This window comes from Erwinia sp. MYb375, assembly GCF_037479175.1.
Taxonomy (GTDB): Bacteria; Pseudomonadota; Gammaproteobacteria; order Enterobacterales; family Enterobacteriaceae; genus Erwinia; species Erwinia rhapontici.
In genome coordinates this window covers 460,829-518,499 of sequence record NZ_JBBGZS010000010.1, presented here as the reverse complement: position 1 = coordinate 518,499, position 57,671 = coordinate 460,829, and the positions used below count along the sequence as shown (strand labels likewise).

Annotated in this window: 53 protein-coding genes and 2 pseudogenes (2 of these 55 running past the window's edge); 32 read left to right on the top strand and 23 right to left on the bottom strand. The window is 54.7% G+C overall.

What is annotated here, in order from left to right:
- From atpB to WH279_RS02255, 8 genes are all read left to right on the top strand, one after another.
- A protein-coding gene (gene atpB / locus WH279_RS02290; protein ID WP_133844856.1) for a F0F1 ATP synthase subunit A crosses the window boundary here: on the top strand, positions 1 to 436 show its 3' portion. It extends 377 nt beyond the left edge of the window; the window shows 436 of its 813 coding nt (coding positions 378-813); its start codon lies off the left edge, out of view; the stop codon is at positions 434 to 436.
- Positions 437 to 486: 50 nt separating this feature from the next.
- Positions 487 to 726, top strand: a complete 240-nt coding sequence (gene atpE / locus WH279_RS02285) for a F0F1 ATP synthase subunit C (RefSeq protein ID WP_003849523.1) — start codon at positions 487 to 489, stop codon at positions 724 to 726.
- A gap of 100 nt (positions 727 to 826) precedes the next feature.
- Complete coding sequence (gene atpF / locus WH279_RS02280) at positions 827 to 1,297, top strand: F0F1 ATP synthase subunit B (RefSeq protein WP_062744106.1); 471 nt, start codon at positions 827 to 829, stop codon at positions 1,295 to 1,297.
- Positions 1,298 to 1,308: 11 nt separating this feature from the next.
- The gene (gene atpH / locus WH279_RS02275; RefSeq protein ID WP_339454877.1) at positions 1,309 to 1,842 is read left to right on the top strand and encodes a F0F1 ATP synthase subunit delta; all 534 of its coding nucleotides are present in this window, start codon (positions 1,309 to 1,311) and stop codon (positions 1,840 to 1,842) included.
- 14 nt (positions 1,843 to 1,856) lie between these two features.
- Positions 1,857 to 3,398: a F0F1 ATP synthase subunit alpha gene (atpA, locus tag WH279_RS02270; protein ID WP_133844851.1), complete on the top strand. Its 1,542-nt coding sequence runs from the start codon at positions 1,857 to 1,859 to the stop codon at positions 3,396 to 3,398.
- Between the two features lie 54 nt (positions 3,399 to 3,452).
- The gene (gene atpG, locus WH279_RS02265) at positions 3,453 to 4,322 is read left to right on the top strand and encodes a F0F1 ATP synthase subunit gamma (RefSeq protein ID WP_200642182.1); all 870 of its coding nucleotides are present in this window, start codon (positions 3,453 to 3,455) and stop codon (positions 4,320 to 4,322) included.
- Positions 4,323 to 4,357: 35 nt separating this feature from the next.
- Positions 4,358 to 5,740, top strand: a complete 1,383-nt coding sequence (gene atpD / locus WH279_RS02260) for a F0F1 ATP synthase subunit beta (RefSeq protein WP_133844847.1) — start codon at positions 4,358 to 4,360, stop codon at positions 5,738 to 5,740.
- Between the two features lie 68 nt (positions 5,741 to 5,808).
- On the top strand, positions 5,809 to 6,228 hold the full coding sequence (locus WH279_RS02255) for a F0F1 ATP synthase subunit epsilon (protein ID WP_133844845.1): 420 nt from the start codon (positions 5,809 to 5,811) through the stop codon (positions 6,226 to 6,228).
- Positions 6,229 to 6,319: 91 nt separating this feature from the next.
- Here the strand turns inward: WH279_RS02255 and WH279_RS02250 are convergent, their stop codons facing one another.
- Positions 6,320 to 6,673 (bottom strand): T6SS amidase immunity protein Tai4 family protein, encoded by a 354-nt coding sequence (locus WH279_RS02250; RefSeq protein ID WP_339454876.1) that lies wholly within the window; start codon positions 6,671 to 6,673, stop codon positions 6,320 to 6,322.
- A gap of 392 nt (positions 6,674 to 7,065) precedes the next feature.
- Between WH279_RS02250 and glmU the strand changes: the two genes are divergently transcribed.
- The 3 genes from glmU (at position 7,066) to WH279_RS02235 (ending at position 11,928) form a co-directional block, all read left to right on the top strand.
- The gene (gene glmU, locus WH279_RS02245; RefSeq protein ID WP_339454875.1) at positions 7,066 to 8,436 is read left to right on the top strand and encodes a bifunctional UDP-N-acetylglucosamine diphosphorylase/glucosamine-1-phosphate N-acetyltransferase GlmU; all 1,371 of its coding nucleotides are present in this window, start codon (positions 7,066 to 7,068) and stop codon (positions 8,434 to 8,436) included.
- 172 nt (positions 8,437 to 8,608) lie between these two features.
- The gene (glmS, locus tag WH279_RS02240; RefSeq protein ID WP_339454874.1) at positions 8,609 to 10,441 is read left to right on the top strand and encodes a glutamine--fructose-6-phosphate transaminase (isomerizing); all 1,833 of its coding nucleotides are present in this window, start codon (positions 8,609 to 8,611) and stop codon (positions 10,439 to 10,441) included.
- 146 nt (positions 10,442 to 10,587) lie between these two features.
- The gene (locus WH279_RS02235) at positions 10,588 to 11,928 is read left to right on the top strand and encodes a serine hydrolase domain-containing protein (protein WP_339454873.1); all 1,341 of its coding nucleotides are present in this window, start codon (positions 10,588 to 10,590) and stop codon (positions 11,926 to 11,928) included.
- Here WH279_RS02235 and WH279_RS02230 read toward each other — a convergent pair.
- A complete protein-coding gene (locus WH279_RS02230; protein ID WP_339454872.1) occupies positions 11,870 to 12,811 on the bottom strand; it encodes a LysR family transcriptional regulator in 942 nt (313 codons plus the stop codon). The genes WH279_RS02235 and WH279_RS02230 overlap by 59 nt on opposite strands.
- A gap of 95 nt (positions 12,812 to 12,906) precedes the next feature.
- Between WH279_RS02230 and WH279_RS02225 the strand changes: the two genes are divergently transcribed.
- From WH279_RS02225 to WH279_RS02190, 8 genes are all read left to right on the top strand, one after another.
- Entirely contained in the window at positions 12,907 to 13,800 is an 894-nt protein-coding gene (locus tag WH279_RS02225) for a DMT family transporter (RefSeq protein ID WP_339454871.1), read from the top strand.
- A gap of 151 nt (positions 13,801 to 13,951) precedes the next feature.
- Positions 13,952 to 14,992 (top strand): phosphate ABC transporter substrate-binding protein PstS, encoded by a 1,041-nt coding sequence (pstS, locus tag WH279_RS02220; protein WP_200642190.1) that lies wholly within the window; start codon positions 13,952 to 13,954, stop codon positions 14,990 to 14,992.
- 98 nt (positions 14,993 to 15,090) lie between these two features.
- Entirely contained in the window at positions 15,091 to 16,053 is a 963-nt protein-coding gene (gene pstC, locus WH279_RS02215) for a phosphate ABC transporter permease PstC (protein WP_200642191.1), read from the top strand.
- Positions 16,050 to 16,937, top strand: coding sequence for a phosphate ABC transporter permease PstA (pstA, locus tag WH279_RS02210; RefSeq protein WP_133844834.1), 888 nt, complete (start codon positions 16,050 to 16,052; stop codon positions 16,935 to 16,937). Before pstC ends, pstA begins: the two co-directional genes overlap by 4 nt.
- A 43-nt stretch (positions 16,938 to 16,980) precedes the next feature.
- Positions 16,981 to 17,751 (top strand): phosphate ABC transporter ATP-binding protein PstB, encoded by a 771-nt coding sequence (gene pstB / locus WH279_RS02205; RefSeq protein ID WP_133844833.1) that lies wholly within the window; start codon positions 16,981 to 16,983, stop codon positions 17,749 to 17,751.
- Between the two features lie 17 nt (positions 17,752 to 17,768).
- Complete coding sequence (gene phoU, locus WH279_RS02200; RefSeq protein WP_133844830.1) at positions 17,769 to 18,506, top strand: phosphate signaling complex protein PhoU; 738 nt, start codon at positions 17,769 to 17,771, stop codon at positions 18,504 to 18,506.
- 125 nt (positions 18,507 to 18,631) lie between these two features.
- Positions 18,632 to 19,870 (top strand): MFS transporter, encoded by a 1,239-nt coding sequence (locus tag WH279_RS02195; RefSeq protein WP_339454870.1) that lies wholly within the window; start codon positions 18,632 to 18,634, stop codon positions 19,868 to 19,870.
- Positions 19,871 to 20,322: 452 nt separating this feature from the next.
- The gene (locus WH279_RS02190) at positions 20,323 to 20,634 is read left to right on the top strand and encodes a hypothetical protein (protein ID WP_227535408.1); all 312 of its coding nucleotides are present in this window, start codon (positions 20,323 to 20,325) and stop codon (positions 20,632 to 20,634) included.
- 54 nt (positions 20,635 to 20,688) lie between these two features.
- On the opposite strand, the gene yieH is transcribed toward WH279_RS02190, so the two are convergent.
- The gene (yieH, locus tag WH279_RS02185; RefSeq protein WP_339454869.1) at positions 20,689 to 21,351 is read right to left on the bottom strand and encodes a 6-phosphogluconate phosphatase; all 663 of its coding nucleotides are present in this window, start codon (positions 21,349 to 21,351) and stop codon (positions 20,689 to 20,691) included.
- Between the two features lie 200 nt (positions 21,352 to 21,551).
- Between yieH and WH279_RS02180 the strand changes: the two genes are divergently transcribed.
- Positions 21,552 to 22,865, top strand: a complete 1,314-nt coding sequence (locus WH279_RS02180) for an NCS2 family permease (protein WP_339454868.1) — start codon at positions 21,552 to 21,554, stop codon at positions 22,863 to 22,865.
- Positions 22,866 to 22,904: 39 nt separating this feature from the next.
- On the opposite strand, the gene WH279_RS02175 is transcribed toward WH279_RS02180, so the two are convergent.
- The 6 genes and pseudogenes from WH279_RS02175 to rpmH form a co-directional block, all read right to left on the bottom strand.
- The gene (locus tag WH279_RS02175) at positions 22,905 to 23,648 is read right to left on the bottom strand and encodes a 4'-phosphopantetheinyl transferase family protein (protein ID WP_339454867.1); all 744 of its coding nucleotides are present in this window, start codon (positions 23,646 to 23,648) and stop codon (positions 22,905 to 22,907) included.
- A 156-nt stretch (positions 23,649 to 23,804) separates the two neighbouring features.
- Positions 23,805 to 25,169 carry a tRNA uridine-5-carboxymethylaminomethyl(34) synthesis GTPase MnmE gene (gene mnmE, locus WH279_RS02170; RefSeq protein WP_339454866.1) on the bottom strand — a complete coding sequence of 455 codons (1,365 nt, stop codon included), beginning with the start codon at positions 25,167 to 25,169 and terminating at the stop codon, positions 23,805 to 23,807.
- A gap of 119 nt (positions 25,170 to 25,288) precedes the next feature.
- On the bottom strand, positions 25,289 to 26,935 hold the full coding sequence (gene yidC / locus WH279_RS02165; RefSeq protein WP_133844818.1) for a membrane protein insertase YidC: 1,647 nt from the start codon (positions 26,933 to 26,935) through the stop codon (positions 25,289 to 25,291).
- 2 nt (positions 26,936 to 26,937) lie between these two features.
- Positions 26,938 to 27,196: pseudogene (yidD, locus tag WH279_RS02160) on the bottom strand (membrane protein insertion efficiency factor YidD).
- Positions 27,160 to 27,519 carry a ribonuclease P protein component gene (gene rnpA / locus WH279_RS02155; RefSeq protein WP_062744083.1) on the bottom strand — a complete coding sequence of 120 codons (360 nt, stop codon included), beginning with the start codon at positions 27,517 to 27,519 and terminating at the stop codon, positions 27,160 to 27,162. Before rnpA ends, yidD begins: the two are co-directional and overlap by 37 nt.
- A 17-nt stretch (positions 27,520 to 27,536) precedes the next feature.
- Positions 27,537 to 27,677 (bottom strand): 50S ribosomal protein L34, encoded by a 141-nt coding sequence (gene rpmH, locus WH279_RS02150; protein ID WP_003023858.1) that lies wholly within the window; start codon positions 27,675 to 27,677, stop codon positions 27,537 to 27,539.
- Positions 27,678 to 28,308: 631 nt separating this feature from the next.
- On the opposite strand from rpmH, the gene dnaA reads away from it, so the two are divergent.
- From dnaA to WH279_RS02100, 10 genes and pseudogenes are all read left to right on the top strand, one after another.
- A complete protein-coding gene (gene dnaA, locus WH279_RS02145) occupies positions 28,309 to 29,700 on the top strand; it encodes a chromosomal replication initiator protein DnaA (protein ID WP_133844812.1) in 1,392 nt (463 codons plus the stop codon).
- A gap of 2 nt (positions 29,701 to 29,702) precedes the next feature.
- Positions 29,703 to 30,803, top strand: a complete 1,101-nt coding sequence (dnaN, locus tag WH279_RS02140; RefSeq protein WP_133844810.1) for a DNA polymerase III subunit beta — start codon at positions 29,703 to 29,705, stop codon at positions 30,801 to 30,803.
- 74 nt (positions 30,804 to 30,877) lie between these two features.
- A complete protein-coding gene (gene recF / locus WH279_RS02135) occupies positions 30,878 to 31,963 on the top strand; it encodes a DNA replication/repair protein RecF (protein WP_339454865.1) in 1,086 nt (361 codons plus the stop codon).
- Positions 31,964 to 31,980: 17 nt separating this feature from the next.
- Positions 31,981 to 34,389, top strand: a pseudogene (gyrB, locus tag WH279_RS02130) (DNA topoisomerase (ATP-hydrolyzing) subunit B).
- Positions 34,390 to 34,666: 277 nt separating this feature from the next.
- Complete coding sequence (gene rbsK / locus WH279_RS02125) at positions 34,667 to 35,875, top strand: ribokinase (protein WP_339454864.1); 1,209 nt, start codon at positions 34,667 to 34,669, stop codon at positions 35,873 to 35,875.
- A gap of 44 nt (positions 35,876 to 35,919) precedes the next feature.
- Positions 35,920 to 36,843 (top strand): dihydrodipicolinate synthase family protein, encoded by a 924-nt coding sequence (locus WH279_RS02120; protein ID WP_200642197.1) that lies wholly within the window; start codon positions 35,920 to 35,922, stop codon positions 36,841 to 36,843.
- 104 nt (positions 36,844 to 36,947) lie between these two features.
- Positions 36,948 to 37,439, top strand: a complete 492-nt coding sequence (locus WH279_RS02115; protein ID WP_133844800.1) for a YhcH/YjgK/YiaL family protein — start codon at positions 36,948 to 36,950, stop codon at positions 37,437 to 37,439.
- The gene (locus WH279_RS02110; protein WP_133844798.1) at positions 37,436 to 38,737 is read left to right on the top strand and encodes an MFS transporter; all 1,302 of its coding nucleotides are present in this window, start codon (positions 37,436 to 37,438) and stop codon (positions 38,735 to 38,737) included. The genes WH279_RS02115 and WH279_RS02110 overlap by 4 nt, the downstream gene beginning before the upstream one ends.
- A gap of 91 nt (positions 38,738 to 38,828) precedes the next feature.
- Complete coding sequence (gene yidA / locus WH279_RS02105; RefSeq protein ID WP_339454863.1) at positions 38,829 to 39,638, top strand: sugar-phosphatase; 810 nt, start codon at positions 38,829 to 38,831, stop codon at positions 39,636 to 39,638.
- A gap of 84 nt (positions 39,639 to 39,722) precedes the next feature.
- Positions 39,723 to 40,991 carry a DUF3748 domain-containing protein gene (locus tag WH279_RS02100; protein ID WP_339454862.1) on the top strand — a complete coding sequence of 423 codons (1,269 nt, stop codon included), beginning with the start codon at positions 39,723 to 39,725 and terminating at the stop codon, positions 40,989 to 40,991.
- Here WH279_RS02100 and WH279_RS02095 read toward each other — a convergent pair.
- Entirely contained in the window at positions 40,972 to 41,334 is a 363-nt protein-coding gene (locus WH279_RS02095; protein WP_339454861.1) for a YceK/YidQ family lipoprotein, read from the bottom strand. The two genes, WH279_RS02100 and WH279_RS02095, sit on opposite strands and share 20 nt — an antisense overlap.
- 301 nt (positions 41,335 to 41,635) lie before the next feature.
- Between WH279_RS02095 and ibpA the strand changes: the two genes are divergently transcribed.
- Complete coding sequence (gene ibpA, locus WH279_RS02090; protein WP_133844789.1) at positions 41,636 to 42,058, top strand: small heat shock chaperone IbpA; 423 nt, start codon at positions 41,636 to 41,638, stop codon at positions 42,056 to 42,058.
- A gap of 46 nt (positions 42,059 to 42,104) precedes the next feature.
- On the opposite strand, the gene WH279_RS02085 is transcribed toward ibpA, so the two are convergent.
- Positions 42,105 to 43,355: a valine--pyruvate transaminase gene (locus WH279_RS02085; RefSeq protein ID WP_339454860.1), complete on the bottom strand. Its 1,251-nt coding sequence runs from the start codon at positions 43,353 to 43,355 to the stop codon at positions 42,105 to 42,107.
- A gap of 363 nt (positions 43,356 to 43,718) precedes the next feature.
- Between WH279_RS02085 and WH279_RS02080 the strand changes: the two genes are divergently transcribed.
- Entirely contained in the window at positions 43,719 to 44,927 is a 1,209-nt protein-coding gene (locus WH279_RS02080) for an aldose 1-epimerase family protein (RefSeq protein WP_339454859.1), read from the top strand.
- 249 nt (positions 44,928 to 45,176) lie between these two features.
- Here the strand turns inward: WH279_RS02080 and ghrB are convergent, their stop codons facing one another.
- From ghrB to fdhE, 12 genes are all read right to left on the bottom strand, one after another.
- Positions 45,177 to 46,142, bottom strand: coding sequence for a glyoxylate/hydroxypyruvate reductase GhrB (ghrB, locus tag WH279_RS02075; protein WP_200642203.1), 966 nt, complete (start codon positions 46,140 to 46,142; stop codon positions 45,177 to 45,179).
- 30 nt (positions 46,143 to 46,172) lie between these two features.
- Positions 46,173 to 47,456 carry an MFS transporter gene (locus WH279_RS02070; protein WP_339454858.1) on the bottom strand — a complete coding sequence of 428 codons (1,284 nt, stop codon included), beginning with the start codon at positions 47,454 to 47,456 and terminating at the stop codon, positions 46,173 to 46,175.
- A gap of 69 nt (positions 47,457 to 47,525) precedes the next feature.
- Positions 47,526 to 48,485, bottom strand: a complete 960-nt coding sequence (locus WH279_RS02065; RefSeq protein ID WP_339454857.1) for a sugar kinase — start codon at positions 48,483 to 48,485, stop codon at positions 47,526 to 47,528.
- 3 nt (positions 48,486 to 48,488) lie between these two features.
- The gene (locus WH279_RS02060; protein WP_339454856.1) at positions 48,489 to 49,238 is read right to left on the bottom strand and encodes a sugar phosphate isomerase/epimerase family protein; all 750 of its coding nucleotides are present in this window, start codon (positions 49,236 to 49,238) and stop codon (positions 48,489 to 48,491) included.
- A 222-nt stretch (positions 49,239 to 49,460) separates the two neighbouring features.
- Positions 49,461 to 50,489 carry a LacI family DNA-binding transcriptional regulator gene (locus WH279_RS02055; protein WP_339454855.1) on the bottom strand — a complete coding sequence of 343 codons (1,029 nt, stop codon included), beginning with the start codon at positions 50,487 to 50,489 and terminating at the stop codon, positions 49,461 to 49,463.
- 59 nt (positions 50,490 to 50,548) lie between these two features.
- Positions 50,549 to 51,535, bottom strand: coding sequence for a LacI family DNA-binding transcriptional regulator (locus WH279_RS02050; protein ID WP_200642207.1), 987 nt, complete (start codon positions 51,533 to 51,535; stop codon positions 50,549 to 50,551).
- Positions 51,536 to 51,667: 132 nt separating this feature from the next.
- Complete coding sequence (locus tag WH279_RS02045; protein WP_445235207.1) at positions 51,668 to 52,312, bottom strand: OmpA family lipoprotein; 645 nt, start codon at positions 52,310 to 52,312, stop codon at positions 51,668 to 51,670.
- A 133-nt stretch (positions 52,313 to 52,445) separates the two neighbouring features.
- Positions 52,446 to 53,009: a DNA-3-methyladenine glycosylase I gene (locus tag WH279_RS02040; protein WP_339454853.1), complete on the bottom strand. Its 564-nt coding sequence runs from the start codon at positions 53,007 to 53,009 to the stop codon at positions 52,446 to 52,448.
- Positions 53,010 to 53,045: 36 nt separating this feature from the next.
- Positions 53,046 to 54,884 (bottom strand): selenocysteine-specific translation elongation factor, encoded by a 1,839-nt coding sequence (gene selB / locus WH279_RS02035; RefSeq protein WP_339454852.1) that lies wholly within the window; start codon positions 54,882 to 54,884, stop codon positions 53,046 to 53,048.
- The gene (gene selA, locus WH279_RS02030; RefSeq protein WP_339454903.1) at positions 54,881 to 56,272 is read right to left on the bottom strand and encodes an L-seryl-tRNA(Sec) selenium transferase; all 1,392 of its coding nucleotides are present in this window, start codon (positions 56,270 to 56,272) and stop codon (positions 54,881 to 54,883) included. Before selA ends, selB begins: the two co-directional genes overlap by 4 nt.
- Positions 56,269 to 56,880 (bottom strand): glutathione S-transferase, encoded by a 612-nt coding sequence (locus WH279_RS02025; RefSeq protein ID WP_200642211.1) that lies wholly within the window; start codon positions 56,878 to 56,880, stop codon positions 56,269 to 56,271. Before WH279_RS02025 ends, selA begins: the two co-directional genes overlap by 4 nt.
- A 3-nt stretch (positions 56,881 to 56,883) precedes the next feature.
- Positions 56,884 to 57,671, bottom strand: the 3' portion of a protein-coding gene (fdhE, locus tag WH279_RS02020; RefSeq protein ID WP_339454851.1) for a formate dehydrogenase accessory protein FdhE. It continues 139 nt past the right edge of the window; the window shows 788 of its 927 coding nt (coding positions 140-927); its start codon lies off the right edge, out of view; its stop codon occupies positions 56,884 to 56,886.

Below are 57,671 nucleotides of genomic sequence, written 5' to 3'. Positions count from 1 at the left end.
GCCGCATATCGCCGGGATGATGGGGCTACCAGCGATGCGTGTGGTGCCTTCTGCTGACGTGAACGTTACGTTGTCGATGGCCCTTGGCGTATTTATTTTGATTCTGTTCTACAGCATCAAGATGAAAGGCATTGGCGGCTTTACTAAAGAGCTGACTCTGCAACCCTTCAACCACCCTGTGTTCATTCCGATCAACCTGATTCTGGAAGGTGTGAGCCTGCTGTCCAAACCGGTATCTCTGGGTCTGCGACTGTTCGGAAACATGTATGCGGGTGAATTGATTTTTATCCTGATTGCCGGTCTGTTGCCGTGGTGGTCACAGTGGATTCTGAGTGTGCCTTGGGCCATTTTCCACATACTGATCATCTCGTTGCAGGCTTTCATTTTCATGGTCTTAACGATTGTCTATCTGTCGATGGCATCTGAAGAACATTGATTTTTTTCTCAACACTACTGCGTTTTAACTGAAACAAACTGGAGACTGTCATGGAAAACCTGAATATGGATCTGCTGTACATGGCTGCCGCTGTGATGATGGGCCTGGCGGCAATCGGTGCTGCGATCGGTATCGGCATCCTCGGAGGCAAATTCCTGGAAGGCGCCGCACGCCAACCGGATCTGATTCCTCTGCTGCGTACGCAGTTCTTTGTTGTAATGGGTCTGGTGGATGCAATCCCGATGATCGCTGTTGGTCTGGGTCTGTACGTGATGTTTGCTGTCGCGTAAAACCGTTTGTTCATCGCCGTACTCACGTATAGCGATGAACGGATTCTGCCGCTGTTATAACAGCGGCAGAAAACGTTAACTTAACAAGAGGCATTGTGCTGTGAACATTAACGCAACAATCCTCGGCCAGGCTATCGCGTTCATCCTGTTCGTAGCGTTCTGCATGAAGTACGTATGGCCGCCGCTTATGGCCGCTATCGAAAAGCGCCAGAAAGAAGTTGCTGAAGGCCTTGCTTCCGCTGAACGTGCCAAGAAAGATCTGGATCTCGCGCAGGCTAATGCGACCGATCAGTTGAAAAAAGCGAAAGAAGACGCTCAGGTAATCATCGAGCAGGCGAACAAACGCCGCGCTCAGATCCTGGACGAAGCTAAAGCTGAGGCTGAACAGGAACGTAGCAAGATCGTCACTCAGGCGCAGGCAGAAATTGATGCCGAACGCAAACGTGCACGTGAAGAGCTGCGCAAGCAGGTCGCGATGCTGGCTGTTGCCGGCGCCGAGAAAATCATTGAACGTTCCGTGGATGAAGCTGCTAACAGCGACATCGTTGATAAACTGGTCGCTGAACTGTAAGGGAGGGGCTGATGTCTGAATTTACTACCGTAGCTCGCCCCTACGCTAAAGCCGCTTTTGACTTTGCGGTTGAACATCAAAGTATCGATCGCTGGCAGCAGATGCTAGCGTTTGCCACCGAAGTGGCTGGCAATGAACAGGTATCAGAACTTCTTTCCGGCGCTCTGGCGCCGGAAGCGTTGTCTGGCGCGTTCATCGCAATCTGTGGTGACCAACTCGACGAAGCCGGCCAAAACCTGATTAAGGTGATGGCTGAAAACAAACGTTTGCCTGCGCTTGCCGCTGTTCTGGAACAGTTCATCCAACTGCGTGCCGCACATGATGCGACCGCCGAGGTTGAAGTTATCTCTTCCACAACATTGAGCGATGAACAGCTGACCAAAATCAGCAGCGCGATGGAAAAACGTCTGTCACGCAAAGTTAAGCTGAATTGCAAAATTGATAAGTCTGTAATGGCAGGCGTAATCATCCGAGCGGGTGATATGGTCATTGACGGAAGCGTACGCGGTCGTCTTGAACGCCTCGCAGACGTCTTGCAGTCTTAAGGGGACTGGAGCATATGCAACTGAATTCCACCGAAATCAGCGAACTGATCAAGCAGCGCATTGCTCAGTTCAATGTAGTGAGCGAAGCTCACAACGAAGGTACTATTGTTTCTGTAAGTGACGGTATCATCCGCGTCAACGGCCTGGCCGATGTGATGCAGGGTGAGATGATTGCCCTGCCGGGTAACCGTTACGCAATCGCACTGAACCTGGAGCGTGACTCTGTTGGTGCAGTTGTGATGGGCCCATACGCTGACCTCGCCGAAGGCATGAAGGTGAAGTGTACTGGCCGTATCCTGGAAGTGCCGGTTGGCCGTGGTCTGTTAGGCCGCGTGGTGAACACCCTGGGTGCACCTATTGACGGTAAAGGCGCTATCGACAACGACGGTTTCTCACCGATCGAAGTGATTGCACCAGGCGTTATCGATCGTCAGTCCGTTGACCAGCCTGTACAGACCGGTTACAAATCTGTCGATGCAATGATTCCAATCGGCCGTGGCCAGCGTGAGCTGATCATCGGTGACCGTCAGACCGGTAAAACCGCGATGGCGATCGATGCGATCATCAACCAGCGCGATTCAGGCATCAAATGTGTGTACGTTGCTATCGGCCAGAAAGCCTCTACCATCGCTAACGTGGTACGCAAACTGGAAGAACACAACGCGCTGGCTAACACCATCGTTGTTGTTGCGACTGCCTCTGAGTCTGCTGCTCTGCAATACCTGGCTCCGTATGCTGGTTGCGCTATGGGCGAATACTTCCGTGACCGCGGCGAAGACGCTCTGATCGTATACGATGACCTGTCTAAACAGGCTGTTGCTTACCGTCAGGTTTCTCTGTTGCTGCGCCGTCCACCAGGTCGTGAAGCCTTCCCTGGCGACGTGTTCTACCTCCACTCCCGTCTGCTGGAGCGTGCTTCCCGTGTGAGCGCCGACTATGTTGAGCGTTTCACCAATGGTGAAGTGAAAGGTAAAACCGGTTCACTGACCGCGCTGCCAATCATCGAAACCCAGGCGGGTGACGTTTCTGCGTTCGTTCCAACCAACGTAATCTCGATTACTGATGGTCAGATCTTCCTGGAAACTAACCTGTTTAACTCCGGTATTCGTCCGGCAGTTAACCCGGGTATCTCCGTTTCTCGTGTTGGTGGTGCTGCTCAGACCAAGATCATCAAGAAACTGTCCGGTGGTATTCGTACCGCTCTGGCACAGTATCGTGAACTGGCTGCGTTCTCTCAGTTCGCATCCGATCTGGATGAAGCAACCCGCAAACAGCTGAGCCACGGTCAGAAAGTGACCGAGCTGCTGAAGCAGAAACAGTATGCGCCGATGTCCGTAGCGCAGCAGGGTCTGGTTCTGTTTGCTGCCGAGCGCGGCTTCCTGAATGACGTCGAACTGGCGAAAATCGGTAGCTTCGAAGCGGCACTGCTGGCATTTGCTGATCGCGATCACGCAGAGCTGATGGCTGATATCAACCAGTCTGGTAACTATAACGGCGAAATCGAAGAGAAGCTGAAAGGCCTCCTCGAAACGTTTAAAGCAACCCAGTCCTGGTAATGTCTGGCGGCTTGTCCCTTAGGGGGCAGGCCGCAAGGCTTTGAGGAGAAGCTTATGGCCGGCGCAAAAGAGATACGTAGTAAGATCGGCAGCGTGCAAAACACGCAGAAGATCACCAAAGCGATGGAAATGGTCGCCGCCTCCAAAATGCGTAAATCGCAAGAACGCATGGCGGCCAGCCGTCCTTATGCAGAGACCATGCGCAAAGTGATTGGTCACATTGCGTTAGGGAATCTGGAATACAAGCACCCTTACCTGGAAGAGCGCGACGTTAAACGCGTTGGCTATCTGGTCGTATCTACCGACCGCGGGCTTTGTGGTGGTTTGAACATTAACCTGTTCAAAAGAGTGCTGGCAGATATGAAGGCCTGGTCTGATAAAGGCGTCGAGAGCGATCTCGCGGTTATCGGTTCTAAAGGTCAGTCATTCTTCGGTTCTGTTGGCGGCAACGTGGTTGCTCAGGTAAGCGGAATGGGTGATAAACCTGCGCTGTCCGACCTGATTGGCCCGGTCAAAGTGATGCTGCAAGCATACGATGAAGGCCGTCTCGACAAGCTGTTTATTGTCAGCAACAAATTTATCAACACCATGTCTCAGTCTCCACAGATCGTACAGCTGCTGCCGTTACCGCCAGCAGATGATGCGGAAGGCGTTGTGAAGAAGAGTACCTGGGACTATCTGTATGAACCCGATCCGAAAGCGCTGCTGGATACATTGCTGCGTCGCTACGTCGAGTCTCAGGTTTACCAGGGTGTTGTTGAAAACCTGGCCAGCGAGCAGGCCGCGCGAATGGTGGCGATGAAAGCCGCGACCGATAACGGCGGAAACCTGATCAAAGAGCTTCAGTTGGTATACAACAAAGCTCGTCAGGCCAGCATCACCCAGGAACTTACCGAAATTGTCGGTGGGGCCTCCGCGGTTTAACCAGGTATACGCAGAATTTAGGTAGAGGATTCAAGATGGCTACTGGAAAGATTGTCCAGGTAATCGGCGCCGTAGTTGACGTCGAATTCCCTCAGGACGCAGTACCACAAGTGTACAGCGCCCTTGAGGTTAAAAATGGTGATGCTCGTCTGGTGCTGGAAGTTCAGCAGCAGTTGGGCGGCGGTGTGGTTCGTACCATCGCAATGGGTTCTTCCGACGGCCTGAAACGTGGCCTGGAAGCGGTTGACCTTCAGCACCCAATTGAAGTCCCTGTCGGTGTGGCAACACTTGGCCGTATCATGAACGTGCTGGGTGAGCCAATCGATATGAAAGGCGACATCGGCGAAGAAGAGCGTTGGGCAATTCACCGCGCTGCACCTTCTTACGAAGATCAGTCTAACTCGCAGGAACTGCTGGAAACCGGCATCAAGGTTATCGACCTGATGTGTCCGTTCGCTAAGGGCGGTAAAGTCGGTCTGTTCGGTGGTGCGGGTGTAGGTAAAACCGTAAACATGATGGAACTGATCCGTAACATCGCGGCAGAACACTCAGGTTTCTCGGTATTTGCTGGCGTGGGTGAGCGTACTCGTGAGGGTAACGACTTCTACCACGAAATGACCGACTCTAACGTTATCGATAAAGTTTCCCTGGTCTATGGCCAGATGAACGAGCCACCAGGAAACCGTCTGCGCGTCGCGCTGACTGGCCTGACTATGGCTGAAAAGTTCCGTGACGAAGGTCGTGACGTTCTGCTGTTCATCGATAACATCTACCGTTACACCCTGGCCGGTACTGAAGTATCAGCACTGCTGGGTCGTATGCCTTCTGCGGTAGGTTATCAGCCAACGCTGGCGGAAGAGATGGGCGTTCTGCAGGAACGTATCACCTCGACCAAAACCGGTTCAATCACGTCTGTACAGGCCGTTTACGTTCCTGCGGATGACTTGACTGACCCGTCTCCAGCCACCACCTTTGCTCACTTAGATGCAACCGTGGTACTGAGCCGTCAGATCGCTTCCCTGGGTATCTACCCGGCGGTTGACCCACTGGATTCAACCAGCCGTCAGCTGGATCCACTGGTTGTTGGTCAGGAACACTATGACACTGCGCGTGGCGTTCAGTCACTGCTGCAGCGTTATCAGGAACTGAAAGACATCATCGCCATCCTGGGTATGGATGAACTGTCTGAAGAAGATAAACTGGTGGTAGCACGCTCTCGTAAGATGCAGCGCTTCCTGTCCCAGCCGTTCTTCGTGGCAGAAGTATTCACCGGTTCTCCGGGTAAATACGTGTCTCTGAAAGATACCATCCGTGGCTTTAAAGGCATCATGGAAGGTGAATTCGACCATATGCCAGAGCAGGCTTTCTACATGGTCGGTTCTATCGAAGAAGCCGTGGAAAAAGCGAAGAAACTGTAATCGTCTCCCCCGACTATTTCGGCACGTTGTCTGAAGTATGAAGGGGAAAGTTTCCCAGGAGATTAACAATGGCTATGACATTTCACCTGGACGTTGTCAGCGCAGAACTGCAAATGTTCACAGGCACTGTACAGAGCATCCAGGTATCAGGTAGCGAAGGTGAGTTGGGTATTCGCCCAAACCACGCCCCGCTTCTGACCGCCATTAAGCCTGGTATGATTCGCATCGTTAAACAGCACGGCGACGAAGAGGTTATTTACCTTTCTGGTGGCGTACTGGAAGTGCAGCCGGGTGCGGTTACCGTACTGGCTGACACAGCGATCCGCGGCAGCGATCTTGATGAAGCTCGTGCGCTGGAAGCGAAACGCAAAGCTGAAGAGCATATGAACAGCTCTCACGGTGATGTTGACTTCGCGATGGCGTCTGCGGAACTGGCTAAAGCGATCGCCAAACTGCGCGTGATCGAGTTGACCAAAAAAGCGATGTAATTCAGGTTTAAACATCAAAAAGCCGGTCAGGAAACTGACCGGCTTTTTTTATTGTCTGACTCAGATTTATCCACAGAGCCTGGGCTAAGGCTTAATGCGCATATTTTTGCTTAATCGCCATCAGCTCATTGCTTCGGGATAAATCAATACACTTCATCACAATAAGCTCTGAATGCCCCTCTTTACTCACATATTTCTTGTTGAGAAATTGATGAACAAGGTCGGTGGCTTCTTCGTAAGCTTCAGCGGGATAGGATCCCAGTTCAACGTAAGCCCCCACCGCAGCCAGTGCATCTTCTTTTACACTCTTGTCAGAAAAGCCCTGAGCCAGACACTGACTTAAAGCAAAATTTTCTAAATTATCTTTTTCTACGTCGCGTTGATTATCTTGCGAAATAGCAGGAAAAGAGAGTAACAACAGGAGTCCTGTTACTTTAAAATTCATCACCGTACTCCGTTGATTTCGTTGAATTTATATCCATTGAGTCCTGAGGGTATTCTAAACAGCGTTTCCAGATACAGAGTCGATTCCATGAAAACGAGCACGATGTCCCTTCTCTGGGCCCTTTTAATCACTCCCGGGCTGAGTCGTCGCGGGATGCGCTCTTTGTTCGCTTGGTGAAATAAGCGATAAACCAGTGGCATAGCAAATTTTGCACGCTAAACTGGGCATAAATCGATGGATTTACCCTGTCAGCCGCGCTTTATGATGCGATAAAGGGTGGAAATCATCTGCGAATCGAGACTTTTCGGACGGTACGTTTTTTACTGCAAAATATGTAGAATTTTCAAGGATAAATCGATTTACTTCTCTCACTAAACAGATTCAGGACGCGTATGTCAAACAGTGCTATGAGCGTGGTGATCCTTGCCGCTGGTAAAGGAACCCGAATGTACTCCGATCTCCCGAAGGTTCTGCATACCCTCGCCGGGAAACCGATGGTTAAACATGTTATTGATGCGGCAAATCATTTGGGCGCTCAGCATGTGCATCTGGTCTACGGTCACGGCGGAGAGCTGCTTAAACAAACGCTGACTGATAGCGCACTCAACTGGGTGTTGCAGGCAGAACAGCTGGGTACGGGCCATGCTATGCAGCAGGCTTCCCCTCACTTCGCCGATGACGAAGACATTTTGATGCTGTATGGCGATGTGCCACTGATCTCCGTGGACACGCTACGCCAGCTTCAGGCGGCAAAGCCCGCTGGTGGCATTGGCCTGCTGACCGTCATTCTGGATAACCCAACCGGTTACGGACGTATTATCCGTGAAGCGGGTCAGGTGGTCGGCATTATCGAACAGAAAGATGCAGCGCCTGAACAACTGCTGATTAACGAAATCAACACCGGCATTTTGCTGGCTAACGGCGCCGATCTGAAGCGCTGGCTGAGCAAGCTGGACAATAACAACGCGCAGGGCGAATACTACATTACCGACATTATCGCCCTGGCCCATCAGGAAGGCCGTCAGATCGCGGCGGTGCATCCGGCAAGAACCACGGAAACCGAGGGCGTCAATAATCGTCTGCAACTGGCAACGCTGGAGCGGGTGTATCAGGCTGAGCAGGCTGAAAAACTGCTGCTGGCGGGGGTGATGTTGCTCGACCCGGCGCGTTTCGATCTGCGGGGTGAACTGATACACGGCCGTGATGTGGTGATTGATACCAATGTGATCATCGAAGGCAAGGTCACGTTGGGTCATCGGGTGAAAATCGGTAGCGGCTGTGTGATTAAAAACAGCGTGATTGCTGATGACAGCATTATCAGCCCGTACAGCGTGATTGAAGATGCGCAGCTGGAATCAGGCTGTACTGTCGGGCCATTCGCGCGTCTGCGTCCGGGCACTGAGTTGGCTGAAGGGGCGCATGTGGGCAACTTCGTCGAGATGAAAAAAGCGCGCCTGGGTAAAGGCTCTAAAGCGGGCCATCTGAGTTATCTCGGTGATGCGGAAATCGGTGCTAATGTGAATATTGGCGCAGGCACCATTACCTGCAACTACGATGGCGTCAATAAATCGAAAACGATCATCGGTGATGATGTATTTGTCGGTTCGGATACTCAACTGATTGCACCGGTAACGGTAGCCGCCGGTGCCACCATCGCAGCCGGAACCACCATTATGAAAAACGTCCCGGTGGCGGGACTGGTGTATAACCGTAAAGAACAGCAGTTGAAGGCAAGCTGGCAGCGCCCGGAAAAGAAAAAGTAAGCCCATTTTATGAAGGGGTGAGGCATGCCTCGCCCTCTGTTTTTGTTGTAAATGCAGTCAATACAAAAATAATCCCCACTCTCTACAAGGCTCGGGGAACCCGAATATACGGGAACAATCAGGTCAGAAGACAACGCTGATGGCTTACCGCCATCATGTCAGGAAAATAATTATGTGTGGAATTGTTGGTGCTGTAGCGCAGCGTGATATAGCAGAAATCCTGCTCGAAGGGCTGCGTCGTCTGGAATACCGGGGCTATGACTCTGCGGGTCTGGCCGTTGTTGATCAACAGGGTAACGCCACCCGACTGCGCCGTCTGGGTAAGGTGCAGAACCTGGCTGAAGCAGCAGAAACCACCTCGCTGGTGGGGGGAACGGGTATTGCGCACACGCGCTGGGCCACGCATGGCGAACCTTCGGAAGCGAATGCCCATCCGCATATCTCTGAACATATCATCATTGTTCACAACGGCATTATTGAGAATCACGAACCGCTGCGTGAACAACTGATTGCGCGTGGTTATACCTTTGCCTCAGAAACCGATACCGAAGTGGTGGCGCATCTGGTGCACTGGGAGCAGAAACAGGCTGGTGGCTCGCTGCGTGAAGTTGTGCAGCGGGTTATCCCACAGCTGCGCGGTGCCTATGGCATGGTGATTCTGGACAGCCGCGATCCGTCGGTTATTGTGGCTGCACGTTCCGGTAGCCCGCTGGTGATAGGCCGCGGCGTGGGGGAAAACTTCATTGCCTCCGATCAGCTGGCGCTGTTGCCCGTGACCCGTCGTTTTGTCTACCTGGAAGAGGGCGATATTGCTGAGATCACCCGCCGTGATGCGACCATTTTTGATCGTCAGGGACATCAGGTAAAACGTGCCGAGATCGAATCGAACGCACAGTATGATGCTGGCGACAAAGGGGTTTACCGCCACTACATGCAGAAAGAGATTTACGAGCAGCCTGTCGCGATTAAAAACACCCTGAGTGGTCGTTTCAGCCACGGTGAAGTCGATCTCTCCGAGCTGGGTCCGCAGGCTGATACGCTGCTGGCCAACGTTGAGCACATTCAGATCGTTGCCTGCGGCACCTCATACAATTCCGGTATGGTTTCCCGTTACTGGTTTGAGTCGCTGGCCAACGTGCCGTGTGACGTTGAGATTGCATCTGAATTCCGCTATCGCAAATCGGCAGTACGCAAAAACAGCCTGCTGATCACCCTGTCTCAATCGGGTGAAACGGCGGATACCCTGGCAGCCCTGCGCCTGTCGAAAGAGCTGGGTTACCTTGGTTCTCTGGCGATTTGTAACGTTGCCGGTTCATCGCTGGTACGTGAGTCCGACCTGGCGCTGATGACCAAAGCCGGGACCGAAATCGGCGTAGCGTCGACCAAAGCTTTCACCACTCAGCTAACGGTGCTGCTGATGCTGGTGGCGAAAATCGGTCGTCTGAAAGGCGTTGATCCGCAGGTTGAGCACGATATCGTGCACTCCTTGCAGGCGCTGCCAAGCCGTATTGAACAGATGCTGTCGCAGGATGAGCTGATCGCGTCACTGGCGGAAGACTTCTCAGACAAGCATCATGCGCTGTTCCTCGGCCGTGGCGATCAGTATCCGATCGCGATGGAAGGTGCGCTGAAGCTGAAAGAGATCTCCTACATTCATGCTGAAGCTTATGCTGCAGGTGAACTGAAACACGGTCCGTTAGCGCTCATCGATGCTGATATGCCGGTTATTGTGGTGGCACCGAATAATGAATTGCTGGAGAAACTGAAGTCAAATATCGAAGAGGTGCGCGCCCGTGGGGGGCTGCTGTATGTCTTCGCCGATATTGATGCCGGTTTTGCCAACAGCGAAGGCATGCGCATTATTCCGCTGCCGCATGTGGAAGAGGTGATTGCGCCTATCTTCTACACCGTGCCGCTACAGCTGCTGTCCTATCATGTGGCGCTGATCAAAGGCACCGATGTGGATCAACCGCGTAACCTGGCAAAATCCGTTACGGTTGAATAAGCCCCGCCCTGCAGGCAGGTGAACTCTGCGTGCTGCTCAAGAGTCCGGTATGACTGCTCCGTCAGTCGGCCGGACTTTTTTTGTACAAATTCCCGTTACTCCTTTCCTTACAATGAACGTTCTTAGGTTCTTTTTAAGGGAATAGAATGAAAAAGATGCAAACGGGGTTTTGTCTGATGGCGCTGTGCTTTGGCACCGTATACGAGGCGAATGCCTCATCAGCGAAGGTACCCTGCCCGGTACCACTGACGACATGTCCTGCTCCGCTGGATAAAAACCTGCCAGACGTCAAAAATATGCTTACCTGGACGCCTCAGCAGCGTGTGGTGGGTTTCCGTAACGACTACCGATCCTATCCCGGCGATATTTTCCACGCCAGCAAAGCAGGTGTACCGCTCCCTGTTGCTCATCGCAATCTCTCTGCCGTGTCCTATGAGTATCAGCAGCATCACTACTCATTGGCAGATTACCTTAAACGCAATAACGTGACAGGCATGATGGTGATTAAAGACGGTAAAAAGGTCTGGGACTATTACGGCCATGGGAACACGAAAACGACGCTATGGACCTCGCGATCTGTCGGTAAATCAGTGGTGTCCACGTTAGTCGGGATCGCACTGAAGCAGGGGAAGATAGCCTCGCTGGATGATGAGACTGTGAAGTACAATCCAGAGGTACGGGGCACTGCCTGGGAACATGTCCCTCTACGCAGTCTGCTGCAGCACACCTCCGGTGTAACCTGGAATGAGGATTACACCAATCCCCAATCTGATTTTGCCAAGCTGACCCAGTGTGAAGCAGGAAAAGACACCTATGACTGCGTCAGCAAACTAGTGCTTGACCCTCAGCGTAAAACCTATGCGAAACCGGGTCAGGTCTGGTCCTACTCTTCCGGCGGTGCCTGGGTGCTGGGCGACACGCTGGAGAAAGCGACCGGAGAAACACTGGCCCGCTATCTGCAGGACAACATCTGGCAGCCATACGGTATGGTGAATGATGGTGTGTGGCACAGCTATCTGCCGGGCAAACATGATGTGGGTGCACACGGCTTTAACGCAACGCTCGAAGACTGGGGCAAGTTTGGTCTGTTCGTGATGAACAATGGCATCCTGCCTGATGGTACGAAAACGCTGCCCGAGGGTTGGGTGAAAGAGGCCAGTACCTGGAACAAAGCCGAAAACTCGGTGACGACCGATTATCCTGACGGACAGTTTGGTTACCAGTGGTGGAACATCGGTGTGCCCTTGAGTGCGAAAAACGATGCACCATCAGAAGGGTTAACGCGCAATAAGACCCTGTCGGCTGAAGGTATTTTTGGCCAGATGATCGCCATCGACCAGGCGCAGAAACTGGTGATTGTTCAGTGGTCCGCCTGGCCACAGGCAGAACCGGCATCAGATGCCCAGCCGCTCGAAGCCTCTTTGATGTTTAATGCGATTGCAAATGCGCTGTCTGATGCTTCAGCTTCTCCAGCAAAAAATCGATAAGTACCCGGCATTTAGGGGGAAGATAGCGATTGGGATGATACAAAATCCATGACATCCCGTAATAGGATGTCATGTAGTCCCATTCGGGAAGGACCTGAATAATCTGTCGGTTATCCATGACCTGTTGCGCGGAAAAGCGCGGCAGGCATCCGATACCCAGATGATGAATGATGCCTTCCAGCCTGGCTTTGCTGTGATTAGAGGCATAGCGCCCGTGCACGGCAACGCTGATTTGCTCCCCGTTGGTGATATGACGAAACTTCCACTGATTATCCCCGGGCACTTCACCCAGATAAATACAGTTGTGTTGCGTTAAATCCTGCGGGTGCTCTGGGATACCGTGCTGTTGCAGGTATTCGGCGCTGGCACAGAGCACGTGCCTGACAGGAAACAGCGGGCGTGCCACCAGCCCCGGAGGCGGGGTATCAGTAATGCGGATCGCCAGGTCCACATCGTCACTGATTAAATCCACCATACGATCGGTGAGCATCAGTTGCAGATCGATCTCAGGGTAACGCTGTAAAAACTCAGCGACGTGCGGGGAGATCAAATCCTTACCGTAGGCACGCGGTGCGCTGATTCTCACCCGCCCCTGTGGGGTGTCACTAATTCGCCCAGCCAGTTCAAACACCGATTTTGCCGATTGCATCATCTCAAAGCAGCGCTCCCAGGCGACAGTTCCGGCTTCTGTCAGGCGCAGCCGGCGTGTCGTCCTCTCCAGCAGTTTCACCCCCAGGGCATTTTCCAGGCTGGCGATCTGACGGCTGACCGACGATGCGGTGCTGCCCAGCTTCTCTGCGGCCGCCGAGAAGCTGCCGAGTTCCACCACTTTCACGAACACTGCCATATACGGCAGCAGACCCATATATTGATTTGTTCTCATAGCGCACAAGTCTTGTTTGTGAGAGCGGATTATTCCGACTGGAGAAAAACATCATAATCGCTGTTGGGTTTATCGCCAACATCAGGGGAATGCAGGTGGAGAAACAACAGCGTTACGCAGAGTGGATGTTACTGGCTGTCGCCGTGGTCTGGGGAACCAGCTACGGTATGGCAAAACAGGCCGTTCTTTTCTATCCGGTCGTGGGGTTTCTGTTTTTTTGTTTTTTGCTGACCTTCGTTCTGCTCTTACCCACGTTAAGGCTCTGCTGGCGCCAGGCGCTGCCCCCGGGGTTGATACTGGGTTCGGTGTTGTTGGCTATTTTCCTGTGTGAAACCTATGGGGTGGCGTTGACCTCTGCCAGTAATGCGGCATTTCTGATCAGCCTGTGTGTGGTGCTGACGCCGTTTGTTGAATGGCTGATGTTCCGTCAGCGGCCGGAAACCAGCGTGTTTATCGCTGCCGCTGTTTCTCTGTGTGGGGCCATGCTGCTGGTGGGCGGCACGCAGATTGAGATGAACAAGGGCGATCTGCTGGTGCTGGGGGCTGCGCTGCTGCGTGCGTTGATGGTGTGCCTGACGAAAAAAATGACCCAGCATCGCAATGTGCCTGCCCTGGCGCTGACGGCGGTACAAACCGGGGTGGTCGCCAGCGGTTCGCTGGTGGTGTTACTGGTGACAGAGCATGGGATACCGGCCCTGCCTGAGAGCACGCTGTTCTGGGGGCCGACGCTTTACCTGGTGCTGTTCTGCACGCTGTTTGCCTTCTTTGCGCAGAACTATGCGGTGAAGCGCACCTCACCGACGCGCGCCTCGCTATTAATGGGGTCTGAGCCGCTGTTTGGTGCCCTGTTTGCCGTGCTCTGGTTGCAGGAGTCGCTGACACCAGCGGCATGGCTGGGTGGCTTGCTGATCGTTGCTGCATCCCTGTGGGCCACGCGCCCGGTTAAACGCCATCCGGAATTGAGTGCGGTAATGGAAAAAACCGACTGACGTCAGCCTTCATGATTAGAGTGGCGTGTCACAAAAGTGTCATATTTCGTACATTTTACTGTCACCAAACTGTCCTATTTTGCCTCCAGCAGCAATCATTAATTAGACAAACACGGCAACTGGCCTGACTTTTTAATCCCGTGGAGGGAACATGACACTGATGCACAAAACCCTGGCTCAATTCGTCGCAGTAACCCTTTCTCTGAGCGCCGTTACCGCAATGGCCGCGACCAACCTGACCGGTGCTGGCGGGACATTCCCGGCACCTGTGTATAACAAGTGGGCAGCAGAGTACAACACCGCGACGGGCAGCCAGGTTAACTATCAGGGTATCGGTTCATCCGGCGGCGTTAAGCAGATTATCGCTAAAACCGTAGACTTCGGTGCATCAGATGCGCCGATGAAAGACGAAGATTTAGAAAAAAATGGCCTGTTCCAGTTTCCGACAGTTATTGGCGGGGTGGTACTGGCGGTTAATATTCCTGGTATCAAATCTGGACAGCTGACGCTGGATGGCAAAACCGTGGGTGATATCTACCTCGGCACCATCAAAAAGTGGAACGACCCGGCCATCACCAAGCTGAACCCTGGCGTGAAACTGCCTGATTCCAACATCAACGTGGTACGCCGCGCTGACGGTTCGGGTACCTCATTCGTGTTCACCAGCTACCTGTCTAAAGTGAACAGCGACTGGAGCAGCAAAGTCGGTAAAGGCAGCACCGTTAACTGGCCAACCGGTCTGGGCGGCAAGGGTAACGACGGCGTGGCTGCGTTCGTACAGCGTCTGCCAGGTTCAATCGGCTACGTTGAGTACGCCTATGCGAAACAGAACAGCCTGGCTTACACCAAGCTGGTGGATGCGGATGGCAAAGCCATTGAACCGGGTGAGAAAAGCTTTAGCGATGCCGCGAAAGGCGCAGACTGGTCCAAATCTTTTGCTCAGGACCTGACCTTCCAGAAAGGCGACAACGCGTGGCCAATCACCTCTACCACCTTTATCCTGGTGCACAAAGAGCAGGCTAATGCTGAGAAAGGCGCCGCCGTACTGAAGTTCTTCGACTGGGCTTATAAAAACGGCAGCAAAACCACGGCTGGCCTGGACTACGCATCGCTGCCAGATTCTGTGGTTGAGCAGATTCGTAGCGCCTGGAAGACCAATGTGAAAGACAGCTCCGGCAAAGCACTGTACTAAGCTATCGCAGTAAGCACCACGACGCGTGGTGCGTATGCCCCCATGGGCCAGGCTTGCCTGGCCCGATACGTATCAGCAGTATCAGACTCGAGAATTCTATGGCTGCAACCAAGCCGGCATTCAAGGCTCCCGGAAAACAGGGTGACATCATCTTCAGCGCGCTGGTTAAACTGGCTGCGTTGATTGTGCTGTTGCTGCTCGGTGGCATTATCGTTTCCCTGATTATCTCTTCATGGCCGAGTATCCAGAAATTTGGTTTCTCGTTCCTGTGGAATAAAGAGTGGGATGCGCCTAACGAACAGTTTGGTGCGCTGGTGCCGATTTACGGTACCGTCGTCACCTCCATTATTGCCCTGCTTATCGCTGTCCCGGTAAGCTTCGGCATTGCTTTGTTCCTGACCGAACTGGCCCCTAACTGGCTGCGTCGCCCACTGGGCGTGGCGATTGAACTGCTGGCGGCTATCCCCAGCATTGTGTATGGCATGTGGGGGCTGTTTATCTTCGCTCCGCTGTTTGCCACCTATTTCCAGCAGCCCGTCGGTGACGTTCTGGCTAACGTGCCGATTGTGGGAACCCTGTTCTCCGGCCCGGCATTTGGTATCGGGATTTTAGCCGCCGGGATTATCCTGGCGATTATGATTATCCCTTACATCGCTTCCGTCATGCGCGACGTGTTCGAGCAGACGCCAGTGATGATGAAAGAGTCCGCGTACGGCATTGGCTGTACCACCTGGGAAGTGATGTGGCGTGTTGTGTTGCCCTTCACCAAAAACGGGGTGATTGGTGGGGTGATGCTGGGCCTGGGGCGCGCACTGGGTGAAACCATGGCGGTGACCTTCATTATCGGTAACACCTACCAACTCGACAGTGCTTCACTGTTTATGCCGGGTAACAGCATCACCTCAGCGCTGGCGAACGAATTTGCTGAAGCGGAATCGGGCGTGCATACCGCCGCGCTGATGGAGCTGGGGCTGATCCTGTTTGTGATCACCTTTATCGTGCTGGCCTGTTCAAAACTGATGATCCTGCGCCTGGCAAAAAGTGAAGGAGCGCGTTCATGACCACGATGGAATTGCAGGCGCGTGACGAACTGCTCGCTTCACGCCGTAAGATGCAGGCGTGGCGCCGGATGAAAAACCGCATTGCCCTCGCCCTGTCGTTGCTGACCATGGCATTTGGTCTGTTCTGGCTGGTGTGGATCCTGTTTTCAACCGTGACTCGCGGTATTGATGGCATGACGCTGTCGCTGTTTACCGAGAATACGCCCCCGCCGAATACGGCAGGGGGTGGCCTTGCAAACGCCCTGGCAGGCAGCGGTCTGTTGATCTTCTGGTCAACCGCGGTGGGTACGCCGCTGGGGATTATGGCGGGGATCTATCTGGCCGAGTATGGCCGTAAGTCCTGGCTGGCGGAAGTGATTCGCTTTATTAACGACATCCTGCTTTCGGCACCGTCGATTGTGGTCGGTCTGTTCGTTTACACCATCGTGGTGGCGCAGATGCAGCACTTCTCCGGCTGGGCCGGGGTGGTGGCGCTGGCGCTGTTGCAAATCCCGATCGTGATCCGCACCACCGAAAACATGCTGAGACTGGTACCGGACAGCCTGCGTGAAGCGGCGTATGCCCTGGGGACACCAAAATGGAAGATGATTTCGGCGATTACCCTGAAAGCCTCCGTTTCCGGCATCCTGACGGGTGTGCTGCTGGCGATTGCCCGCATTGCCGGGGAAACCGCACCTCTGCTGTTTACCTCGCTGTCGAACCAGTTCTGGAGCACCGATATGATGCAGCCACTGGCGAACCTGCCGGTGACCATCTTTAAGTTCGCGATGAGTCCGTTTGCCGAATGGCAGAGTCTGGCCTGGGCGGGCGTGCTGATTATTACGCTGTGTGTACTGTTACTGAACATCCTGGCACGCGTGATCTTCGCCAAGAGCAAACATTAATTGAGCAGCGCGGCGTTAGCGGCGCGGACTAAGTGAGATAAAAATGGTTGATACGACTTCCGCTAAGATGATTCAGGTTCGTGATTTGAACTTCTATTACGGAAAATTCCATGCGCTGAAAAACATCAATCTGGATATTGCTAAAAACCAGGTGACGGCGTTTATCGGCCCATCCGGCTGCGGTAAATCCACGCTGCTGCGTACCTTTAACAAGATGTTCTCGCTCTATCCTGAGCAGCGTGCTGAAGGTGAAATTCTGCTGGATGGTGAAAACATCCTGACCGCCAGCCAGGATATCGCCCTGCTGCGTGCCCGTGTTGGCATGGTATTCCAGAAGCCGACACCGTTCCCGATGTCGATTTATGACAACATTGCTTTCGGTGTGCGTCTGTTTGAAAAGCTGTCACGTGCCGATATGGATGAACGCGTTCAGTGGGCATTGACGAAAGCGGCGCTGTGGACCGAAACCAAAGACAAGCTGCATCAGAGCGGTTACAGTCTTTCCGGCGGTCAGCAGCAGCGTCTGTGCATCGCGCGTGGTATTGCGATTCGCCCGGAAGTGTTATTGCTGGATGAACCTTGCTCGGCCCTGGACCCGATCTCAACCGGGCGCATCGAAGAGCTGATTACGGAACTGAAGCAGGATTACACCGTGGTGATCGTCACCCACAATATGCAGCAGGCCGCACGTTGCTCCGACCACACGGCATTTATGTACCTGGGCGAACTGATCGAGTTCAGTGATACCGATACACTGTTCACCAAGCCGCATCAGAAGCAAACTGAAGATTACATCACCGGCCGCTACGGTTGATTTGACTGGAGAATACAATGGATAGCTTAAATCTGAACAAACATATCTCCGGCCAGTTCAACGCCGAGCTGGAGCATATCCGCACCCAGGTGATGACCATGGGGGGCATGGTCGAGCAGCAGTTGACCGATGCCATCACGGCGATGCACAACCAGGATGGTGAGCTGGCGAACAAGGTGATCGAAGGGGACCACAAGGTCAATATGATGGAGGTGGAGATTGATGAAGCCTGCGTGCGCATCATCGCCAAACGTCAACCTACCGCCAGCGACCTGCGTCTGGTAATGGCGATCATCAAAACCATCTCTGAGCTGGAACGTATTGGTGATGTTGCCGAGAAGATCTGCCGTACCGCGCTGGAAAAATTCACCCAGCAGCACCAGCCGCTGTTGGTGAGCCTGGAGTCACTGGGGCATCACACCATTCAGATGCTGCATGACGTACTGGATGCTTTTGCACGGATGGATCTCACTGCCGCCATTGAAATCTATCGTGAAGACAAGAAGGTTGACCAGGAGTATGAGGGCATCGTGCGTCAGCTGATGACCTATATGATGGAAGATCCGCGCACTATCCCGAGTGTGCTGACGGCCTTGTTCTGCGCGCGTGCTATCGAGCGCATCGGTGATCGCTGCCAGAACATCTGCGAAATTATCTTCTACTTCGTGAAAGGCCAGGATTTCCGTCACGTGGGCGGTGACCAGCTGGATAAACTGCTGACCGGCGATGATACCGGCAGCAATAACCCGTCGTAATCTTTGCTCAGGCGTGCCAACCCTCCGGCATGCCTGACTTCCTTCCCCATCACTTTTTCGTCTGGATACCTTTGTCGGTCAAACTTATACTTGCGGCAAATTTCCAATGAAAAGGCCAGAAAACCATGTCAATTTCCCCTCCGGACAGGCGTAGCGTCACGCCGGGCAAAGCGATGGTCGCTGCTGTCAGCGGTTATGCAATGGACGGCTTTGATCTGCTGATCCTCGGTTTTATGTTACCCGCTATCAGTCTGTCGCTGGCGTTATCCCCCTCGCAGGCCGGTTCACTGGTCACCTGGACACTGATTGGTGCCGTGCTGGGAGGCATTGTTTTTGGCCATATCAGCGATCGCCTCGGACGTATTCGCGTACTGACTTTCACCATCCTGATGTTTTCAGTCTTTACCGGGCTGTGCGCAGTGGCACAGGGATATTGGGATTTACTGGCTTATCGCACCCTTGCGGGTATGGGGCTGGGCGGTGAGTTCGGTATTGGTATGGCATTGATCGCGGAAGCCTGGCCTGCCAATAAGCGTAACCGTGCTTCCGCGTGGGTAGGTATGGGGTGGCAGCTTGGCGTGCTGCTGGCGGCATTTATCACGCCATTGCTGTTGAATGTGATCGGCTGGCGCGGCATGTTCCTCGTTGGCCTGCTGCCTGCGCTGGCCTCGTTTGCCATTCGTCGTGGCATGGGGGAGCCGGAAGCGTTCACCCAGCATGTGGATGTGAATCAGGGGCTGTCGTTCACGGCGCGCATTAAGCTGTTGTTCGCGGATGCGGCGACCACCAAAGCCAGCATCGGCATCTTTATCCTCTGTTCTGTACAGAACTTTGGTTATTACGGTCTGATGATCTGGATGCCGAGCTATCTTTCATCAAACTTTGGTTTCTCGCTGACGAAATCCGGGTTGTGGACCGCGGTCACGGTCGTCGGGATGACCTTCGGTATCTGGTTATTTGGTCTGCTGGCCGATCGCTTCTCCCGCTGGAAAATTTTCCTGCTGTATCAGTTCGGCGCAGTGGTGATGGTGGTGGTTTACGCTCAGCTGCGCGATCCGACGACCATGCTGTTTACCGGGGCGCTGATGGGGATGTTTGTGAATGGCATGATTGGCGGTTACGGCGCGCTGATTTCTGACACTTATCCGGTAAAAGTGCGTGCCACGGCGCAGAATGTCTTGTTTAACCTGGGTCGCGGCGTGGGTGGATTTGGTCCGCTGGTGATTGGGCTGCTGGTCAGCCAGTGGTCATTTACTGCTGCTATCACCATGCTGGCACTCATCTATCTGCTGGATATTATAGCCACAATATTCCTGCTGCCGAAAAAGCAGGGTAACGATGATGTTCTGGGCGCGATTGGCTAACTGATCGGCATCCTGCGCTGATCCTTCAGCGCGGGATAATATTAGCCTGATATTTCCCATTAATCCTTTTCTGTTTATTCTTTTTAAGAATATTAATATTCTTAAAGTGCTTATTTATTGGAAATTACACTTTAATAAAAGGGTGAATGTATCGGATGGGTAACCTGATTGGCATATAGTGGTATTGTTTTTTCTTTGTGATCTTATGTTGTTTACAGCACTTAAAAAAAACGATAGTCTCGAAATCAGTAAGTGGTTTGTGTTTTTTCTTAGTGTTGAGACGATATACCCTCTCTTTATTATCCATTTTGATTCTGATGTCGTCCGCGTTAGAAATATCAACTGGTCACCAGGGTGGGATCGGTACTGGCAGCGATAATAACTATGTACGAATACGATCCCTCCTCGCCGTGAAAATAATTAATATAGCGACAAGGAGTAATGCATGGCGGGTGATTAACGCTATCATTAATATATTAACTATGAGAAGAAATAAAACTGCGGTTCAGCTCAAGAAGCAAGAGGCATTCCGTATGCTGGCGCTAATCTGTCAGGAAATTGCGTCCCGGCCAAAAATGGGAACGCATTTATCCGATCCCACGCTATGGCCTAAAACCAGAGAGTTAGCGGATAATTGCGGCGAGAGTATCTATATGATGCGAAATATTCTTTTACAGCTGGTTGATGAAGGTAAAGTTATTAAACATGCTTCACTGTTGTCAAATTCATTACGCTGGCATATCAATGAGGGAGACGGTATTTAATTCTTTCTATACCGCCCTTTGGCAACAGGCCGGATTGTTTCCGGCCTGCACCATTTAGCGCGTTAACTGCCAGCCACGCGCCAGCCATAAATCTGGCAGCTGTGCCATATCATCAAACACCGTCACCAGTGGATGGTTGATAACCGGATTATGCGCATCGACGCAGTAATAGAATACCGGGATCCCGGCGGCGATACCCGCTTTCGCCCCCGCTTCAGAATCATCGATCAGGATGCAGCGCTCAATCGGTACGCCCATCTGTTTGGCAGCGTAGTACATCAATTCCGGGTCGGGTTTCCAGTGCTCAATGTCATAGCCGCTGTATAAGCGGTCCCCAAAGAAGGAGAGCATGCCGGTCAGGCCGAGCGAATGCTGCATTTTAGGGACGGTCCCGTTAGAGACGACACAGGCCGGAACACTCACTTTTTCCAGTAAAGCCTTTGCTCCGTGAATCGGTTTAAGCTCCAGGTCAAACAGGCGAGCCACTTCCTGACGATAAGCCGGTTCCAGGACTTCAACCGGGGTCGTCAGCGGGTGCTGCTGGCAGACATCCGCGATGATGTCGTACAGTTTCACCCCTTTGTACTTTTCGAACATCTCCTGCAACGACAGCGTGACACCAAACTGCGCGAACGTGTTGACGTACGCCTGAGTACAGAGCATTTCGCTGTCGACCAGCGTTCCGTCACAATCGAAAAAAATGCATTCCACGGTCATCCTGATTCCTTCTGTCCAATGGGTGGATACCCGATAGTAGCGCGAAGCGGGGTGAATTATGTCAATTACTGTTAACGGTTGTGATAATACGGGTAAAACAGCGCAATCGGTTGCGAAAAAACCGGGTGATCGTCATCCCAAAATCAAAATTTTGGGGTAGGATAACGGCCGACAACTTTTCTCCGTTCTGGAAACACATAATGACGAATCCCGGTCTGTTACAACGGATTTTTAAATTGCAGGAGCATGGCACCACCGTTCGTACTGAGGTGATTGCTGGTTTCACCACCTTTTTGACGATGGTGTATATCGTTTTTGTTAACCCTCAGATCCTCGGCGTGGCCGGCATGGATACGCAGGCGGTCTTCGTTACCACCTGCCTGATAGCGGCCGGCGGCAGTATTCTGATGGGTCTGGTCGCGAACCTGCCTGTGGCACTGGCCCCCGCGATGGGGCTGAACGCCTTCTTCGCCTTCGTGGTCGTGGGTGCGATGGGGATATCCTGGCAGATCGGAATGGGCGCTATTTTCTGGGGGGCGGTTGGCCTGCTGTTGCTGACGATCTTCCGTGTGCGTTACTGGATGATTGCCAATATCCCACTGAGTCTGCGCGTGGGGATCACTGCCGGTATTGGTTTATTTATTGCGATGATGGGGCTGAAAAACGCCGGTATTATCGTGGCCAACGAAGCAACACTGGTAACAATAGGTAACCTGACCTCGCACAGCGTACTGCTGGGAGCGCTGGGCTTCTTTATTATCGCCATCCTTGCATCACGCAATATCCATGCGGCGGTGCTGGTATCGATCGTGGTGACCACGCTGATTGGCCTGGCGATTGGCGATGTGAAATATACCGGTATCTTCTCAGCGCCCCCTGCGGTGACCTCCGTTCTGGGGCAGGTTAACCTGAAAGATTCACTGAACGTTGGTATGGCCGGGATCATCTTCTCCTTTATGCTGGTCAACCTGTTTGACTCTTCCGGGACGTTGATTGGTGTGACGGATAAAGCCGGTCTGACTGATGAGACGGGTAAGTTCCCGCGTATGAAGCAGGCGCTGTATGTGGACAGTATCAGTTCCGTTGCCGGCTCATTTATCGGTACCTCTTCGGTGACTGCTTATATCGAAAGCTCATCCGGCGTGTCCGTGGGCGGTCGCACCGGCCTGATGGCCGTTGTGACGGGCGTGTTGTTCCTGTTGGTGATGTTCCTGTCACCGCTGGCGGGTATTGTCCCCGCTTACGCGGCAGCCGGTGCGCTGATCTATGTGGGCGTGCTGATGACCTCAAGCCTGGCGCGCGTGAAGTGGGATGATCTGACCGAAGCGGTTCCGGCGTTTGTGACGGCGGCGATGATGCCATTCAGTTTCTCGATCACTGAAGGTATCGCACTGGGCTTTATCTCTTACTGCGTGATGAAGCTGGGAACGGGACGCTGGCGTGAAATCAGCCCGTGCGTCGTGGTCGTGGCGCTACTGTTCGTTCTGAAAATCGCGTTTATCGACGCGCATTAATCAGACTAACGGGTGGGGGTAACGCCACCCGTTAGACTCTCAGGAGTGGTAGAGCGGTTTTTCCGCCGGCAGACTGGTCAGGCGCAGCGTACGTGGCCCAAGATTGTGTGCATAAACGTTAAAATCCCGCAGTGATTCCCAGCCATCTTCCCCGTTATATTCCCACAAATGCAATCTGTCAGTGCCTGGCGATAACGCACAGGACCACACCAGCAATGGCTCAACATCACACAGCGCCTGAATATCTGGCCAGGTGACGCAGCGCAGTCGTCCTGATGCCGGGTGCAGGCGCAGTGAACCCTTTCCTTCATCCGCTTCGCCAGTGAGTTTTAGAATGCTTTGGCGTAGCGTCCACAGCTGCGTAGATGCCTCAATGGCATCATTCTGTGCATTGATCCACGCTTTCTCTCCCGACGACAGGCACTCATAATGATGCTCCGTGGTCTGACGGCTATGTGCGCGGACAATTTCCATATCCAGTCCGGCGCGGCCCCGTTCCTCAGCTAACATCACACCGACCATGTTACCGGCGTAGGCCAGACTAAAATCAGGGAGGTCCGGGTCAGCAAAGCAGGGGCGTCCGCTGGCAGTGGTGATCAATTCGGGCAGAAGGGGGATGCCATACACGCGCAGCATCAGTTCTGCGAGCAGGCTTCGGGCAGCCAGAAAGCGGGTACGACGTTTCTCGGAAAATCTGCTGGCCTGCTCTACCATCTGCTGCGGGAGTCGGTGAACCTGGGGTCTGGTTTGGGCGAGTGCCCAACGTGCAAAATGACTTGCCATCTGTCGCTCCGTGAAAATGGTCGGGTAATCATCTCTGCCATTGTAAGAATTTTCTTATCAAATTTCACCTGGGATTCCATTCCCAGGGGTATTTTCGGACTATTGTCACTGTTTATAGCCAGATTGCTGGTGGAATAGAGCGATCACACCGGGTGTTTACTTCCCGATGCAAAAACTGGAGAAAATACGCCCCAGCAGATCATCCGAACTGAATTCTCCGGTAATTTCACTCAGCGCCTGCTGGGCAAGGCGAAGCTCTTCTGCCAGTAATTCACCGGCCCATGCATCCAGCAGTTGGTCTTTGCCCTGCTGTAAGTGAGTGGCTGCTAACTCCAGTGCGAGAAGGTGGCGTCGGCGAGCCAGGAAGCCACCTTCCATACTGCCAGAGAAGCCCATGCTGTGTTTCAGGTGGTCGCGCAGAACATCAATGCCATCGCCGGTGCGGGCCGAAAGACGAATGAGTGAGTGACCATTTACTTCTTCGATGCCCAGCACTTCACCTGTCATATCGGCTTTGTTGCGCACCACGGTAATCGGTAACGTTTGTGGCAGTCGGGCGATAAAGTCCGGCCATATTTCGGCCGGGCCGGTCGCACCCGTCGTGGTACCATCGACCATAAACAGCACACGATCGGCCTGTTCGATCTCATTCCATGCGCGTTCGATGCCAATGCGCTCAACTTCATCGCTGGCTTCGCGTAATCCTGCGGTATCAATGATGTGCAGCGGCATGCCATCAATATGGATATGTTCGCGCAGCACATCGCGGGTGGTACCCGCGATATCGGTCACAATCGCGGCTTCGCGTCCGGCCAGTGCATTCAGCAGGCTGGATTTTCCGGCATTTGGACGCCCGGCGATCACCACTTTCATTCCTTCACGCAGCAGGCTGCCCTGGCGGGCTTCGGCACGTACGTCGTCCAGATCGGCAATCACCTGATTCAGCTGCGCTTCAATTTTACCGTCGGAAAGGAAGTCGATCTCCTCATCCGGGAAGTCGATGGCCGCTTCTACATAGATCCGCAGGTGAGTAAGTGCTTCCACAAGATGGTTTACACGGGCAGAAAATACGCCCTGTAATGAGTTAACGGCGGAACGTGCTGCCTGCTCGGAGCTGGCATCAATCAGGTCGGCAATCGCTTCAGCCTGTGCCAGATCCAGTTTGTCATTGAGGAAGGCGCGTTCTGAGAACTCCCCCGGATTGGCAATTCGCAGCCCGGGCAGTGCCACAATGCGCTTCAGCAACAGATCGAGGATCACCGGGCCGCCGTGGCCCTGAAGTTCCAGTACGTCTTCGCCGGTAAACGAGTTCGGGCCGGGGAACCACAGCGCAATGCCCTGATCGAGAGTGCCACCGTCGGCATCACGGAACGGCAGATAGTCGGCGTAACGCGGTTTAGGCAGTTTTCCCAGCAGTAACTGCGCGACCTCTGCGGCCTTGCTGCCAGAAATACGCAGAATGCCGACGCCGCCGCGTCCTGGCGCGGTCGCCTGCGCGACGATAGTATCGCTATGGCTCATGTTGAATTCTCTTTTGGAAATAAAAAGGCGGTCATAATGACCGCCTTAGTGTAAGCATTGTGCGTGATTTTGGCACGGGTGGACCGAAAAAGAGGGTCCGCCCCTACGGCATCAACAGATTACGCTTTTTTCTTGTCGCGGCTGTGCAGGCCACGTTTTTCCAGGCCGCGATAAATCAGCTGCTGCTGGAGAATGGTCACCAGGTTACTGACGATGTAGTACAGCACCAGACCTGACGGGAACCACAAGAAGAACACGGTGAAGATCACTGGCATAAAGGTCATGATCTTCTGCTGCATCGGGTCGGTCACGGTGGTTGGCGACATCTTCTGAATGAAGAACATCGTGATACCCATCAGGATCGGCAGAATGTAGTACGGGTCCTGTGCTGCCAGGTCATGGATCCACAGGGCGAACGGCGCATGACGCAGTTCTACCGAGCCCATCAGCATGTAGTAAAGGGCCAGGAAGATAGGCATCTGGATAACCAGAGGCAGACAGCCACCCAGCGGGTTCACTTTTTCCGCTTTGTACAACGCCATCATTTCCTGGCTCATACGCTGCTTGTCATCACCTAAACGCTCACGCATCGCCTGAATCTTAGGCTGCAACATGCGCATTTTTGCCATCGAGGTGTACTGCGCTTTGGTCAGCGGGTACATGATGCCACGCACGATGAAGGTGATAACGATAATGGAGAAGCCCCAGTTACCGATAAAGGTATGCAGGAATTTCAGCAGTTTGAACAGCGGCTGAGAGATAAACCACAACCAGCCGTAATCCACGGTCAGATCAAGGTGGGGAGCCACAGCTGCCATCTTGTCCTGAATTTCCGGGCCCACCCACAGGGTGGCTGCCAGCTGCTGCTGAGAACCTGGTGCGATGGTGACCGGTGCAGATTTGTAGCCAATCGCAGCGATTCCGTTACCCAGATTGCTGGTGTACAGCGTGTTGTTACCCGCCGTCTGTGGAACCCATGCGGTGGCGAAGTACTGCTGCATCATTGCCACCCAACCATTGGTGGTCGTGGTGCTCAGGTTTTCGTTATCGCTGATTTTATCGAATTTGTACTTTTCGTAGTTTGTCTCACTGCTGGAGTAAGCCGCGCCACGGAAAGTGTGCAGAGCAAAATTGCTGCTGCCGGTATCGCGATGCTTCGGCAGGTCAATAGACTGCTTCAGCTGACCGAACATTGACACTTCCAGCGGCTGCTGTGAGGCGTTGTTGATCTGATAATCGACATTAATCGCGTATTCACCACGTTTCAGAACGAAGGTCTTGGTGAAGGTTGCGCCGTTTTCCGCGGTAAAGGTCAGCGGAATACGCAGCTCGCTCTGGCCATCAGCCAGCTCGAAGTGATCCTGGCCTGCGGTATACAGAGGACGTGCACCGTTTGCCGGGTTATCCGGGCCGTTACGACCAGTCAGACCGCTCTGGGCCTGATACAGGAATCCAGGTGTGGTTTCCAGCAGTTGGAAAGGCTTGTCTGAACCCAGTGAATCCGGGTAAGTCAGCAATAACGCCTGGTCAATATCGCCACCGCGAGTATTGATATTTAAAGACAGGACATCAGTCTTAACGGTGATCGTTTTGCCCTGGCCACTGGCAGGTACGCCCTGATTGGCGGCATCACCGGCTGCACTGGTCGTGTTTTGCGTGGTCTGGGTCTGCAATGGCTGCGGAGCGTGGTCCGTCTGCCAGGCTTGCCAGATCATGAAGGACACGAACAGAAAAGCGATGAGGAAAAGATTGCGTTGCGAATCCATCGTTAATGTTCTCTGGGATCAATGGTTATGTGGCGGCACCGGATCGTCGCCACCCGGGTTCAAGGGGTGGCATTTTAATATGCGTTTCATCGTCAACCAACTCCCTTTTATCACCCCAAACCTGCGCAATGCCTCAATTCCGTATTGCGAACAGGTGGGATGGAAACGGCAGTGGGGTCCTAACAGCGGGCTGATAACGCGTTGATAGACGCGTATCAGCCCGATCAGGAGCCGCGAGCCAGGCGACAATGGCGACGCCATAGTTTCTCCAACGCTTCCGTCAGTGCCTTATTATCCAGATCGGCAACACCCTTTTTCGCTACGATGACAAAATCCATCGCCGGAAGCTCATGTTGACGCAGACGAAAGCTTTCGCGGGTCAATCGCTTGATCCGGTTACGCTCGTGAGCACGTTTAACATGTTTTTTGGCGACGGTAAGACCGATGCGGGGATGCCCCAGCGCGTTCAGGCGGCCGAGAATAGTAATTTGCGGCGTGCCAGCCCGTTGTGGCTGCTGGAAGACGAAAGTGAAATGAGTGGGAGTTAACAAACGTAACTCCCTGGGAAATGCGAGCTTAACCACTCAGCGGTTAGCTTTTATTACTTAGAAACGGTCAGACGAGAACGGCCTTTAGCACGACGACGTGCCAGAACCTGACGACCATTTTTATTTGCCATACGAGCACGGAAACCGTGTGAACGGTTACGCTTCAGTACGGACGGTTGAAAAGTGCGTTTCATGGCGATTTCTACCTAAACTTGAAAAATTTCACTTGGTGACGCGTTATCTGGCCCGAAAAAACGACCGACGCCTCAGTGTGTCTTTAATAAAGAGGCGGGATTGTAATAATTGTACAGTCCAGAGTCAATTTACTTCGCGTGAAAAAGCGCATCCTGATTGCCCGTAGTGACCGCAAAAACAGCCAAAACGGCCATGGCGCACACGCCGGGGCAAGAATTATACGGCGTCCAGGAAAAAGCGCAAGGATCGCGCAGGATCTTCTGGCGATCCTGTTGCAGGCTGTTTGCGGCAATAACGTGACGGCACCATTAAATTTCAATGAATGCAGACGATCCTGAATGCCTTTTGCTCAGGGTGGCGTAAACTTATCCCCGCTGTACACGCCTGTGGATAAATTGGATCAAAACTGTGTAGAAAGTGAAGATCTCTGCGGCGCTTTACGCTATGATCCGCCCTTCCGCTAACGATCCTTCGGGTCGATCCTACCCCTTAAGCATTAGATGTGCCGGGGACGGGCGGAGTAACCGTGGATAGCGGTTCGCATGTGTTTCATCGGCATGCGTCAACAATGATGAAATTATCGCTTCAGCGCTTTTATTTCTTATCGAATTTTTTCGAGTGGAGTCCGCCGTGTCACTTACGCTTTGGCAACAGTGTCTTGCCCGCCTGCAGGATGAGCTACCTGCCACAGAATTCAGCATGTGGATACGCCCCTTGCAGGCCGAATTGAATGACAATACGCTGGCCTTGTATGCACCAAACCGTTTTGTACTCGATTGGGTTCGGGATAAATACCTGAATAATATCAATGCTCTGCTAAATGATTTTTGCGGGGCAAATGTGCCATTGCTGCGCTTTGAAGTGGGCAGTAAGCCCGTCGCGCAAACCATCAGCCAGCCGGTGATGGCCACGGCACATGCCAGCTCACCAGGCATCATCAGCCGCCCTGCACCGATGCGCCCCAGCTGGGACAATATGCCGGCACCGGCGGAGCTGTCTTACCGCTCAAATGTGAACACCAAGCATAACTTTGACAATTTCGTTGAGGGTAAATCAAACCAGCTGGCACGTGCGGCGGCACGTCAGGTGGCTGATAACCCGGGTGGCGCGTATAACCCGTTATTCCTTTATGGTGGTACCGGTCTCGGTAAGACGCACTTGTTGCATGCGGTCGGCAACGGGATCATGGCCCGTAAGCCAAACGCGAAAGTGGTGTATATGCACTCGGAGCGTTTTGTGCAGGACATGGTCAAGGCGCTACAGAACAACGCCATCGAAGAATTTAAGCGTTACTACCGCTCAGTGGATGCACTGCTGATCGATGACATTCAGTTTTTTGCCAATAAAGAGCGATCGCAGGAAGAGTTTTTCCACACCTTTAATGCCCTGCTGGAAGGTAATCAGCAGATCATTTTGACCTCGGATCGTTACCCGAAAGAGATCAATGGTGTGGAAGATCGACTCAAATCCCGCTTTGGCTGGGGCCTGACGGTGGCGATCGAGCCGCCGGAGCTGGAAACCCGCGTAGCGATCCTGATGAAAAAAGCGGATGAAAATGACATTCGCCTGCCGGGTGAAGTGGCGTTCTTTATTGCCAAGCGTCTGCGTTCTAATGTGCGTGAGCTGGAAGGTGCGTTAAACCGCGTGATCGCCAACGCCAACTTTACCGGTCGTGCCATCACGATCGATTTTGTGCGCGAAGCCTTACGTGACCTGCTGGCCTTGCAGGAGAAGCTGGTAACTATCGATAATATTCAGAAGACGGTTGCTGAGTATTATAAAATTAAAGTCGCCGATCTGCTGTCGAAGCGACGTTCCCGCTCGGTTGCACGCCCGCGCCAGATGGCGATGGCGATGGCCAAGGAACTGACCAACCACAGTCTGCCGGAAATCGGTGATGCTTTCGGGGGTCGTGACCACACCACAGTGCTACATGCCTGCCGTAAAATTGAGCAGCTGCGTGAAGAGAGTCATGACATTAAAGAAGATTTCTCAAATCTAATCAGAACATTATCTTCCTGACTATGAAATTTATTGTAGAACGTGAGCATTTACTCAAGCCATTACAGCAAGTTAGCAGCCCATTAGGCGGTCGTCCGACGCTGCCGATTCTTGGCAACCTGTTGTTGCAGGTTAATGAAGGCACGCTGTTGCTGACCGGCACCGATCTGGAAATGGAAATGGTGGCGCGCGTTGCGCTGACGCAGGACCATGAGCCTGGTGCCACGACGGTACCCGCACGCAAATTCTTTGATATCTGCCGGGGTCTGCCGGAAGGCGCTGAAATCACGGTGATTCTGGAAGGTGAAAGAATGCTGGTGCGCTCCGGCCGCAGCCGTTTCTCGCTTTCTACCCTGCCTGCCAGTGATTTCCCTAACCTGGATGACTGGCAGAGCGAGGTCGAATTCACACTGCCGCAAGCGACCCTTAAACGCCTGATTGAAGCCACGCAGTTCTCTATGGCCCATCAGGACGTGCGTTATTACCTGAACGGAATGCTGTTTGAGACTGAAGGTGAAGAGCTGCGTACTGTGGCCACCGACGGTCACCGCCTGGCGGTCTGTTCAATGCCGGTGGGCCAGCAGCTCCCCAGCCATTCGGTGATCGTGCCGCGTAAAGGGGTCATTGAGCTGGTGCGTCTGCTGGATGGCGGCGATACCCTGTTACAGGTACAGATCGGCAGCAACAATATCCGTGCACATGTGGGTGATTTTATTTTCACCTCGAAGCTGGTCGATGGCCGCTTCCCGGATTATCGCCGTGTATTGCCGAAGAACCCGGACAAAACCCTCGATGCAGGCTGTGATCTTCTGAAGCAGGCCTTTTCCCGTGCAGCGATCCTCTCTAATGAGAAATTCCGCGGTGTTCGCCTCTATATCAGCGAAAATCAGCTAAAAATTACGGCAAATAACCCGGAGCAGGAAGAAGCGGAAGAGATGCTGGATGTGACCTACGGTGGCACCGATCTCGAAATCGGCTTTAACGTCAGCTATGTGCTGGATGTCCTGAACGCGCTGAAGTGCGAGAATGTTCGTCTGCTGCTGACGGATTCCGTTTCCAGCGTCCAGATTGAAGATGCAGCGAGTCAGTCAGCGGCCTATGTTGTGATGCCAATGCGCTTGTAATTGCTGAGTTCATCTTCATCTCCGTAGGGGTCAGGCATGCCTGACCCAGACATTCCGTTGCTCTGGATCCTGCTATGGCTTTAACCCGCCTGCTTATCAAAGATTTCCGTAATATCGAAAACGCGGACCTCGCGCTGGCCCCCGGATTTAACTTCCTGGTGGGGCCCAACGGCAGCGGTAAAACCAGCGTGCTGGAAGCGATTTATACCCTCGGTCATGGCCGTGCCTTTCGCAGTTTGCAGGCGGGCAGGGTCATTCGCCATGAGCAGGACGCCTTTGTGTTGCACGGGCGTATCGCCGGGGCGGAAAGGGAAGTGTCGGTTGGGCTGACCAAAAACCGCGCCGGTGACAGCCGGGTGCGGGTTGACGGTAGCGACGGCCATAAAGTGGCCGAACTGGCGCAGATGCTGCCGATGCAGCTGATCACGCCTGAGGGATTTACCCTGCTGAACGGGGGGCCGAAGTATCGTCGTGCTTATATCGACTGGGGCTGCTTTCACAATGAGCCGGGTTTTTTCAGCGCCTGGAGTAACCTCAAGCGCCTGCTGAAACAGCGTAATGCAGCGCTGCGCCAGGTGTCGCGCTACCAGCAGATCCGCGCCTGGGATCAGGAGCTGGCACCGCTGGCGGAACAGATAAGCCAGTGGCGTGCGGCCTACAGTGAGGCGATTGCAGCAGATATTAACGCCACCTGTGCCCAGTTTCTGCCGGAATTTCAGCTGAGTTTCTCTTATCAGCGCGGCTGGGATAAAGAGAGTGATTATGCCGACCTGCTCGAACGCAGTTTTGAGCGCGATCGGGCACTGACTTACACTGCCAGTGGCCCTCATAAAGCGGATTTTCGTATTCGCGCAGAGGGGACGCCGGTGGAAGATTTGCTGTCACGCGGCCAGTTAAAGCTGCTGATGTGCGCCCTGAGGCTGGCGCAGGGTGAGTTTCTCACCCGACAGAACGGGCGACGTTGCCTGTATCTGATAGATGATTTTGCCTCTGAGCTGGATGAAACCCGTCGCCACCTGCTGGCAGCGCGTTTAAAAGCCACTCAGGCCCAGGTTTTTGTCAGTGCCATTGCGGCTGAGCATGTCTTCGACATGACTGATGAAAAGGGCAAGATGTTCACTGTAGAACAAGGTAAAATAGTGGTTCAACCTGAAGATTAAACGAGCGAGAAAAGTTGATGTCGAATTCTTATGACTCCTCCAGTATCAAAGTTCTCAAGGGGCTGGATGCGGTACGCAAGCGCCCGGGTATGTACATCGGCGATACGGATGACGGTACCGGTCTGCATCACATGGTATTTGAGGTCGTGGATAACGCCATTGACGAAGCACTCGCCGGTCACTGCTCCGATATTCTTGTCACTATTCATGCAGATAACTCTGTGTCTGTGCAGGATGATGGCCGCGGTATTCCTACCGGTATCCATGAAGAAGAAGGTATTTCTGCCGCTGAAGTGATCATGACCGTGCTGCACGCAGGCGGAAAGTTCGATGATAACTCCTATAAAGTGTCCGGCGGCCTGCATGGTGTGGGTGTTTCCGTGGTTAACGCCCTGTCAGAAAAACTGGAACTGACCATTCGTCGTGAAGGCAAAGTTCACCAGCAGATCTATGTCCATGGTGTGCCGCAGGCGCCGTTAAGCGTCAGCGGTGAAACCGATCTGACCGGAACACGCGTGCGCTTCTGGCCAAGCCATCAAACCTTTACCAACGTCGTTGAATTCGAATACGAAATTCTGGCAAAACGCCTGCGCGAGCTGTCGTTCCTGAACTCTGGCGTTTCTATCAAGCTGGAAGATAAGCGTGACGGTAAAAGCGACCATTACCACTATGAAGGTGGTATCAAGGCGTTTGTTGAGTATCTGAACAAGAACAAAACCCCGATCCACCCGAATGTGTTCTATTTCTCTACTGAGAAAGACGGCATTGGTGTGGAAGTGGCGCTGCAGTGGAACGATGGTTTCCAGGAAAATATCTACTGCTTTACCAACAACATCCCCCAGCGTGATGGAGGGACGCACCTCGTTGGTTTCCGTACCGCGATGACCCGTACGCTGAATGCCTATATGGATAAAGAAGGCTACAGCAAAAAAGCCAAGGTCAGTGCCACCGGTGACGATGCGCGTGAAGGCCTGATTGCTGTTGTTTCAGTCAAAGTGCCAGACCCTAAATTCTCCTCACAGACCAAAGATAAACTGGTCTCTTCCGAGGTAAAAACGGCGGTTGAGCAGCAGATGAACGAATTGCTGGCGGAATACCTGCTGGAAAATCCGAGCGATGCCAAAATCGTTGTGGGTAAAATCATCGACGCCGCCCGCGCCCGTGAAGCGGCTCGCCGTGCACGTGAAATGACCCGCCGTAAAGGCGCGCTGGACCTGGCTGGTCTGCCAGGCAAACTGGCGGACTGCCAGTAACGCGACCCGGCACTTTCTGAAATTTACCTTGTGGAAGGGGACTCTGCGGGCGGGTCTGCCAAGCAGGGACGTAACCGTAAAAACCAGGCCATTCTGCCGCTGAAAGGTAAAATCCTTAACGTGGAGAAAGCGCGCTTCGACAAGATGCTCGCTTCGCAGGAAGTGGCAACGCTGATCACCGCGCTGGGCTGCGGCATTGGCCGTGACGAATATAATCCGGACAAACTGCGTTATCACAGCATCATCATCATGACCGATGCCGACGTGGATGGTTCTCACATCCGTACGCTGCTGCTGACCTTCTTCTACCGTCAGATGCCTGAAATCATCGAGCGTGGCCATGTGTATATCGCCCAGCCGCCGCTGTACAAGGTGAAAAAAGGGAAGCAGGAACAGTACATCAAAGATGATGACGCGATGGACCAGTATCAGATTTCCATCGCACTGGACGGCGCTTCGCTGCATGCTAACGCCAGTGCTCCGGCCCTGGGCGGCAAGCCGCTGGAGGACCTGGTATCAGAGTTCAACAGCACGCGTAAGATGATCAAACGTATGGAGCGCCGTTATCCGGTGGCGCTGTTGAACGCGCTGGTTTACAACCCGACGCTGAGCGAACTGGCAGCAGAAGCGCCGGTACGGGCCTGGATGGATGAGCTGGTCACGTATCTGAACGATAACGATCAGCACGGCAGCAGCTACAGCGGCCTGGTACGTGAAAATCTGGAACTGCACATCTTTGAACCGGTGCTGCGCATCAAGACGCATGGTGTGGATACTGATTATGCTCTGGATACGGATTTCATGCTCGGCGGTGAATACCGTAAGCTTTGCTCCCTGGGCGAGAAGCTGCGTGGTCTGATTGAAGAAGACGCGTTTATCGAACGTGGCGAGCGCCGTCAGCCAATTGCCAGCTTTGAGCAGGCAATGGAGTGGCTGGTCAAAGAGTCACGTCGTGGTCTGACGGTTCAGCGATACAAAGGTCTGGGCGAAATGAATCCGGATCAGCTGTGGGAAACCACCATGGATCCGGAAAGCCGTCGTATGCTGCGCGTGACCATTCGAGACGCGGTTGCCGCCGATCAGCTGTTCACCACTCTGATGGGCGATGCGGTAGAGCCCCGCCGTGCCTTTATCGAAGAGAATGCGCTGCGCGCTGCGAATATCGATATCTGATGTTGCAGGGGGCGACCTTTTTTCCCGGTCGCCCCGCATCAATAAGCAGACCCCCCGGGTCTGTTTTTTTTCGCCTGTCATCCTCATGTCGAAAAAGTGAGTAAATTTCGACACGTTCTGTTCTCATGTTAGGCGCATCGACCTGTCTGCCTTCGTTTTTACCTCACCGCCTTTTGGTTTCACTTCCGTTTGCTTCCGTTTTTCCCCGAGCGCTATGACCGCTATCACTTTTAAACTTTACGTGCTCCCTTAGGCTACTGAATAGCAAGAGGTGACTATGTATCTGGAACAACGGCGTAACAGCATTCTCGATTATCTCGACCAGCATGAAAGCCTGAGTGTCGCCTGGCTTGCTGCCGCCTTTGCCGTCTCCAAAGAGACCATTCGCAGCGATCTGGCAGCACTGGCGGGCCTGGGAATGATCCAGCGCTGTCATGGTGGCGCGATGGTGATTCGCCGCAACTTACAGGCCAAGCTGATTTCGGAAACCGGCGGTAACTTTGAGGTGCTGTTACAGCGGCTGGAGAACCAGCGTCAGCGTTCAGCACCGCGCGACAGCACCCAGACACAAGGCCGGGTGTGCATCCTCGGCTCGTTTAACGTCGATATCGTGGCGAAAGTGGCACGTTTTCCGAAAGGCGGGGAATCCCTGCTGGCGCTGGGCAGTACGCTGGGGCCGGGTGGCAAAGGGGCGAATCAGGCGATGGCGGCCAGCCGTGCCGGAGCGCGTGTTCACTTCGTCTCCAAAGTCGGTACCGATCAGTTCAGCCAGTTCGCTTTCGACCATCTGTCGGCGTCAGATATTCACTCTTTCAGGCTGTATCAGAGTGACGTAGAGCCAACGGGTAACGCGATTATCTATGTATCGCAGCAGGATGGCGAAAATATGATCGCCATTTATTCCGGGGCCAACAAGACGTTAACCGACGCCGAAGTGGCAGAAATGACGCATGAACTGGCGGGGTCTGATGTGCTGTTGGTGCAGCTGGAAAACAATTTTTCCGCCACGCTGAACGCCATGAAACTGGCCACCACCCTGGGCGTGCGCGTGATTATGAATCCGGCACCTTTCTCAGCAGATGCGCTGGCGTGCCTGCAGTATGTGGATGTACTGACGCCGAATGAAACCGAGGCTTCTTTGCTCTCCGGCGTGGAGGTGAACGACCTCGACAGCGCGAAAGAAGCGGCCCTGGCGATTGTGCGTCAGGGAGCGAAGCGGGTGATTATCACCATGAGTTCGCGTGGGGCGCTGATCCTCGAGAACGGTCAGTTTCAGCATATTGCCGCGTTTCCGGCACTCAGCGTCGACACCACCGGTGCAGGCGATGCGTTTAACGGAGCCTTCGCCGCGGCGCTGGCGAAAGGACAGACTATTGCGCAGGCGGCCACCTATGCCGCGGCGTTTGCTTCACTGGCGGTAGAGCGCGAAGGGGCATCGAATATGCCCGATCACCCTCAGGTGGTTGCGCGTCTGGCGCAGCATTAAATCCGACTGACTTTCATGCAGCACTGCTGCTTCAGGAGAACCAAATGAAGAAGATTGAAGGTATTGTTCCCGTCATGCTGACGCCGTTTACCGCTGATAACCAGATTGACTACCCGGGTCTTGAGCGGCTGATTAACTGGTATCTGACACAAGGCGTGGATGCGCTGTTTGCTGTCTGCCAGTCCAGCGAAATGCAGTTCCTCAGCCTGGATGAGCGCGTGGATCTGGCAAAATTTGTGGTGGAAAAGGTCCAGGGCCGCGTACCGGTCATTGCCTCCGGCCATATCAGCGATGCGCTGGATGCGCAGATTACCGAACTGAGCGCGATGGCCAACACCGGTATTGATGCGCTGGTGCTGGTCACCAACCATCTGGACCCGAAAAACGAAGGCAGTGAGGTGTTCTTCTCCACGCTGAACGCCCTGCTGGAAGCCCTGCCGGTGACCATGCCTTTGGGCCTGTATGAGTGCCCGGCACCGTATCGCCGCCTGCTGACCGATGAAGAGTTCAGCTTCTGCGCCAACAGCGGCCGTTTTGTGGTGCTGAAGGATGTGAGCTGCGACCTGCCTACCGTGCAGCGCCGCGTGAAGCTGGCAGAAGGCACACCGTTCAATATCATCAATGCCAATGCCGCCATTGCCTGGCCCGCCATCCAGTCCGGCTCCAAAGGGTTCAGCGGTGTGTTCACTAACTTCCATCCTGAGCTGTATCACTGGCTCTACCACCATGGCGCAGAGCAGCCGGAGAAAGCGCAGGAACTGTCGTTATTCCTGTCACTGTCTGCGGTAACCGAAACCCTCGGCTACCCGAAAAACGCCAAAATTTATCACCAGCAGCTCGGCACGTTCGACAGTGAGTTCTGCCGGGTGAATAAAGATAACGTGCTGGAAAAATTCTGGGGCCTCGGCGTATTGCTGGATCAAATCCAGCAGGGCACTGCGCTGTGGCAAAAGAAAATCGCGGGCTAACCTTCGCGCCGGGCGGCCCTGTCCGGGGCTGCCCGCTGTACCCCACAACCCGCTAAACAAATAACAAAAACTCGTTCGATGCGAGTGAAAACGGGACTACAACCATGATTTTTTGCGATCGCAACGACTGGGCGAGGGAACGTCATACCCTGCATCCGGTCATTAACCAGGCTCTGGAATGGATTGCAGCAACGGATTTTTCCGCGCTGGAACCCGGTAAGTTCGACATCCTTCCTGAGAACAAAATGTTTTGTCTGTACCAGACGATGGACACCGTCCCGGCCAGCGAGATGCGTGCCGAGTCGCATTTCAAATACGTCGATATTCAGTATCTGCTCTCCGGTGAAGAGACGATCGGCGTGGCGCGTGCGCACCCCTCTCACGAGGTGGTCGAAGACCGCGCAGAGCAGCACGATATTGTGTTTTATCACCAGACCCATAATGAATCGATGATTGCGCTGGAAGCCGACACCTTTGTGGTGTTGTTTCCCCATGATGTTCATCGCCCCTGTTGCCAGACCCACGGTGTTTCCCGCCTCCGCAAAGCGGTGATCAAAATCCACCTGAGCCTGTTTACTGACGAGAGAACCTCATGAAAAATGCCTCTGTTACTGCCTCTGGCACGCAGCCATTGACCACCAACCCGCCGCAGATATCCCGTCTGCGCTGGGGCATCATTCTGATCCTGCTGCTGGCCGCCGTGGTGAACTACCTTGACCGTGCCAACCTCAGCATTGCCAATACCACCATCGCTGCCGAGTTCGGCTTCTCGCAGACGGAAATGGGGCTGTTACTGTCCGCCTTCCTCTGGCCTTACGCGCTGGCTAACCTGCCTGCGGGATGGCTGGTGGATAAGTTTGGCCCGAAACGCATGTTCTCCTGGGCGCTGGGTCTGTGGTCTGGCTTTACCTTCCTCGCCGCTTTTGTGAACAGTTATTCGGTGTTTTATGGCCTGCGTATGCTGCTGGGTATTTCTGAATCGCCGTTCTTTACCTCCGGTATTAAAATCACCCATCGCTGGTTTGGCGATAAAGAACGTGGCCTGCCGACCTCGATCATCAACACCGGTTCGCAGATTGCCAACGCCATTGCTCCGCCGATCCTCACCGTCCTGTTATTGAGCTTCGGCTGGCGCGGCATGTTTATGGCGATTGGTTTGATGGGTATTCCGTTGATGCTGGCGTGGTGGAAATTCTACCGTGACCCGGATGCACGTGAAGATGCACTGATTCATGCCGGCCACCGTAGCGTGACTGCCGAGGGTGAGAAGCAGGTAAAAACCAGCTGGGGCGCACTGTTTAAGCACCGTACCACCTGGTTTATGGTGATCGGTAACTTCTCGATTATGTTCACCATCTGGGTCTACCTGACCTGGCTGCCAAGCTATCTGGAGAAATCCCTGGGTTTCAGCCTGAAACAGACTGGCTGGATTGCCTCGATACCTTTCTTTGCCGGGATTCTGGGTGTGCTGGTGGGGGGAATGCTCTCTGATAAACTGGTGCGCAGCGGAATGAAAGCGATCCATGCACGTAAGATCCCGATTGTGGCGGGTGCGGCGCTGGCAGCCTGCTTTGTTGCGCCGATCCCGTTTGTGGAGAGCACACCGCTGGCGATTACCTTGCTGTCGCTGGGCTATTTCTGCTCTCAGATGCCACAGGGCGCCATCTGGACACTGGCCACGGATATTGCACCGAAAGATCAGGTCGCGTCGTTGGGGGCTATTCAGAACTTCGGCGGTTTCCTGGGAGCGGCAATGGCACCGATTGTTACCGGGGTGATTCTGGATATGACGGGTAAATTCACCAATGTGTTCCTGCTGGGCGCCGGGTTGCTGATGATGGGTGCGATCAGCTATGGCTTCTTTGTGAATAAACCGCTGGCCACGCGCCACTGATGGCGACGTGCCGTTCATTCCGTGATCAGACTGGTCATCGTGAGCTGAATCGCGCTAGCATGGTGACAAATTGTGAGCTAACGAGGATGGTATGGCGATTAAACTGATTGCGATTGATATGGACGGCACGCTGCTGAACCCGCAGCACGAAGTGACGCCGCGAGTGAAGCAGGCGATTCAGGCCGCACGCGACAAAGGCGTGGCGGTGGTACTGGCAACGGGTCGCCCGTTTATCGGTATCCAGCGCTACCTGGCGGAGCTGGGTCTGCAACAGGAAGGGCAGTACTGCATCAGCAATAATGGCGCGCTGGTGCAGAAAGCCGATACCGGTGAATGCGTTGCAGAAGTGGCGGTCAGCTTTGACGATTATCTTTATTACGAACAGCTGGCACGCGAACTGGGTGTACATTTCCAGGCGCTGACGCAGACCCATCTGTACACCGCGAACAAAGATATCAGCCGTTTCACCATTCATGAAGCCAGCCTGACTGGCATTCCGCTGCGTTATCGCCCGGTGGAGGAGATGGATATCTCCATGACCTTCCCAAAAGTGATGATGATTGATGAGCCGGAACTGCTGGATGCGGCGATTGCCCGCCTTCCTGCCGAAGCCAGAGCGCGTAATACCATCCTGAAAAGCTCACCTTACTTCCTGGAGATTTTGAATAAACAGGTTAATAAAGGTGCCGGGGTGAAAGCGCTGGCCGACCGTCTTGGTTTACAGCGTGAAGAAGTGATGGCGCTCGGCGATCAGGAAAATGACCTGGCGATGCTGGAGTTTGCCGGAACCGGCGTTGCGATGGGTAACGGGATCGACGCCGTCAAAGCCATTGCACAGTTTGTCACCACCTCCAACCTTGAAGATGGCGTTGCCGTCGCCATTGAGAAGTTTGTGCTGTAATTCATTGCCTGCTGTAAGACGGCGGATACCTTAAGTCCGCCGAATGCATTACCCTTAGCAAAACCGTGTTAAGGGCCTCCTTCCATGAAAGAAACACAGCTTACCTTTTCCCCGCGTCATCATCAGTTGACCAATATTAACGTCTGGACGGCAGACAGCCAGTGGCTGGTATATGACGTACGCCCCTCTGGCGCTTCATTTACCGGGCTGACCATTGAACGGGTCAACGTTGTCAGCGGTGAAACGGAAGTGCTCTATCAGGCGCGCGAAGGTGCACATGTGGGTGTGGTCACGGCCAGCCCTGATCTGCCTGCGCGCTATGTGTGCATTCATGGACCGGAACACCCGGACAGCCAGTGGCACTATGATTTCCACCATCGTCGCGGTGTGATTATTCAGCAGGGCGTGGCGGAAAACCTTGATGCCTGCGATATCACGCCGCCTTTTACGGCCGGTGCGCTGCGTGGTGGTTCTCATGTGCATGTGTTCAGCCCGGACGGTTCACGTCTGAGCTTTACCTATAACGACCATGTGATGCATGAGTGGGATGTGGCGCAGGATCTGCGTAACGTGGGGGTGGCGGTGCCGCTGCATGCGGTGTGCCCACCGATCGATCACCCGCGTGAATATGATGGCAGCCACTACTGCGTGCTGGTCAGCCGGACCACGGTGACACCTCAGCCGGGCAGCGATGAGATCACCCGCGCTTATGAAGAGGGTTGGATTGGCCATCAGGGTTATCTGCGCAGCGACGGCGTTCGTCAGCGCTGGGCGCTGGCATTTATTGGCGATACCGTTGCGAAGACAGGTGAAAAAGTGCCGGAAGTCTTTATCGTCGATCTGCCGGAAAGCAATGCCGCGTTCGCGATAGCGGGCGATGAGCCGCTGGAAGGGACGTCCACCCGACTGCCTGCCCCACCGAAGGGGGTGCAGCAGCGTCGTCTGACGTTTACCCACGGTCGTCGCTTCCCGGGTCTTGCTACTGCGCCGCGTCACTGGCTACGCAGTTCACCGGATGGCAGTGCCATTGCGTTTCTGATGAAAGATGATGCCGGGATAGTACAACTCTGGACGGTCTCACCGCTGGGTGGCGAACCGCGTCAGGTGACACACAGTGAGCATGATATTCAGTCAGCATTTAGCTGGCACCCGGACGGGCAACAGCTGGTCTTTGTCTGCGATAACAGCATCACCCTTTGTGAGGTGGCCAGCGGAACACTGCGGCGCATTACCCGACGCAGCGATACTGCGCCTGTGGCGGATGCCGTGGTGTTCTCCCCCGATGGGCGATCTGTGGCGTATCTGCGTGACGGCAGTGATTACCGCCAGATCTTTACGGTGCAGACGTGTTAGCGGCGTAAGGCGCCATCGTCTGCGACATGACTTCGTTGGTATGATTTTCCTGCTCGCTGCGGCGTACGCGTTCACGCGGCGAGTCGGTATTATCGGAGCGATAATAGTCCAGCGGCAGAAGTAACGTATCCAGCACGGCAGAGAAAGGCAGATCGAGCGCCGCCAGTGGCTTCATCACCCAGCCACTGTCTTTATCGGTCAGTACGTCTGCACTGGCCCGCGTCCCCGGGTAGTAGCCATCGCTGGGACCACTGTGCATCATCACGCTTGAGCAACCGCTGGTACTGATCAGCGACATACAGGCGACAAATCCGGCAATATGACTTTTCTTCAATGTTTTCATCTTGGTGATTATCCCTTCAGTCTTTGCAACCTGGCTGAGACTCATTACCGGCGTGTGGATTGACCCTGACCACTCTGCGGTGGCTGACACGATGGCCCGGCGAACTCATCCCTGAGTGTATGTCATTCGCTGCTTTCCGGTAAAAAAATCGTAATTTCTCCCCTTGAAAGCATCGATTTCATCACCATTTTATTTTTACGGTCAGTAAAACCGGTGCCGACAGGGCTGAGTTTTCTGAACCGACGACCCGTCCATTATGGAGGGCCGAACCCCTTACTCGCTGAATATCAGGAGCTGTAACATGCGTAATTTTGACCTTGCCCCACTTTATCGCTCATCCATTGGTTTTGACCGTTTGATCAACCTGCTGGAAACCAGCCAAAACCAGGGCACCAACAATGGTGGCTACCCGCCATACAACGTCGAGCTGGTGGGCGAAAACAACTACCGTATTACGATTGCTGTCGCCGGCTTTGCTGAGAGTGAACTGGAGATTACCTCCCACGACAATCTTCTCAGCGTCCGCGGATCACATCCGGACGAGCAGCAGGAGCGCACCTACCTGTATCAGGGTATTGCCGAACGCAACTTTGAGCGCAAATTCCAGCTGGCTGAACACGTACATGTGCGCAATGCCAAGCTAGAAAACGGCCTGCTGTATATCGACCTGGAACGCGTGGTACCCGAAGCCCATAAACCGCGCCGCATCGAAATTCTGAAATAATACGCTGTTGTTAACGGGCCACCCACGTCAGCGGGTGGCCTTTATTTTATCCTTCACGATGTGCCCGCTCGACTTCCTCGGCCAGAATCGTAATGCCTTGCTCAATTTTATCGCTATCCGGCACATAGTTCATGCGCATGCACTGATGCGTATGTGGCCACTCCTGCTCCAGCCCCGGGAAGAAGAGATGGCCCGGCACCATCAACACACCGCGCCTTTTCAACCGCTCATACAGCACTTCCGTGGTGATCGGCAGATCTTTAAACCACAGCCAGAGGAAAATTGCCCCTTCGGGTTTATGGATCAGGCAGCGTTCAGGTGACAAATAGCGGCGAATAACGGCAATAGTCTGGATCACACGTTCCTGGTAGAACGGCTTGATCACCTCTTCCGACAGTCGCAGCAAATCACCGCGCTGGATCATCTCATTGGCGATCGCCGGTCCGACGCTGCCGGGTGCAAGACTGATAATGCCATTCATATTACTGACCGCCGAGATCACTTTTTCATCGGCAATAATAATGCCGCAACGTGCGCCAGGCAGGCCGAGTTTGGACAGGCTCATGCACAGAATAATATTGGGGTTCCACAGCGGACGGGCTTCGCTGAAGATAATGCCGGGGAACGGCACGCCATAGGCGTTATCAATCAGCAGCGGAATGTCATGCTGCTGTGCCAGCGCATCCAGCTTAAGTAATTCGTCATCGGTGATCACGTTTCCGGTCGGATTCGTCGGACGCGATACGCAGATCAGCCCGGTATCTTCACCGATATGCAGATGTTCAAAGTCCACGTGGTATTTGAACTGGCCTTCCGGCAGCATTTCAATATTCGGCCGCGTTGAGACAAACAGATCTTCATCCAGCCCGGCATCGGCATAGCCGAGGTATTCAGGGGCCAGCGGGAACAGCACGCGTTTTTTTCTGCCGTCAGCGCGGCGGCCAGCGTACAGGTTAAACAGATAGAAGAAAGCGCTCTGGCTGCCGTTGGTCAGGGCGATATTTTCCGGGGCGATATCCCAGCCGAGCTGTTCACGCAGCAGGGCAGAGAGCGAATCCAGTAACGTGGTTTTACCGCGTGGCCCGTCATAGTTACACAGGGCTTCTGCCAGCTTGCCTTCATCATGCATCTGTTGCAGTAACTGCTGGAAGTAGTCGTTCATCGCCGGGATTTGCGCAGGATTTCCGCCACCCAGCATCACCGTGCCGCGGGTCCGCAAACCTTCACCCATATCTTCCATCAGGCGCGTAATACCTGAATGGCGCGTAAATTTTTCACCAAATGCCGAAAAGCTCATACCCTGTTAATCACTTGTTATCTACAACGGGTGACCACCTTAACGCCAGCACCAGTGGGATGCAATATTGCGGGGACAGGCGATCGCACTTGTTCACTGCGGGCTGGCCTTTACCGGTATGAGCGACAGGCAGAGGGTGTTTTAGCTGAATCGTTTAAATTTCCTGGTGCGCATAAAAGATGTTAATCACATTTATTCATGTATCTCGATCGGTTAGCGCATTTTTTAGTGACCTGGTGCACGTTTGAGGGAGTAAAAACACCCAATAAATCAGTCGGTGATACCTGTCACGTTTTTATCCTACGCTGATTTGTAGTCTGTGGTTCCATAAAGCTTAATCAATTCAGCTAAAGGATAAGAACCATGAAAAAAACACTTCTGGCAGGGGTAGTGATGGCGGTGATCAGCGGTCAGGCAGCAGCGCAAAGCTGGTTGCTGACAGATGCTGAAAGCAGTACGGAGAAGGGAAACTGGCAGATTAACAGCCAGCAGCTGAAACTGGCGGGTGAAAGCTTCAGCATTGAGCAAAAAGTTCTGCATGGCGGTAAGCAGGAAGGCTCCAAAGTGCTGACCATCACCACTAAAAATGGCCTGACCATCAGCCTCAGCCCGACGCGCGGCATGGATCTGTTAAAAGTCACGGGCCACGGCGTTCGTCTGGGCTGGGATTCCCCGGTGAAGGAAGTGGTTAACCCGGCTAACATCAATCTGGAAAGCCGTAACGGGCTGGGCTGGCTGGAAGGCTTTAACGAAATGATGGTGCGCTGCGGCTTTGAGTGGACCGGCCACCCGGTGACCAAAGACGGCGTGATCTACACCCTTCACGGTAAAGCGGGCAATACGCCAGCCTCTAAGGTTGAAGTGATCGTTGATGATAAAGCCCCGCATGAAATCCGCATTCGTGGCCTGCTAAAAGAGACGACCTTCAAAAAAGCGAATCTCGAAACCTGGACGGAGCTGCGTTATGTACCGGGGTCAGATGCCTTTACCGTGCATGATGTGCTGACCAATCAGGCCGATTATCCGCACGACTACCAGATTATCTATCACAGCAACTTCGGCACGCCGATCCTTGAAAAAGATGCGCGGTTTATTGCGCCGCTGAAATCCGTGTCGCCGTTTAATGACTACGCCAAAAAAGGATTGGATGGCTGGAATGTTTACGGTGCACCGACCAAAGACTTTGATGAAATGGTGTTCAACCTGACGCCGAAAGCCGACAGCAACGGGAAAACCGTGGCGGCGGTGATCAACAGTAAAGGCGATAAAGGTGCCTCGATTGAGTTTGATACTCATCAGCTTCCGCTGCTGACCATGTGGAAGAATACCGACACCCTGAAACAGGGCTATGTCACCGGGATTGAGCCGGGCACCAACTATGCTTATCCGGTCACCATTGAGAAAGAGCAGGGACGGGTGAAACAGCTACAGCCGGGGCAGAGCACCGCGTTCACCCTGACTTACACGCTGCTGAAAGATGCCAGCGCCGTACAGAAGGTGGAACAGCGCGTGAAGCAGATCCAGGGGGATGAAACTGTCGCCATCAGCGAAACGCCTATCGCGAAAGAATAATTCCAACGATAACCGCAGGGTCAGGCGTGCCTGACCCCTACCAATGTGGGCAGGAGAACGGTAACCGTAGTGGCGGGGCATGCCCCGTCCGTTGTCATGCCGATCGAAAAAATGCTCGGGTCCTACGCAACCCGATATTAACTGGGAATTCGGGCAGGGGTCGGCAACCGCAGGGTCAGGCGTGCCTGACCCCTACCAATGTGGGCAGGAGAACGGTAACCGTAGGGGCGGGGCATGCCCCGCCCGATATTAACGCGGGTTCACGCAGTTCTTCTCGACCTTACCGCTTAACGCGGCAATCAGATTATCCACGGCGTCTTTTGCCATACCGTAACGCGTTTCATGCGTGGCAGAGCCAATGTGCGGCAGCGCCACCACGTTGCGCAGTTGCAGCAGCTCAGAGCTGACCGGCAACGGTTCCTGCTCAAAGACATCCAACCCTGCGCCATGAATCGTCCCGTCTTTCAGGGCCGCAATCAGCGCCTGCTCATCAACCACCGGGCCACGTCCGGCGTTAATCAGCACGGCACTTTTCTTCATCTTCGCCAGCTGCTCACGGCCAATCAGATGGTGGGTCTGCGCCGTCAGCGGCAGACTGATGCAGAGGAAATCAGACTCCGCCAGCAGCGTATCGAGGTCACAATATTGTGCATCAAAACGCTGTTCAGCCTCGGGATGCTGTTTACGTGCGTTATAGAGGATGGGCATACCGAAGCCAAGATGTGCACGTTGCGCCAGCGCCAGGCCGATGCGGCCCATGCCGAGAATGCCTAGCTTCTTATGATGAACATCTACACCGTACCAGTCAGGGGCGATGCTTTTTTGCCATTCACCCGCTTTGACGCGCTCAGCCATTTCCACCACGCGACGTGCGGAACTGAGGACCAGCGCCATCATGGTATCGGCAACGGTTTCGGTGAGCACGGTCGGCGTGTGCATCAGCAGGACGCCGTTGTCATTCAGCGCCGCCACATCAAAGTTGTCATAACCCACGGACACCGTTGAGGCCACACGTAGCTTCGGCATGTGCTGTAAAAAATCGGCATCCACTTTGCCGCCCGATCCCAGAATACCCTCTGCTTCACTGAACGCGGAGGCATGAGCAGCGAGGGTTTCCGGGCTCAAGTCGTTCACTTCAGTCACACGGCAATGTTCATCCAGCCGTGCGCGCAGATCGTCCGGTAACGACTTATAAAGCACTATATTCGGTTTCATTCGATTCTCTCTGTTCAGGTAGTCGATAGATTAAGCCTGTTTTGCACCATGAGGCAGCGGCATCTGTTTATTCTGTGCGGGTTTCACGATCAACGTCAGCCAGACGGAAACCATTAAGGCGCTGCCCATAAAAATATACGAGGCCGACGGACTGCCGGTGGCGCCATTGAGGTAGCCCACCACCCAGGAACCGAGGAAGGAGCCCAGGGCACCCATCGCATTGATCAACGCCATTGCCCCGCCGGACACATTACGCGGCAGCATTTCCGGGATAATGGCAAAGAATGGCCCGTAAGGGGCATACATCGCGGCCCCGGCGATCACCAGCAGAGCATAGGATAGCCAGAAATGACCGGGTCCCACCAGATATGAGCCTAAAAAGGCCATTGCACCAATCAGCAGTAACGGCCAGACAAACAATTTGCGGTTTTGTAACTTATCCGAAGCCCAGGAGACGACAATCATGGCGATGGTCGCGGCCAGGTAAGGCACTGAGGACAGCCAGCCGGCTTCCACCATGCCCATCTGCGTGCCGTTACGCAGAATGGAAGGCAGCCACAGAACAAAACCATAAACGCCAATACTCCAGCAAAAATACTGTGCGCACAGGATAATGACGTTTCGTGACTTAAAGGCTTCAGCGTAGTTACGAACCGCTTTCAGGCCCTCCTGCTCTTTCTGCAACTGCGCCTGTAGTGCGGCTTTCTCTGCATCACTCAGCCATTTGGCCTGTGCCGGTTTATCCTGCACCAGGAACCACCATGCCACCGCCCAGATTACCGCCGGGAAGCCTTCGATAATAAACATCTCACGCCAGCCGAAGGCGTTAATCAGATAACCCGAAACCACGGACATCCACAGCACCGTGACCGGATTACCGAGGATCAGGAAGGTATTCGCGCGTGAACGCTCTGATTTGGTAAACCAGTTGCTGATGTAGATCAGCATTGCAGGCATCACCGCCGCTTCCACCACGCCCAGCGTAAAGCGGATCGCGGCCAGCATCGGAATGTTGCTGACCAGCCCGGTCAGCGTGGCACAGATGCCCCATAGAATCAGGCACCAGAACACCAGTTTTTTTACGCTGCGTCGTTCGGCATAGATCGCTCCGGGGATCTGGAAGAAGAAATAGCCCAGAAAGAACAGTGCGCCCAGCAGCGAGGAGACGCCTTTGGTGATGCCGAGGTCTTCATTAATTCCTGCGGCGGAGGCAAAGCTAAAGTTTGCACGATCCAGGTACGCCAGGCTGTAGGTGATAAACACGATGGGCATGATGTACCACCAGCGTTTCGGCGCGATTGTCTGATTTTTCATAAGTCTTCCTCGGTGGCCGCATTCTGTTGTAGGGGACGATGCGGTTTGTTTTTCCGGGTTGTGACGGCGTTAGAAATCACCCAGCGCGGCGCGCGTCGGTAATCCTTCACTGTCACCGATGGCCTGAATGGCCAGCGAACCAATTTTGTTACCGCGCCGTATCGCTGCGGGTAACGATTTTCCTTCCAGTAAGGCGCTGATCACGCCAACGGCGAACCCATCGCCGGCACCGACGGTATCGACAACGTTATCCGTTCTGATCGCCGCTATCTGGCCGCTCTCGCCATCGGAGGTTTTGTACCAGGCCCCGTCGCTGCCGGTTTTGATCACGACCGCTTTCACGCCCATCGCCAGGTAGAAGTCGGCAATGGCTTCCGGCTGCGTGTAGCCGGTCAGGATCTGACCCTCTTTTATGCCCGGCAGCACCCAGTCGGCAAACTGCGCCAGGCCATTGAGCTGTTTCACCATCTCCTGTTCACTCGACCACAGCACCGGGCGCAGATTAGGATCGAAAGAAATTGTTTTACCTGATGCTTTCATCTCACGGGCCACCTGCTGTAACAGCGCCAGCGAGCTGTCAGAGAGGGCTGCCGCCACGCCGCTGAGATGCAAATGACGGGCTGAGGTGAAGTAGCCGGGATTAAGGGTAAAGTCAGCCACGGAGAGGTGGCTGGCGGCAGAGCCTTTGCGGAAGTACTCCACCAGGGGGTCTGAACCATCGTCGACTTTGGATTTCAACTGAAAACCAGTGGGATAACACGCATCGGTGGTCACCAGACGGCGATCGACGCCTTCGTGGTCCAGCTGCTGACAGGTAAAGCGGCCAAAGGCATCGTCGCCGATGCGGCTGACCCAGCCCACGTTCAGGCCAAGACGGGCGAGGCCAATCGCGACATTGAGTTCCGCCCCGGCAATACGTTTGCTGAAATGGCTGGCGCTGGCGAGATCGCCGCACTCATCGGCCACAAACATCGCCATGGCTTCGCCAAGGGTGACCACATCCAGTGGATGGTTCGTATCAATACTCATGATTTACTCCTCACGCAGCAGGTCAACATAGTGGCGGGTGACCGCCACCAGGTCCGGCCCTTCCAGCGGAAACTCAATGGCGCGCGGCACGTCTGATGGCAACAGCGCCAGCGTTTTTCGCCACAGATCATCAGCGTCATCCAGTGCAACGGCGCGCCAGCCTTCGCCCTCAGGCACCGCGGCTTTGACATGAATGTAGCTGACGTAGCGGCTTAAGCGGCTGGCGGCCTCCAGGGGCTTATCACCCACCCACAGCCAGTTGCCCATATCAAAGGTCATACCGTTACAGGTACGGCTTTCGCCGCAGGCGTGGAAGAAGCGGTCAAGGGCGACCAGTTTTCCGCAGTCGGTCTGGTCGTTTTCCACCACCAGATGCACTTTTTTTCCGGCGAGTTTGCTGCGCAACTCATGACATTCGAAATCGGGCTGATAGTTGCCCAGTGCATATTTTAGTAGCTGGGCATTAAGCTGCTCTGCTTCAGAAAAGTGCTGATCGAGCCGTGGATTCAGTGAACCATCGGCCATAAATAATGCTTCCGGCACGGAATAGAACGCCACCAGTCGTGCTGCGTGGATGGCGTCTGCCAGCAGCGGCAAGGTCGCCAGCTGTTGTTCGCTAAAAAGCTCGCGGCGGATCTCCACGCCGTCGGCGCCTGCGGCGGCAATAATCGGCAGCAGCGCCTGCTGGCCACCCAGCGCGGCGACCTGCTTTTGTCCATAGGCGGCGGTGACAACGATGACTTCTCTTTTCATGGGGTTCTCCGGGGAATATCCACCTGTTCTGCTAAAAACGTTAGATGGAACCGGTTCCAAAAGAAAGGATCAGTGCAGTAATTTATGATCGCGCTCACGATGTGAGCTTTTGAGAGCAGGGAAAAATCTTAAAAAGGGCGTCAGAGGGGGTCGTGGACAAAGAGCGAGGTGGGGCCGATGAGGGATCCTGCCGGGGGTCAAGGCGGCAGGATCATCGCTGTTTTAACGCGTCAGCCTTTGCGTCGATCCACGCACAATCAGTTCGCCGTTGAAAACCTGTTCATGCCGTGGAGCATCGTCGCCGCCAATGCGTTTCAGCACCTGTTCCAGGGCAGCATACCCTATCTGCCAGGTGGGTTGTTTCAGGGTCGTGATACCGACACCGGCCAGTTCCGCCCACTCGAGTTCGTCAAAGCCCAGCAGGCCGATCTGTTCGCCCCAGTTGAGTTCCAGACGGCGCAGTGCACGGGCAACCTGAAGTGTCAGCGCCCCATTGACGACCATAACCGCACAGGGTGCGGCATGATGGCGCTGATAAAACGCATGCAGTACCGTTTCCAGACGCTCACCGTCGCCGAGGGCAACTTCAGCCTGTTCAGCGACCAGATCAGGGTGCTGTGCCATACGCTCGCGGAAGCTGTGCACACGCTCCAGGCGGGTATTTACCAGACCCAGCGGTTCGCTGATAAACAGCACGGCCTGGTAACCCTGATCCAGCAGATGTTCCGTGGCCATCAGGGCTGCCGTGCGGTTATCCAGGCCGACGACATCACAGTCGAAATCCGGGATTTTACGGTCAATCAACACCATCGGCAGCAGCGATTGCTGGAGCTGATTTAGCGCCTCTTCGTGCATGCCGACCGCATTCACCACGATCCCTTCCACCTGATAGCTGTTGAGCAGGTTGAGATAGTGTCTTTCGAGATCCACTTCGTTATTGGTGTTACACATCAGCAGGGTAAAGCCGTTGGCGCGGCATGCCGCTTCAATGCCGCTCAACACATTTACCGAATAGGGATTGGTAATATCCGCGATAATCAGGCCAATAAGCCGGGTCCGTCCGCGTTTAAGGCCACGTGCCATCTGGCTGGGCCGATAATTGAGCGTGGCGATGGCCTGTTCAATACGTGTTTTGAGGTCGATGGAGAGTGCGCTGAGTTCACCGTTAAGATAGCGCGAAACGCTGGTTTTCCCGGTGTTCGCGGCTTTAGCGACATCGCTGATGGTGGCTTTGGCGGCCTTACGATTCATGGTGTTCCCTGATGGTGATGATTGCGCGAGCCTACCACAACTGCCGCCCGACGGCAGCATCAGGGCAGTTTCAGCGCCGGTTGCCACAATACCTGTAAGGTGTTGACGTCTTCTCCCTCAATCAGCCTTAGTGCCATCTCTGCCACCTGTTGACCGACATCGGGGCGTGTGGCCTGAACAATACTGGTGACCGGATCGGCGATCACTGAATCCGCAGGCAGACCATCGTAGACCACCAGCTCAACGCGCTGCGGGCCCGTGAGAAAACCTGCTTCCCGCAGGGCAATGGCTGCGCCGTCACCCAGCATATTGCAGTCGGTGATGATCGCCTGAGGGCGCTGCGGCTGTGCCAGCAACTGACGGGTCAGGCGGTAGCCTTCCCGGCGGGTAGGTTCGATCTGCCAGCAGGCATCCTGAGCCAGGCCGCGTAGCGCCAGCGCATCAAGAAACCCCTGGCGGCGCTGGTCAACAAAGGTTTGATCGTGATGACTGCCCAGCAAGGCGAAGCGTTGCAGCCCGGCATCGGCATAATGTGCAACGGCCAGGGCTGGCCCAGCGTAGTTATCGAAATCAAACCAGGCATAAGGGGAGGTCAGCTCGCTGCGGCCCAGCGCCAGGAACGGAAAGCCCAGCTGTTGCAGTTTAATCAGACGACTGTCGTGTCGCGCAGTGTGTGCAACAATCAGCGCGTCCACGCAGTGCGTGCGCAGCATTCGTTGCATACCACGATGGTCGTCATGGGTGTCGTCGGCGATGATCAGCAGATCAACATCGGACTGCGCAAGCGATTGCGCGATGGCGCCCATCATTTCGACGAAGCTAATATCGTTAAACGGCAGGGGAGTGACGGGAAAAAGTAGACCTACGGCATTGGTGCGTCCGGTTTTCAGGCGGCGTGCGACAGCGTTCGGGCGATATCCGCGCCGTCTGGCTTCTTGTTGAATTCGCTGACGCGTCTCTTCTGCCACGTCGTCATAGCCATTAAGAGCCCGACTGACGGTGGTAACGGAGAGGCCGAGTGCGCTGGCGATGGCTTTGAGTGACATGTGTGCGGCGGCGTGTGGGTGATCAATTTCTGCGCAGGGTAGCACACATTGTTAAAGCTCACTACGATATAGCGCAATTATTCTCAAAAACAGGAATAACTACCCGGCAGGGCGTGCCGGGTAGTGAGACGCTTACAGCGGGCTGAGGGTAATCTCAACGCGACGGTTTTGCGCTTTGCCTTCTGCGGTGCTGTTCGAGGCGATAGGGTTATCAGGCCCCATTCCCTGAGTGCGCACGCGGTTGCCTGCAACGCCCTGAGTGATCAGGGCGCTTCCTACGCCATCAGCACGCTGCTGGGAGAGCGTCATGTTCAGCTGACGACTGCCGCTGCTGTCGGTGTAACCGATGACGTTAACCGCCGTTTTTGGATACTCTTTCAGCACCATCGCCACACCGGTCAGCGTATTGGCGCCCGCGGGTTTCAGCGTGCTGCTGCTGCTGTCAAAGGTGACGTTGTTTGGCATGTTCAGCACGATATTGTCGCCATTACGCGTCACACTCACACCGGTGCCTTTCATTTTATCGCGCAGTTTGGCTTCCTGAACATCCATATAATAACCCGCACCACCGCCCAGAGCTGCGCCGGCAGCCGCGCCGATCAAGGCACCTTTACCCCGATCTTTCTTCGACGAGGAGATCATACCAACGCCAGCACCCAGCGCGGCACCGATGCCCGCGCCAATACCGGATTTACCCGCTTCGCGTTCGCCAGTGTAAGGGTTGGTGGTACAGCCCGCCACGCTCAGGGTGCCGCACAGTACCAGGGCAAGTGTCATGACGCTTTTCTTCTTCATCAGGGGGATCCCTCTCATTCGCAGCAAGTGGACAAAATTGCCCGTAAACGCGATCATTATGCCGATGAAATGAGAGGGAAATACGTAGGCTTATTCCCAAATTTGTAAGCGAAAGCTACTTATTGTTATCGGGATGGCAAAAGCAAGTCGTGGTGTGCTCGCTGATCAGCCCGCAGGCCTGCATAAATGAGTAACAGGTGGTGGAACCGACAAACTTGAAGCCACGCTTTTTCAGCGCTTTTGACATCGTGTCCGAGATGGCGCTGGTGGTGGGGGCGGTGCGATAGTCAGTAAAACGGCTGACCTGAGTTTGATGATCAACGAAATTCCAGATAAACGTTTTAAAGTCTTCTCCGGCGGCTTCCATTGCCATCAGGGCTCGTGCGTTAGCCATAATCGCCGTGATTTTCCCCCGGTGGCGGATAATGCCACTGTCCTGCATGAGCCGCTCAATATCGTCATCGTTCATCGCCGCCACCTTCCGGACATCAAAATGATGAAACAGGCGACGATAGTTTTCGCGTTTTTTCAGTACGGTCAGCCAGGATAATCCCGCCACCTGACCTTCCAGGCAGATCATTTCAAATAACGCCTGCGTTTCAGTGTGGGGCACGCCCCATTCCGTATCGTGATAGGCGATATATAACGGATCTGCAGAAACCCAGCCACAACGTTGCATTGTACTCTTCCCTTTACTGGTTATTTATCCAGCATTCTAGCGGAACATCTGGCTGTCGCGCAATAAATGTTCATTGCCTTTGCGCTGAGTGAAGCCACAGTGGTCGAAAAATTCGAGGATCTGGACCGCCAGTTTCCGGCCAGTGCCCAGCTGATCACGGAAGTCCCCGGCCCGGGTACCCTGGCCTGTTTCAGCACGCTGACAGATAAGGCCAGCAAAGCGTGTCAGCTGAGTATGGCTGTAGTACCGATCGTTAACGATAGCGGTAATGGCACCGCTCTGCGCCGCTTTACGCAACGTCTGGCGCATCAGATCTTCATCGCAGCCCAGCTGTACCGCCAGGTCGCGCACCCACCATGCCTCGCTGCCGAACAGGGGTTCTGCCTGTTGCCAGAGCGCCGCCTCCCGGTCATCAAAACGGATACGAAAATCGGGCAGGTGCAGCCAGCCACGATTGTTAATCAGCAGGTTCTGAGCGATCAACTGGTCCGTCAGGGCAAGCACCAGCGCCGCGGGCTGGCCAGGGAATGCCAGGCGTCGCAGACGATCGCGGCCAATGCCCGGACGATCACTGTGTTGCTGATGATAATCTTCCAGCGCGCTGATCAGCCCTGACTGCCACTCTCGCTGGGTTTGCCTCAGCAGCAGATAACCGGCGGCCTGAATAAACGTTGCGCTATTGAGCGAGGCAGTGATGGCCTCTCCGGTACGCTGAAAAAACCAGTGGAGTGCATCCATGCGCCAGGGATGAGGCTGCAACAGTCGTTCCAGCCGTTCTTCCAGGTTTGTGGCATTTTCCAGCTGATGCAGCCAGTTGAGGAACGCGGGCTGGCGTTTTCCTCGTTTCGGCGGGGCCAGCAGTACGATTTTCGCCCCGGCCAGCGTCTGGCGCGCACTGATATCCCGCAGGATTAACCGGTCATCACCGGCCAGCCACAGCGGACTGTCGAAAAGCAACTCGGCAAAACGATCGTCCAGAAGCGAGATGCGGCCGGTGGTGTGGCTGGCCGCATGATGAATATGCAGTGACTGGCCCTGATGTAGCGTCAGGTGGGGTTGCAGGCTGACGATCGCCCGCTCGCAGGGCCGCTCGGGCGCCGTCGTCAGCAGCCAGTCACCGCGACTGACTTCCGCTTTTTCCACCCCGCCGCTAAGATTCAGCGCGATGCGTTGCCCTGCGTGGGCCTGTTCCACGGGGTGATTCTGAGCATGCAGATCGCGCACCCGCACCCGTTTATTCATGCCGGTCAGCCACAGGGAATCGCCGATGCGAACGTCACCGGACAATGCGGTGCCTGTGACCACCACACCTGCCCCTTTCACGTTAAACACCCGATCAATCGCCAGACGGAAGGCCTGATCCTGCCACAGAGGGCGATCGGGCAGCTGGCGCAAATGGTTGCTCAGTTCAGCAATGCCTTCCCCGTTGACTGTGCTGGTGGTAAACAGGGCGACGCTTTCCCAGCCAAGTTGCCGGGTAAGCTGGCGGATCTGCTGATCGACGGCCTTCCGCTGTGCGGGTTCCACGCTGTCGCTTTTGGTCACGGCGACGGTCAGTGCGGGCTGGCCACTCAGTTGCAGGATCGCCAGATGTTCACGGGTTTGCGGCATGATGCCATCATCGGCGGCGACGACCAGCAGAGCGTGATCGATACCGCCGATACCACTCAACATATTGCTGAGGAATTTTTCATGGCCGGGAACGTCAATAAAGCCGATTGTCTGCCCGTCGGGCTGAGGCCAGTATGCGTAGCCGAGGTCGATGCTCATGCCGCGGGATTTTTCTTCCGGCAGGCGATCAGCATTCACACCTGTAATAGCCTGAAGCAGTGATGTTTTTCCATGATCAACATGGCCAGCCGTGGCAATAATCATGACGTCATCATCCTGATAAAGAGCGCGTCATCTTCCAGTGTTCGAAGATCGAACCACAGACGACCGCTGTGAATACGCCCGATGATGGGGACGTCACCGGCGCGGAGCCTGTCTGCCAGTGCCTGCAATGTGCTGCTGCTGCCGTTCGTCGGAGTGAGCGTCAGCGCCACGGACGGCAGCCGTTCAACTGGCAGCGAACCGCTGCCAATTTGTGACAGGCAGTCAGCTATTTCGACGAGGAACAGCCCCGCCAGTGCTGTCTGGAGTACAGGTAAAAGCCGCTGCGCCTGATGGGCGATCTCGGACGGTGTGCGGGTCAGCAGCCGCAGCGTCGGCAGCTGCTGCGCCAGTTTCTCCGGGTGCAGATAGAGCTGTAATGTGGCTTCCAGCGCCGCCAGGGTCACTTTGTCTACCCGCAGTGCGCGCTTCAGTGGATGCTGTTGCAGACGGGCAATCAGCGCTTTTTTGCCGATGATAATGCCCGCCTGTGGCCCGCCGAGCAGCTTGTCGCCGGAGAAACTGACCAGACTGACGCCTGCGGCAATCAGCTGCTGCGGCATGGGTTCCGGCGGCAGCCCATACTGTGTCAGGTCAATCAGGGAGCCACTGCCGAGATCGCTGATGACCGGAAGATTGCATTCGTTGCCCAGCGCCACCAGTTCGGCCTCGCTGACCGCTTTGGTAAAGCCCTGCACCTGATAGTTGCTGGTATGCACTTTCATCAGCAGCGCGGTATCGCTGTTCACCGCTTCGCGATAATCCTTCAGATGGGTACGGTTGGTGGTGCCGACTTCGCGCAGTCGGCAACCTGCCTGAGTCATCACATCGGGAATGCGGAACGCGCCGCCTATTTCGACCAGTTCACCGCGCGATACCACCACTTCCTGACCCGGTGCCAGGGCTGCCAGCATCAGCAGTACGGCCGCGGCATTGTTATTCACAATGCAGGCGTCTTCCGCCCCCGTTAGCTGGCACAGCAGGTCGGCCAGCGCGCGATCGCGGTGGCCGCGTCCGGCATCATCCAGTGCATACTCCAGCGTTACCGCCGAGCGCATTACGCGGGTCACCGCATTAACGGCCGGCTCGGCCAGCAATGCTCGCCCGAGATTAGTATGCAACACCGTGCCGCTGAGATTCAGCACGGATTGCAGCCCGCTGGTGCTTGTTTGCTCCAGCCGCTGGCTGGCGTGCTGCGCCCAGTTTTGGCACCAGTCAGGAAGCTGCTGGTATTGCTGAATATGCTGGCGCGCCTGCTGCTGTAACTGACGCAGCAGAGTGACCAGCTGGCGATGGCCCCAGCGATCGCTGAGCGCCTGAAATTCTGTCTGACGTAACAGGCTGCCAACGGAGGGAAGTTGGCTGAACAATATTTTCATCGGCAGGCTCAGGTAGCAGGCGGCTCCGTTCGGGCAAAGCTGTCACGCTGGAACAGGGTGGTAGCAAGCTTGACCAGCGATGGCCGGTTCACATTCCAGCCCGGCGCTACGCGGCGGAAATTCAGATAACCGAGCGTACAAGCGGTGGCGATATCGGCCAGCGAGATCTGCGTGCTGTTCAGCCATTTACCTTCCACTGCGGCCGCTTCCAGCGCATCCAGCCCACGCTGAATTTTATCGCGCTGGCGCAGCATCTCGCTGGTGGACTGCTGGTCCGGATCTTTCTGCTGTTCGCGCACGATCAGCAGCGCCGCATCACAGACGCCATCGGCGAGCGCTTCCAGCTGGCGGACCGCAAGCTGGGCGCGCGGGTCGACGGGCAAAAAGGCCGGGTCGAGATGCAGCAGTTCCAGGTAAGCGGCGATAATCGACGAGTTGTACCACACTTCATCATCATCACTGACCAGCGCCGGGACTTTCCCCAGCGGAGTGTAGTCTTTGACATGGCTGCCTTCGTGCCATGGAGACTCATTGACGAACTCAAAGGTGATGCCCTTTTCCAGCAGCATCACTGAGATTTTGCGCACATACGGACTGGTGTAATTGCCGATCAGCTTCATAGCCTACTCTCCGGGGAATAAAAAGGGATTCAGACTGCTGCGGGCAAAGCCCTCCTGCTCCATACGTGCATCGAGGATCAGCGACGCCAGATCGTCTGCGACCGGCTCAACCGCCGGGTCTTTATCCTGATACAGCATCTTCAGGTAGGTGCCGCAGTCGCCGCAGCTTTCGGCTTTAATCGCTGACGTTTCACTGTCCAGCGACCAGTAATGCAGGTCGCCCGTTTGTTCACAGTTACTGCATTTGGCGCGCATGACATACCACTCGCTTTCACACAGATTGCAGTGCAGGTAACGCAGGCCGTCCTGGGGGCTGCCCATATGAATCACGCTGGAAACCGGCACGCTGGCGCAGACCGGGCAAAACTGACGTTGTTCACCCGCTTCTGCCCGTGCTTTTCCTGGGATCAGTGCCGCCATCTGTGCCCAGTACAATGACAGCGCAGCCCAGATAAACGGGGATTTATCGCTGCTGACCTGGGCGAACTCGTTGGCGAACAGCGCACTGGCCATGGCTTCCAGTTCGGAGACGGAGGCCTTTTCCAGGTTTTCCAGCACGGAGAGTGCCTGGCCGGTCATCTCCGGCTTCAGCTCGGCGATCAACGAATGCAACAGCCGTTGCCAGTGCGCGTCGCGCGGCAGGGTGCTGATATCCAGCGGCGCTTTGCCCAGACGTGCGCTCTCTTCCAGGCGCCCACGCAGATCCATCTGGAGCGGATGGTCATACAGGACGATCTCCTGCGCGGTGGCGATCACCGCCGCAAAGCGCAGGTAGTCACCTAGCGGATTTT

What these genes read in the sequence shown, in the direction of transcription:
- WH279_RS02230 (WP_339454872.1), bottom strand. Translation starts at nt 12,811, where the DNA reads ATGAGAACAAATCAATATATGGGTCTGCTGCCGTATATGGCAGTGTTC.
- WH279_RS02095 (WP_339454861.1), bottom strand. Translation starts at nt 41,334, where the DNA reads ATGAAAACATTGAAGAAAAGTCATATTGCCGGATTTGTCGCCTGTATG.
- WH279_RS02050 (WP_200642207.1), bottom strand. Translation starts at nt 51,535, where the DNA reads ATGTCACTCAAAGCCATCGCCAGCGCACTCGGCCTCTCCGTTACCACC.
- phoU (WP_133844830.1), top strand. Translation starts at nt 17,769, where the DNA reads ATGGATAGCTTAAATCTGAACAAACATATCTCCGGCCAGTTCAACGCC.
- atpG (WP_200642182.1), top strand. Translation starts at nt 3,453, where the DNA reads ATGGCCGGCGCAAAAGAGATACGTAGTAAGATCGGCAGCGTGCAAAAC.
- WH279_RS02235 (WP_339454873.1), top strand. Translation starts at nt 10,588, where the DNA reads ATGAAAAAGATGCAAACGGGGTTTTGTCTGATGGCGCTGTGCTTTGGC.
- rbsK (WP_339454864.1), top strand. Translation starts at nt 34,667, where the DNA reads ATGTATCTGGAACAACGGCGTAACAGCATTCTCGATTATCTCGACCAG.
- yidC (WP_133844818.1), bottom strand. Translation starts at nt 26,935, where the DNA reads ATGGATTCGCAACGCAATCTTTTCCTCATCGCTTTTCTGTTCGTGTCC.
- WH279_RS02085 (WP_339454860.1), bottom strand. Translation starts at nt 43,355, where the DNA reads ATGAGCTTTTCGGCATTTGGTGAAAAATTTACGCGCCATTCAGGTATT.
- WH279_RS02195 (WP_339454870.1), top strand. Translation starts at nt 18,632, where the DNA reads ATGTCAATTTCCCCTCCGGACAGGCGTAGCGTCACGCCGGGCAAAGCG.
- WH279_RS02025 (WP_200642211.1), bottom strand. Translation starts at nt 56,880, where the DNA reads ATGAAGCTGATCGGCAATTACACCAGTCCGTATGTGCGCAAAATCTCA.
- WH279_RS02045 (WP_445235207.1), bottom strand. Translation starts at nt 52,312, where the DNA reads ATGACACTTGCCCTGGTACTGTGCGGCACCCTGAGCGTGGCGGGCTGT.
- WH279_RS02055 (WP_339454855.1), bottom strand. Translation starts at nt 50,489, where the DNA reads ATGAATCGTAAGGCCGCCAAAGCCACCATCAGCGATGTCGCTAAAGCC.
- ghrB (WP_200642203.1), bottom strand. Translation starts at nt 46,142, where the DNA reads ATGAAACCGAATATAGTGCTTTATAAGTCGTTACCGGACGATCTGCGC.
- recF (WP_339454865.1), top strand. Translation starts at nt 30,878, where the DNA reads ATGGCTTTAACCCGCCTGCTTATCAAAGATTTCCGTAATATCGAAAAC.
- atpH (WP_339454877.1), top strand. Translation starts at nt 1,309, where the DNA reads ATGTCTGAATTTACTACCGTAGCTCGCCCCTACGCTAAAGCCGCTTTT.
- ibpA (WP_133844789.1), top strand. Translation starts at nt 41,636, where the DNA reads ATGCGTAATTTTGACCTTGCCCCACTTTATCGCTCATCCATTGGTTTT.
- atpE (WP_003849523.1), top strand. Translation starts at nt 487, where the DNA reads ATGGAAAACCTGAATATGGATCTGCTGTACATGGCTGCCGCTGTGATG.
- WH279_RS02040 (WP_339454853.1), bottom strand. Translation starts at nt 53,009, where the DNA reads ATGCAACGTTGTGGCTGGGTTTCTGCAGATCCGTTATATATCGCCTAT.
- rpmH (WP_003023858.1), bottom strand. Translation starts at nt 27,677, where the DNA reads ATGAAACGCACTTTTCAACCGTCCGTACTGAAGCGTAACCGTTCACAC.
- WH279_RS02180 (WP_339454868.1), top strand. Translation starts at nt 21,552, where the DNA reads ATGACGAATCCCGGTCTGTTACAACGGATTTTTAAATTGCAGGAGCAT.
- yidA (WP_339454863.1), top strand. Translation starts at nt 38,829, where the DNA reads ATGGCGATTAAACTGATTGCGATTGATATGGACGGCACGCTGCTGAAC.
- WH279_RS02060 (WP_339454856.1), bottom strand. Translation starts at nt 49,238, where the DNA reads ATGAAAAGAGAAGTCATCGTTGTCACCGCCGCCTATGGACAAAAGCAG.
- pstS (WP_200642190.1), top strand. Translation starts at nt 13,952, where the DNA reads ATGACACTGATGCACAAAACCCTGGCTCAATTCGTCGCAGTAACCCTT.
- WH279_RS02110 (WP_133844798.1), top strand. Translation starts at nt 37,436, where the DNA reads ATGAAAAATGCCTCTGTTACTGCCTCTGGCACGCAGCCATTGACCACC.
- WH279_RS02070 (WP_339454858.1), bottom strand. Translation starts at nt 47,456, where the DNA reads ATGAAAAATCAGACAATCGCGCCGAAACGCTGGTGGTACATCATGCCC.
- WH279_RS02100 (WP_339454862.1), top strand. Translation starts at nt 39,723, where the DNA reads ATGAAAGAAACACAGCTTACCTTTTCCCCGCGTCATCATCAGTTGACC.
- pstB (WP_133844833.1), top strand. Translation starts at nt 16,981, where the DNA reads ATGGTTGATACGACTTCCGCTAAGATGATTCAGGTTCGTGATTTGAAC.
- glmS (WP_339454874.1), top strand. Translation starts at nt 8,609, where the DNA reads ATGTGTGGAATTGTTGGTGCTGTAGCGCAGCGTGATATAGCAGAAATC.
- pstC (WP_200642191.1), top strand. Translation starts at nt 15,091, where the DNA reads ATGGCTGCAACCAAGCCGGCATTCAAGGCTCCCGGAAAACAGGGTGAC.
- WH279_RS02115 (WP_133844800.1), top strand. Translation starts at nt 36,948, where the DNA reads ATGATTTTTTGCGATCGCAACGACTGGGCGAGGGAACGTCATACCCTG.
- WH279_RS02255 (WP_133844845.1), top strand. Translation starts at nt 5,809, where the DNA reads ATGGCTATGACATTTCACCTGGACGTTGTCAGCGCAGAACTGCAAATG.
- WH279_RS02065 (WP_339454857.1), bottom strand. Translation starts at nt 48,485, where the DNA reads ATGAGTATTGATACGAACCATCCACTGGATGTGGTCACCCTTGGCGAA.
- atpD (WP_133844847.1), top strand. Translation starts at nt 4,358, where the DNA reads ATGGCTACTGGAAAGATTGTCCAGGTAATCGGCGCCGTAGTTGACGTC.
- WH279_RS02080 (WP_339454859.1), top strand. Translation starts at nt 43,719, where the DNA reads ATGAAAAAAACACTTCTGGCAGGGGTAGTGATGGCGGTGATCAGCGGT.
- yieH (WP_339454869.1), bottom strand. Translation starts at nt 21,351, where the DNA reads ATGACCGTGGAATGCATTTTTTTCGATTGTGACGGAACGCTGGTCGAC.
- WH279_RS02120 (WP_200642197.1), top strand. Translation starts at nt 35,920, where the DNA reads ATGAAGAAGATTGAAGGTATTGTTCCCGTCATGCTGACGCCGTTTACC.
- glmU (WP_339454875.1), top strand. Translation starts at nt 7,066, where the DNA reads ATGTCAAACAGTGCTATGAGCGTGGTGATCCTTGCCGCTGGTAAAGGA.
- atpA (WP_133844851.1), top strand. Translation starts at nt 1,857, where the DNA reads ATGCAACTGAATTCCACCGAAATCAGCGAACTGATCAAGCAGCGCATT.
- pstA (WP_133844834.1), top strand. Translation starts at nt 16,050, where the DNA reads ATGACCACGATGGAATTGCAGGCGCGTGACGAACTGCTCGCTTCACGC.
- dnaN (WP_133844810.1), top strand. Translation starts at nt 29,703, where the DNA reads ATGAAATTTATTGTAGAACGTGAGCATTTACTCAAGCCATTACAGCAA.
- selB (WP_339454852.1), bottom strand. Translation starts at nt 54,884, where the DNA reads ATGATTATTGCCACGGCTGGCCATGTTGATCATGGAAAAACATCACTG.
- WH279_RS02250 (WP_339454876.1), bottom strand. Translation starts at nt 6,673, where the DNA reads ATGAATTTTAAAGTAACAGGACTCCTGTTGTTACTCTCTTTTCCTGCT.
- mnmE (WP_339454866.1), bottom strand. Translation starts at nt 25,169, where the DNA reads ATGAGCCATAGCGATACTATCGTCGCGCAGGCGACCGCGCCAGGACGC.
- WH279_RS02175 (WP_339454867.1), bottom strand. Translation starts at nt 23,648, where the DNA reads ATGGCAAGTCATTTTGCACGTTGGGCACTCGCCCAAACCAGACCCCAG.